Genomic DNA, 56836 nt, shown 5'->3' with positions numbered 1-56836 from the left:
ATTTTGAGCGCGATCACGTCCATACCCTTGGCCACGACGAGGGGCGCCGGGTTCTCGTCGCGGCTGTAGCGCAGCGCGATCGCGAAATGCGTCGGGTTCGCGATCACCAGCGTCGCGCGCGGTACGGCAGCGATCATGCGCTGGCGCGAGCGGTCGCGCGCCAGCGAGCGCAGGCGCGCCTTGATCAGCGGATCGCCTTCGGCCTGCTTGTGCTCGTCCTTGATCTCCTGCTTGGTCATGCGCAGCTCGCGCCGCCAGTGGAAGCGCGCCCAGGCGAGGTCGATTGCGACCAGCACGATCGTCGCGATGCAGATCGCCGAAACGATCCGCATTGCGATGGTGAGGATCATCTCCGGCAACGCGACGGGATCGGTGTACATCGCCTCGAACGCCCTCGCCTCCGAGGAGCGCAGCACGAAGCACACGACCGCGGTTACCGAGGCGAGCTTGAACATCGACTTGGCGAACTCCACGAGCCCCTGCGTTCCGAAGATCCGGTTCCAACCGCTGGCGGGTGAGATTCTGGAGACGTCGGGCAGGATACGCTGCAGCACCAACTGCGGCGCATTTTGCAGCAGCGAGGATGCGAGCCCGAACACCGACAGGATCACGACCAGAGGCATCAGGAATCTCAGCGCCTCGAGACCGACCACGGTGAGAAGGTTCAGCGCGTCCGCCGCGTTGCTAAGCGGGTAGCCGTCGGGATCGTCGAGAAAGCCCTTCAAGGTGGGCGTCAGTTGCTGCACGCCTTGGCCGATCAGGAATGCCTGGATCACCATCAGCGCCGCCATGGACGCGAACATGGATGCCTCCCGAGAGACCGGGATGTTGCCCTGTTCGAGCGCATCGCGGACTTTCTTCTCGGTCGGCTCTTCTGTCTTGCTCTCCTGGTCCGATGATTCTGCCATGCCGGTTGAGCGGTCAGCGGAAGACCGGCTCATCCTCCTGGTCGGGGTTGAGCTCGATTTCACCCTTTTCAGCGAGGTCGAGGGCGAGGTCGGTAATCACGCGACGCGCCTCCAGTACGTCACGCTGGTTCGACGGCTCGCCGATGGCAAGCTCGTGCTCGACGACGCGGCGGACGCGCGAAGCGACCGCCGACAGGATCAACTCGCGGAAGTGCTTGTCGGTACCCTTCAGCGCGACGACGATGCGATCGGTCGGAACCTGGTCGAAGATCATGGTGCGCGCCTTCGGCGCCAGGTTGACGACGTCGTCGAAGGTGAACAGCAGCTCCTTCAGCACCTCGGCCGACTTCGGCCGCTTCTCCGACAGGCTCTTCAGCATGTCCTCGATATGACCGCGCTCCATCTTGTTGATGATGTCGGCGACGCGGGCGTAGGTATCGGCGCCAAGGTTGCGGGCGAAATTGAGCGTGAGATCTTCGTGCAGCGTCTTCTCGAGCACCTTCATTGCGTCGTCGACGATCGGCTTGAGGCTGAGAACGCGACGCATCAGCTCATTGCGCAGGCTCGACGGCAACTGACTCATCACCTTGGCGGCACAGGACGGCTTGACCTTGGACAGAATCAGCGCCGCGGTTTGCGGGTGCTCCTTGGAGAGGTAGGTCGCCAGCGAATTTTCCGATACCGACGAGACCCGGTCCCACACTGATCGGCTCGAATTGCCCAGCAGATCCGACATGATCGCCGAGACCTGGTCGGCGGGAAGCACGTCACCGAGCACGGCTTCGAGACCGCCGATCGTGCCGAGAATGTTGGCGCCCATCGAGAATTGCTGGGCAAACTCCTCGACGATCGCTTCAAGTTCCTGGGCCGTGATCGGCCGCAGCTCGGCCGCGGCCTTGGTGACGATGCGAATGTCCTGGGGCTCGAATTGCGCGAGCACGCTCGCAGCCGCCTGCCGGCCCATGGCCAGCAGGAGCGCCGCGACCTTTTCCGTCCCGCCCAGCGTGGCAACGCCTCGCTGCTTGATGGGAGCGATGCCGACCTGTGCCGCCATTGTCAGGAATCACTCTGCCCCAGCGGTCCGACGATCTCGGTGAGCGAAACACCGAAGCGTGAATTGTCCTCTTCCACCACGACCACTTCGCCGCGGGCGACGACGCGGCCGTTGACCACGACGTCGACGGGCTCGCCGACGCGGTGATCCAGCGGCACGACGGCGCCGCGGCCGAGCTTCATCAAGTTCGCCACCGGGATCGTCGCCGATCCCAGCACCACCTGCATGGTGACCGGAATACGCAGGATGGCATCGACATTGGCGAACTTGCCGGTCTCCTCGGCGGTGCGCGCGGCGATCTCCGCCAGGCGCTCCAGCGGAGACGTCTCGGCATCATCGGATGCGGTTGCAGAATCGTAGTCGAAGGATTGCGCCATCTGGTATCGCCTCTTGGTATTTCCGCTCCCGGAGCGTCGCGACGTTCCGATCCGTCTCTTCGGCCGCTTGCGGCCTTAATGCTTGTTGGCCTCGGGGCCGCTCACGGCCACAGCGCCGTGTAGTCCGTTCCGCGCATCGAGTGCCGCGATCGCCTCGTGGGCCTGGTCGATCTTCGTGCCCAGCACGTTGGCGAGCCGGCCCAGATTTGCCGTGGAGTCGTGCGCCGCGGTAATCACCGTATCGAAGGCACCCGCGGTCTCGTGGACAATGGTCGAGAACTCGCCCTGGTAGCTGCGCAGTTTCGCCAGCTCGCGGTGCATCCGGGTCACCCGCATGCTGGTGAAGGCGAGTGCAATCAGCAGCACCGCATCAACGAGATAGGATATCATCAACGAACTCCCGCTTCTGATCGACGGGATCTGCCACCTGCATGGCGTAGTAGCCATCGAGCTGGCCGATCTGGCACCAGAACAGCACCTGGTTGTTGCTTTCGAGACGCGCAAGCGTGCGCGGGGTGGCTTCGAGCTCGAGGACCTGTCCCACCTTGAATTTCACGACGTCCTCGAGCGTGATCATCTTCTCGTCGAGCACCGCGCTCAGGGTCACCTCGGTGCGATGAACCTCGCTCTCCAACTGCTCGCGCCAGCGCGGGTCGGCCGCACCGCCTTCGCTGACGACCACGTGAGCGAGTTTCTGCCTGAGCGGATTGAGCGCGGAATGCGGAATGATCAGGAACATCTGGCCGCCGCGATAAAGCGCCTGCACCATCATGTTCGCACAGATTGACATGTTGCTGGCGCGCCCGATCGCCAGCGACGCCATCGCCGTCTCGACCCGCTCGACCCGGAAGGTGACGTTGGACGTGCCGGCGAAGGCGGTTTGCAGCGCCTTGGCGAACCGCTCGAACAGCGCCTGGACCAGCCGGATCTCGATGTTCGAGAAGGTGCGCTCGACATCGAGCGGCGGCTCGGCGCCGTCGGAGCCGAACATCGCCTCGACCATCGTGAACACGAAGTCGCGATCCAGCATGATGATGACGCGCGAATCCCACTGCTCGGCATAGAGCACGGCGGCAACCGCGTTGCCCTCGTAGTCCTTGATGATGTCGCCAAGCGGGTCGTTGCTGATGCCGTTGACCGAAAAATAGCAGGGCGTACCGGCCAAAGGCTGCAGGCTGTCCGTGCACGACGCCGCCATGCGATCGAAGATCACATTGAGCATCGGCATGCGTTCGATCGAGATGCCGGCCGCGTCCAGCAGGTAGTTCGGCAACTGCTTGCGCTGATCGACCTCGACGTCTTCCATCGTCATGCGCGTGCAGCCTTGGGTTCAGCGTCGGACACGGCCTTGGGACCCGCGATGGTCTCGTTCTCGACCACGTCGATCGAGGGTCGCTCGCCGCTCGCGATCATCTTGCGGCCATGCTCGACGGCAATCTGCGGCATGGCGCCGTTCATGAACGCCAGCAGCGTCTGCTTGACGATGATGTAGGGCCGGCACTTCTTCTCGCGCGTCATCTTGATCTTCAGCGCGAAGGGCGAAATGATGCCATAGGACAGGAAGATGCCGGCGAAAGTGCCCACCAGCGCCGCGCCGATGAAGCCACCGAGCAGCTTCGGCGACTGATCGAGCGCACCCATGGCCTTGATGACACCAAGCACCGCGGCGACGATACCGAGCGCCGGCAGCGCCTCGGACACCGTCACCAGCGCGTGATAGGGCGTCAGCTTGCTCTTCACGATGGTATGGATCTCTTCGTCCATCAGCGCCTCGATCTCGTGGGTGCGCGCATTGCCCATGATGATGAGGCGAACATAGTCGCAGATGAACTGGAGCAGCGCCGGATCCCCGAGCACGCTCGGAAACGCCTTGAAGATCTCCGAGGACGAGGGATCATCGATATGCGCCTCGACCTCGTTGCGGCCCTTGCCGCGCAGTTCGCGCATCAGGGCATGAAGCGCCCCGAGCAGGTCGAGATAATAGCGCTCACCGGGCACCGCGCCGGTGATGGCCTGCATGCAGGCAACCCCGGTGTCCACGACCGTTTTCCATGGATTGGCCACGATGAAGGTGCCGACCGCGGTGCCGATGATGATCACGAATTCCCACGGCTGCATGAGCACGGCCAGATGCCCGCCCATCGCGGCAAAGCCGCCGAGCAGCGCCGCTACCGTGATGAAAATCCCCACGAAACTGAGCAACCCGCCACTCCATCGCCGATCCCATCGGGAATACCTAGTCGGCGACGCTTGCGCGAAGCTGGCTTCGGGATCGCCCGAGGCTTGGCCAGCCCCGCGCAAGCAATTCGGGGCAGCTTGAGACCATGTCGCAATTGCGGCTAGAGGGGCGCGTGCCATGCTATCCACCATCGCGGACTACACGAGGCTGACCACCGACATGAGCAGATCGCTGACTCAGGTCGAGCAGCAGCCGGACGTCAGCCGCGACACCGCCTACTACCTGGCCAATATCGGCAAGGTGAAGAGCATCGACGATTTCCTGAACAACTATAAGCTCTACTCGTATGCGATGAAGGCCTTTGGCCTCGACGACATGATCTACGCCAAGGCGTTCATGCGGAAGGTGCTGACTGAGGGCATCGCGACTTCGGACACTTTCGCCAACAAGCTGAGCGACAGCCGCTACCGCGAGTTTGCCGCCGCCTTCAATTTCGCAGCGCTCGGCGCCAACGCAACCCAGGCCGCTGCGGCCACGACCAACGTGACCAGCCAGTATGCCACCCAGACATTGGAGCAGAATGCCGGCGACCAGAACGAGGGTCTGCGGCTCGCGCTCTATTTCACGCGCAAGGCCTCCTCGATCACGAGCCCCTACCAGATCCTCGCCGACAAGGCCCTGACCCAGGTGGTCCAGACCGCCGAGGGCTGGTCGTCGATGATCAGCTCGTCCGACATCGACATGCAGGCCAAGATGATCACCGACAAGATCAACCTCACCGATTTCCACGACCCGACCAAGGTCACCAAATTCGTGCAGCGCTTCGCGGCGATGTGGGATGCGAACCAGGCCCAGAGCGACACCTCGACCAATCCCGCGCTGGTTCTGATCACCGGAGCATCGAATTCGTCGGCCAGCCTGGATACCAACATGCTCACGACGCTTCAGAACATCAAGTTCAACAGGTAAGCCATGCAATCGGCTCTCTATGTGGGATTGTCGGCACAGGTGGCGCTCGAGAAGCGCCTCCAGACGATCGCCAACAACGTCGCCAACGTCAACACGTCGGGCTTCCGCACCGACGTCGTGAAATTCGAGACGGTGCTGTCCAAGGCCGGCGCCAACCCGGTCGCTTTCTCCTCGCCCGGCGACAACATCATCTCGCGCGAGGCCGGCAACATCACCGAAACAGGCAATCCGCTCGACGTCGCCGTGGTCGGACAGGGCTGGATCGCCTTCGCCGGCCCCAACGGCACGGTCTATACCAGAGACGGCCGCCTCCAGATCGCCGCCAACGGCGACCTCCAGACGGTGTCGGGCTTCCCGGTCATTGATTCCGGCGGCGCGCAGCTCACGCTCGACCCGAACGGCGGTCCGGTCTCGATCTCGCGCAGCGGCGCGATCACCCAGGACAACAACGAGATCGGCACCATCGGCCTCTTCAATATCCCCCCCGACGCCAATCTCGACCGTTACGGCAATTCCGGCGTCACGCCCGACCGGCCCGCGGCCGCGATCGCCGATTTCAGCCGGGACGGCTTCAAGCAGGGCTATGTCGAGGGCTCCAGCGCCAATCCGATGATGGAATTGACGAAGCTGATGTCGGCCTCGCGCGCCTTCGACAGCACCAACTCGCTGATTGATGGCACGGACAGCACGCTCCGGAACGCAATCCAGACGCTGGGCGATCCCAGCAAGTAGACCGCGCGTCGCGTGTAATTGGGGTGGACGGTTTCCTTGAACGCTCTTCGGCAACTTGAGTGGGCGCTGCTCGATCTGCAGCAGAGCACGCCATTGGCAAGCATCAGCGGCGCGATCTCCGAGATCGCGCCGACGCATTTTCGTGTCTCCGGCCTGTCGCGTTCGGTCAAGCTCGGCGAGCTGATCGGCGTCAATACCGGGGCCAGGACGCAGATCGGCGAGGTGGTGCGCATCGACAGCGAAGGCATCGTGGCCAAGCCATTCGACCGGCAATTCGCCGGCGGGCTCGGCTCGGTCGCCTACCGCATGCCGCCCCTGTCGTTCGCACCTGATCCAAGCTGGAAGGGCCGCGTCATCAACGCCCTCGGAGCGCCGCTGGATGGATTGGGACCGCTCACGCCGGGATCGCGCGCCGTCTCGGCCGAGGCGGAGGCGCCACCGGCGATGAAGCGGGCGCGCGTCCACAAGCCGCTGCGCACGGGCGTGCGTGTCATCGACCTGTTTGCGCCGATCTGCGCCGGCCAACGCGTCGGCATCTTTGCCGGCTCCGGCGTCGGCAAATCGACGCTGCTCGCCATGCTCGCCCGCAGCCAGGGTTTTGATACCGTCGTCCTGGCGCTCGTCGGCGAGCGCGGCCGGGAAGTGCGCGAATTCATCGAGGACGTGCTCGGCAACGACCGCAACCGCGCCGTCACCATCGTGACGACGGGCGATGAAAGCCCGATGATGCGGCGGCTGGCGCCGAAGACGGCCATGGCGGTCGCCGAATATTTTCGCGACCGCGGCGAATCGGTGCTTCTCGTGGTCGATTCGATCACGCGCTTTGCCCATGCCGCCCGTGAGGTCGCGCTTGCGGCCGGCGAGCCCGCGGTGGCGCGCGGCTATGCCCCGACGGTCTTCACCGATCTGCCGCGCCTGCTGGAGCGCGCCGGGCCCGGCGAGGAGGGATCCGGCACCATCACCGGCATCTACTCCGTGCTGGTCGACGGCGACGATCACAACGAGCCGATCGCCGATACCATCCGCAGCACGCTTGATGGGCACATCGTGCTCTCCAGGCACATCGCCGATCAGGCGCGCTATCCCGCCGTGGACGTGCTGGCCTCGGTCTCCCGCCTCGCCCACAACGTCTGGGATCCTGAAGAGCGGGAATTGGTGAGCAAATTGCGCACCTTGATCGCCAAATACGAGGACACTCGCGACCTTCGCCTGATGGGCGGATACCAGTCGGGGCGTGATTCGGCACTCGACCAGGCGGTCGACATGGTGCCGCGAATCTACAACGCGATGCGACAAGACGCCTTGGGTCCGCCGAGTGCCGATCCGTTCCGCGAGTTGCGAGACATGCTCAAGGGCGACTAGTCCCAAGCTAGCTAGCCTCAAGCCAGCTATCCTGAGAGCAGCTCCTGAAGGCAGCCAGCGGGGCGAGACGCGCCTGGCCTGCGATTTCCAATCCCGTATTTGACGCAGATGTGACGTTGCGCTGCACGACCTGCGTACGCGCGTGCGCGCGACCCGTGTTGTCCACGCAAATCTCGACGGTCCGGATGAGGCGATCGACGCGGCCCTGGATCACGTCGCGTCGATGATACCCCGGCACGACATCACAACAACCGACACGTGTATTTGTAACGAGTTCCCCCGACCTGTCTCCCGGCGATATGCGAGGCAGATCGCGGAAGTTGTGGATGAATTTCGTGATGCACATCGATTGACCTGCCCAAGCTTCGGTCAATTGCATCAACGACGGACAGCGATATCCGTGCAATCAACCGCGCGTAGAACTACGCGCAGCTGCCTTGTTTCACCGTGTATTGCGTTCACTTTCGTGTGCCTTGAAGCACGAGATTGTCTTGAGAATTACATTGGTCTGCAACGACATCGGCTCTACAGTCGTGTCTCTACTTGATTTTGTGGAGAAGCTCATTCATCGTTTCGACGGAACAAAAGAAACGTCTGCGTGCGACTTGAACTCAGGGGCTTCGGTTGAGCAATTCCGATCCATCGTCCGCAAGCGACGGCAATTCGGGCTTGCATTCGACGACTCTGCGGCACGCATCGGACATGGCTGAGCATCCGGCTTCTCGCGAGAGATTCGTGCGCCATGGTGGAATGCGGCTCCGGGGCGCCGCACACGCGATTCCCGGAGCAAGGTAGGAATTTATGCCGTTGGCACGCGAAGCAGTCGAGCTGCTGGTTCAGGCGGCCAGAGCCTGGTATTTCGAAGGTAATCAACACGGGTTGCGTGATCGGGAGTGGATGGCGCTGCGCTTTCTCGGCCGCGCCAATCGCTTCTCGCGCACGCCGTCGGCGCTCGCGGGCTTCATCGGCGCAACCAGGGCAACTGCATCGCAGATCGTGAAGACGCTCGAGGCCAAGTCCTTCCTGGTGCGAAAACCGTCGCAAGAGGACAAGCGCTCTGTCGTTCTACACGTCACGGCGCAGGGCGAGAAATGTCTGAACCAGCACGATCCGATCAATCACGTGTTGAATGCGGTCGACTCGCTCGGCACCGAGGAATGTATCAGGCTGCGCGACTCGCTCCGCGAGATCCTCAATCATCTGGATGCAGCCCACCAGCGGCTCGATGCCAGCATTTGCCGCGATTGCATGTTCCTCGCCGAGCGCAGCCCCAGCACGGGCAAGGGTCGCGCCACCGTCGAATTCATGTGCCGGCTGTACCGCGCCCCCATCTCGCTCGAGGAGACGGAGCTGCTGTGCACCAGCTTCGAACGCACCCGCGACCGCCCCAAGATCGAGGAGAATCTCGATCGCGCGCGCGTGGCAAGCCAGGGGTGAGGCGGCACGCGGGGCTTCAGCGGCGAGATCACGTTGCACGAAGGACGTCCGCTCTATCCAACGAAGCAATCCAGAGTCTTTCCGCAGTGGGATTCTGCAGACGCACGTTTGCGTCCTCGCGGCTTCATACGCCCGAGCTTTGCTTGATCTCGTGTCCCTCTTGTCCGAGAGGGCGCAGGGAAGACCGGGTGCTGACCTTGCACCCGCGGTCCGCTGCGCGAAAATGTAGCGCAGGAAAACCGCACAGCAGCATACAGGTGGTGCCAATCACTCGGCCTTCCCTGCGCAGTGGTTTGACGACTTATGCCGTGCTCTCCCGGGAGCCGAATTCCTTCTGGCCTCCCTCGCTTCGCGGATTGACGATGTGGTTGATCCGGTTGGACGCTCCACACCTCCGCGACAGCTTGACCGTAGCGACGACGGCCAGGACCACACGGTTTTGCCGTACGCACGGCTCGCTTGTTCACCGCAGTTTTCCCAGGCCTTGTCGACATACCTGAGAACCCGCAGGCGAGACGAACCTGACAGCGCCGTTCGTCTGCGCGCGGTTACGGACTCACAGGGACTACCCGCCCTGCCCGCACCATCTCGCGCCGACGCTGCCGCGTCCACCGCAAGCCCGGCTCGCGATCATGACGACGTACGATCGCCCCTCAAGGTCGAGCCGGGATGGTCGACACATACGCCAATTCCGAATTTCGGTAAAGTGGAATATTTTTGTGGATGCGACTTGACAGCGCCTGCGGGTGTTTTGCCCGTCGGGCGCTCGTATCGGCGATGATCGAGGCGCGCCGTTACTGTGCGCCCGAACCGCCCTGGACGATCTTTTCGTTCAGCTTCTGGTCAACGGTCTCGACCGTGCGGTCGATCTCGGCATTGGGTGCGCCGAGCTGATGCGAGATCAGCTTCACCAAGAGATCGACGCGCTCGATGAAGGGCGCGCCGCTGGCCACCGCGCGCGCCGCCGACGACGGCTTGAGCAGGCTTTCCGCGGCCTTGGCGTATTTCGCAAACGGCACCTGGTCTTCGGGGTCGGCACCGAGGCGGCGGGCGATGGCATCGACATGGTCGTAGATCGTCTGCGAGCGCGCGAGGTCGCCATGCACGGCGTCGCGGATCGACCGCGGCTCGTGCGGCGTGATGCAGCGGTAATTGCCGGTGAGCAGCATCGACCATTTCGCCAGCGGCACGAACAGGGACTCGAATACTTTCAGCTTCACCGGCACGTCCTTGCCGTCGATCGTCACCGCGTCGATGTCGGCCTCGAGCTCGCGCAGCACCTTGTTGTGCTTTTCGTCGGCGAAAACCGAGGCCTTGAAGTTGGTGGGCAGGCCGACATGGAGCACGTTCGCCGCTTCCTCCGGCGGACGGAAGGCTTGCGGATCGGGCGAGCACAGCGTCACCAGACCAGGCTCGAAACGCTCCCACACTTGCGCATTGGTGTAGGCCTCCTCGAGATCCATCTCGGCGAGCGCTGGGATGCGCTTGAGATAAGGCAGCGGCGGCATGTTCATGATCGACAGACACGGCAGCTTGGCCGCGGCGATCTTGACCATGAGCATGCGAACCGTGTGGTTGGTGTATTGCGGCTCCTGCATCGCAAGGCCGACGAGGTCATAGCGCGAGACGTCGACATTCTGCGGCGTCACTGCATCCAGCTTGCCGGGCAGGTCGCGGGAGAAGATCGCGCGGTGCGTCGCCTCGTCGCGCAGCTTGATGCGCACCTCGGTGCCGTGGCGGTTGATCAGCTCCGCGGTCTTGGCCCGGCAGACCAGGGTCACGTTGTGCCCGGCCATCAAGAGCTTGGTGCCCAGCAAGGAGCCGTAGGAAGCTCCCAGAATCAGTACGTTGCGCGCCATGTTCGTCCCCTCGATCTCTTGTGTGATTTTTGAGCCCCGGCTGTCATCCGCACGGGTGCGTTGCAGCATCTAAGGCAAACCGGCTGAGTATGGCAACTGGGATAATGCATACAAGGCGCTAGAGAATATTCCGCCCCACGGACGAAGCCCGCAGTCGCGTTCCTCTGGCGCGACTGCTGTTTTACCGAATCCCATGATCGTGGCCGCGGGCTGACTGGACAGCCCGCACTTCTACGGCTTTCAAATCGCGGCAAAAATTCCGCCGTGGGCAACGCGGCGTGTTCCCGCGTGTTTCGCTCGACGCATCCCGATCCGATTGATAAGCCCCTGTCCGCGAATGACGGGGACTTGAGTCGGGACATGACGGTTGCGATCGAGATGGGGCTGACCACGGCCGGCGCCGCGGCGGCCATGGACCTCGAGGAATTGCTGGCGACCCGTCTCCTGGTGCAGGGCAATTCCGGCTCCGGCAAGTCGCATCTGCTGCGGCGCCTGCTGGAACAGAGTGCGCCCTGGGTGCAGCAGGCCATCATCGACCCCGAAGGCGATTTCGTCACGCTGGCCGAACGCTTCGGCCATCTCGTGATCGAAGCCGAGGATCATACCGAGCGCGGCCTGCAGGTCGCGGGCGAACGCGCACGGCTGCATCGGGTCTCCACCGTGCTCAATCTCGAAGGGCTGGACGCCGAAAACCAGATGCGGCGCGCAGCCGCCTTCCTCGGCGGCCTGTTCGACGTCGAGCGCGACCATTGGTACCCGATGCTGGTGGTCGTCGACGAGGCGCAGCTGTTTGCACCCGCGGTCGCCGGCGAAGTGTCGGACGAAGCGCGCAAGCTCTCGCTCGGCGCCATGACCAATCTGATGTGCCGCGGCCGCAAGCGCGGCCTTGCCGGCATCATCGCAACGCAGCGGCTGGCAAAGCTCGCCAAGAACGTCGCGGCCGAAGCCTCGAACTTCCTGATGGGCCGCACCTTCCTCGACATCGACATGGCGCGCGCCGCCGATTTGCTCGGCATGGAGCGGCGGCAGGCCGAAGCCTTCCGCGATCTCGAGCGCGGACAGTTCATGGCGCTCGGACCTGCGCTGTCGCGCCGTCCGCTGCGCCTGAACATCGGCCCGACCGACACCAGCCCACGCAACTCGACTCCGCGGCTGATGCCGATGCCGGAAGCGGCGCTGGAGGATGCGCGCGCCGTGATCCTGGCGGCGCCACCGCCGGATGCCAGCCGCCCCCAGCGCCGGCCGGCGCCGGATCTGCTCGAACAGCTCCGCGCGGCCAAGGCCGCAGCACCTGTGATCAGCGCCGAAGTCGTCGAGGAGCCGGTCAGCGCGGAAGAGCTTGCCGAGCGCCGCGAGCGCGTAGATCGCACCTTGCGAGCCGTATTGGCCGCGCCCGATGCCGGCTTCCGCGCCATCGGCGTGCTCTATCAGGAATTCGTGGTCCGCTGCCGCATCGAAGGCCTCGGCGCGTCCGTACCTGATCTCGGCGAATTCCGCCGCATGCTGACGCATGCGCGCGCGGGTCTCGGCACAGAGATCGCCGAGGACGACGCCTGGCAGGAGGTGAGCTTGCGCGCCTCGATCCTGCCCGACGACATGCAGGGCGTGTTCATGATGATCGCGCGCGCGGCGAAGGAAGGCTGGCCCTGCCCCGGCGACGCCGCGATCGCGCGCGCCTACGGTTCGCACTCGCTGCGCCGGGCGCAGCGTTTGCTCGGCTACATGGAGGAGCAGGGCCTGATCGTGGTCCAGCTCGACGGCGGCGGCCGCAGGTTCGTGACATTGGTGGAATTGGCCTGGGCGACCGCACCGGGCGATCCCCATGGCGACGATCAGCCGGCGGAGCCGATCGCCAACGCAGCGTCGGCCTGACGCCGTCAGGCCGATGCGAACATGCGGCGGTAGAGCACGCTCGAGACCAGCCATGCGATCACGAACAGCGCGATCACCGCGAAGCCGACATTGGCAAGCGACTCGTTGAGACCATCGACCAGCGCCCACACGCCGCCGTTCAGTCCGAGCCGATCCGAGATCAGGCCAAGCGCCTCGATGCCGCCGATGAACAGCGCGACCGCGACGGAGGCGCCTGTGATCGTGAGGTTGTACCAGAGCTTGCGCATGGGGTCGACGAAGGCCCAGCGATAGGCACTGACCATCAGCGCGGAGTCGGCGGTGTCGACCAGCGCCATGCCCGCGGCAAACAGCGCGGGGAAGACCAGGATGTCGACGAGCGAGGCGCCGCGTGCCGCTTCGGTGGCGGAGATGCTGAGCAGGCCGATTTCGGTCGCGGTATCGAAGCCGAGGCCGAACAGGAGGCCGAGCGGGAACATGTGCCAGGGCCTTGTCACCAGGCGGAACATCGGGCCGAGCAGGCGCGCGAGGAAGCCACGGCTCGCGAGTAATGCATCGAGCTGGCGCGCATCATGAACGCCATGCTCACGCGCCGTGCGAAAGGTCCGCCACAGGCCGGCGAAGATGCCGAGGTTGATGGCCGCGATCACGAGCAGGAACAGCGCCGACACCGAGGTGCCGATCAGGCCGCCAACGTCCTTGAGCAAACTATCGCCGCCGAGGCTGACGACGCCCAGCGCGAGTAGCATGGTCGCGACCACAACGACGGTTGAATGGCCGAGCGCGAAATAGAGGCCGACCGATCGCGGCGTATCGCCCGCCTGCATCAGCTTGCGCACGACATTGTCGATGGCCGCGATGTGGTCGGCATCGACAGCGTGGCGCAGGCCGAACACCCAGGCGAGCAGCGCGGTGGCCATGATCGTCGGCCGATCGCCGAACAGCGCGAACGCCCAGGCCCAAGCGGCGATGTTGGCGGCGACGAGCCCTCCAAACAGCAGCGCAGTGGCAGGCTCGACCGCCCGCAAAGACCTCGTCGCGAAATTCATCCCGCCGCGCCTCGTTGCGTCAACGGTATGATATTTTCAGAAAATGATCACACCGACCAGTGCAATCCCGTCCAGCCGAGGCAAATTTCCTGCATGGCCGCCTTATGCCGGTTCGGATCCGCCCAGATAAGCGTCGCGCACGCGGGGATCGTCCTTCAGCGTGCGTGCCGGGCCCGACAGCACGATCTTGCCGGTCTGCAGCACATAGGCCTCGTGCGCGATCTCGAGCGCAAGGCTGGCGTTCTGCTCGACCATGAAGACCGAGACGCCCTCCTGGTTGATGGTGCGGATCAGCTCCAGCACGCGGTCGACATAGAGCGGCGACAGGCCCATGGTCGGCTCGTCCATCACGATCAAACGGGGACGGCTCATCAGCGCGCGCGCCATCGCCACCATCTGCTGCTCGCCACCCGACAAGGAGCCCGCGCGCTGCGACAGCCGCTGGCCGAGCTTCGGGAACAGCGTGAGCATCCTGTCAAGATCCTGCGCGATCGCATCGCGGTCGTTGCGCACGAAGGCGCCCATCAGGATGTTTTCGCGGACGCTCATGTCGGCGAACAGCCGCCGCGCCTCCGGCACAGAGGCGATGCCGCGGCGAACGATTTGCGGCGTGGTGAGGCCGATCAGCGAGGCGCCGTCGAACGTGACCTCGCCGGAGCGCGGCTTCACCAGGCCGAGAATGATCTTCATGGTTGTCGATTTTCCGCTGGCGTTGCCGCCGAGCAGGCAGACGATGTGGCCGCGACCAACGGTGATCGACAGGTCGAAATGCACCTGCGCCTGGCCATAGAAGGTGTTGACGTTTGAGAGCGCCAGTAGCGGTTCGGATGCGCTCATGCCGCGCTCTCCTGCTCTGTCGCACCCGACAGGCCGTGGCCGAGATAGGCCTCGATCACCTTGGGATCGCCACGCACCTGTTCGCCCGGCCCTTCCGCGATCTTCTTGCCCTCGTCCATGACGATGACGCGGTCCGAGAGGCGCATCACCATCTCCAGCTTGTGCTCGATCAGGAGAATGGTCAGCCCCTCTGCCTTCAACTCGGCGACCAGCGCCTGCATCTCGGCGGTCTCGCTCGGGTTCATACCGGCGGTCGGCTCGTCAAGCAGCAACAAGCGCGGCTTCAGCGCCAGTGCGCGCGCGATCTCGACGCGGCGGCGATTGGCGTAGGAGAGGCTGTAGGCGGGCTGGTCGATCCGCGGCAACAGCCGCTCGCCGAAGCGGGCGAGAATGGCTTTGACCTCCTCGCGCAGCTGCTCTTCCTCGGCTTTGACGCTTCCCGGACGCAGCAGGGCCAATCCCAATTCCAGCAGCGGACCGATCACCGGCACGGCCGGCTTCACCGCACGCAATCGCGTGTGGGCGCCGATCAGGACGTTGTCCATGACGCTGAGATTGCCGAAGACGCGACCGAGCTGGAACGTGCGTGCGATGCCCTGCGCCGCGAGCCGTTCCGGCGAAAGGCCGGTGACGTCATGCCCTTCGAAACGAACCTCGCCCGCATCGGGCCGGTCGAGCCCGGTCACGAGATTGAACAGCGTGGTCTTGCCGGCGCCGTTCGGGCCGATGATGCTGACGAGCCCGCCTTTGGCGAGATCGAGATCGATGCCGTCGACGGCCGTGAGGCCGCCGAAGCGGCGCGTTAGCCCGCGCAGGGACAACAGCGGTGCATGGATCTCCGCCATCAGATCGTCCCCAACAGGCCCTGCGGCCTGAACCGCACTAGCAGCAAGAGCACGATGCCGTAGATCAGGATGCGGTACTCGGCCGCGATCCGGAAGACTTCGGGCAGGCCAACCAGCGCGACCGCTCCGACGACAGCACCGACGACATTGCCGAGGCCGCCGAGGATGACGACGGTCAGCGCCAGGATCGATTGCTGCGTGTTGAAGGTCTCGTGGTTGATGTAGGAATACAGATGCGCGGCGATGCCGCCGCTGACGCCGGCGGCGAATCCGCCGAAGATAAAGGCGAGCGATTTGTAGCGGTTCAGGCTGAGGCCATAGGCGCGCGCGGCGATATCGTCATCGCGAATGGCGCGAAAACTGCGGCCAAGATGCGAGCCGAGCAGGCGCGCCTGCAGCAGCGCCAGCACGACCATCACGGCGAAGCTGAACCAATAGACCGCTTTCGGGTCGATCAGATCGTAGCCGAATAGCGACAGCGGTGGAATGCCGGAGATGCCGATCGGACCACGTGTGACGCTCTCCCAATTGAGGATCACCAGCGACACGATCTCGCCGATGGCAAGCGTCGCGATCGAGACATAGTGCCCGCGCAGGCGGAACGACGGCGAGATCAGGATCGTGCCCAGTGCGGCACTCATCAGGCCGCCCGCAACGATGGCGAGACCGACGGGCACGTTGAGCGCCAGCGACAGCAGCGCGGAGGTATAGGCCCCGATCGCGAGCAACGCGGCGTGTCCGAGCGAGACCTGGCCGATCGTGCCCGCAACGAGCGTCAGGCTGAGCGCGAGCATGCCGAGCAGCCAGGCGTTGATCAGGGTCTGCAGCACGTAGAACGACACCGGCAGCAGCGGCAGGATCGCGAACAATGCGACCGCGACTGCCAGGGCCCAGCGCGGAATGCGCACCGGCCGGCTCGGTGCGATGAAGGTGCCGGTGAGCGGCTCGGGCGGCGCCTGCCGCGCACTTGCGAACAACCCATTCGGTCGCAGCACGAGCACGACGACTAGCAGCAGGAAGGCGAACAGATTGCGGTAGCTGGTGCCGAACACCGCGACGCCGTAGCTCTCGACGAGGCCGAGCAGCAAGCTTCCGACCACGGCGCCCGGCACGTTGCCCGCGCCGCCGACGACTTCAGCAACGACGCCCTTGAGCGTCGCCTGCAGGCTCATCGCGGTGTCGATCTGGTTGTAGTACATGCCGACCAGGAGGCCGGAGACGCCGCCGAGCGCGGCGGCAATGCCGAACACCGTCTGATTGACGCGGTTGACATCGACGCCCATCTGCATCGCCGCGTCGCGGTCCTGCGAGGCGGCGCGCACCGCCCAGCCGAGCTTGGTATAGCGCAGGAACACGAACAACAAGAGCGCGCTGGAGATGCCGACACCGGCGATGAGGAGATCGAGCGGGCCGATGGTGCCGCCGCCGACCTGGAAGCGCACATCCGGCAACTGGCTCGGCAACGCGCGCGGATTGGGCGAGAAGGTCAGCATGACCAACTGGTCGAGCACGAAGCTGATGCCGATCGTCGCCAACAGCGGCGCTATGCGCACGGAGTTCTGCAGCGGTCGCAGGCCAAACCGCTCGATGATCAACCCGACCAGCGCCGCCACCATCGCAACAAGGATGATGGTGAGCGGCAGCGGCGTGTGCAGCTGCACCACCGCGACCCAGCCGATATAGGCACCGACGAGATAGATCGAGCCCTGCGCGAAATTGATCAGCCGGCTGACGCCGAAGATCAGCGCGAGCCCGACTGCAACGAGGGCGTAAACGTTACCGACGATCAGCCCGTTGATGGTGTAGTCGAGCCAGGAAGACACGCAGGGTTCCTAATGAAGGGAGAAAGGCCGGAGCAAGACTCCGGCCAAGAGATCAGGTGGGCTTGCCGTCCCAAAGCGCGAACTGGCCCTTGCGCACGACGAGCTCGGCATTCATCGCGCCCTTGACGCGACGGGTCGCGACGTCGAACGTCGCGGTGCCGAAGATCACGCTCGGGACGTCCTTGACCTTGGCGAAGGCATCGCGGATTGCCTTGCGGTCGGTACCGCCGATCTTGATCACGGCAGCCGCCATGTTCATGGCGTCATAGGAGTAGGCGTTGAAGGCATCGGGCTCGAGGCCGTTATACTTCTTCTTGAAGCCGGCGATGAATTTCTGCACCTCGGGCCGCGGATCTTCCGGGAAGTAGCGCGTTCCGACATGAACATCCTCGACGGCATCGCCGCCGAGCTCCAGGAATTTCGGCGAATAGACCGAGCTGGCGGCGCAGATCACCTGCTTGAGCCCGACCTGACGGGCCTGGCGCGCGATCAGCGCACCGTCGGAATAATAGGAGATCAGCACCAGGCCATCGGGATTGGCGTCGCGCACGCGCACCAGCGTGGAGCGGAAGTCGCGCTCCTCGGCGATATAGCCTTCGGTGACGACGATCTCCGCGCCATATTCTTTCGCGGCGTTGTTGAAATAGTCGCGGCTGGTGCGGCCCCAATCGGTGTTGAGGTGCAGCACCGCAAGCTTCTTGAGGCCCAGGCTCTTCACCGCATAGCGCGCGAGCAGCGGCTGCTCGTCGGCCTGGCTGACCGAGGTGCTCCACATGAAGTCGCCGCCCTTGGTGAAATCAGGGTGCGAATTGGTGAAGCCGAACTGCACGAGGCCGCCGCGCTGATAGATCGGCGAGGCCGCCATCGAGGCGGGGCTGGAGAAATCGCCGAGCTCCAGCACGATCCTGGGATCGGAGACGAATTTCTGCGCAATCGCGACCGATTGCCGCGGATCGCTCTGGCTGTCCTCGAAGATATAGGCGAGCGCGCGGCCGTTGATGCCGCCGGCGGCCGTGATCTCGTCGAGCGCGAGATCAAAGCCCTGCTTCCATTGCGTGCCGTATTGCGCGTTCGGCCCCGTGAGGGGACCGCTGACGCCGAGCAGGATCGGATCAGCGTCGGCGAAGGCGGCGCGCGAGAATGTCGTTCCCGCGATTGCGGCGGCGAGCGAGCCCTTGACCAGGGTTCGGCGATTGATGTTGCTCATGCACGGCTCCATCCAGTCAGGTGTTGACAACAAGCAGCAAGTCTTGTGCCGGTGAGATTGCCTATTTCGAGGGCTCGCCGAGCGACAGCATCAGCCGGTTAGCCCAGTTGAAGAACGAGGCGCCGTTGATGACGTCGACAATCTCGGCGTCGTCGAGGCCGGCCTTCCACAGCTCCGCGATATTGTCCGGGCCGAACGCGATCGGCGTCGACGCCAGCGCGACCGACGCCTTGACCACCGCGTTCCAACGCTGGCCGAGATCGGCCTTGACGCCCTCATCGAGCAGCTTCTGCACGTCCTCGCGGCGCTTGGAATAGGTGCTGGCGAAGCGCGCATGCACCGAGGCGCAATAGATGCAGCCGTTGTAGCGCGAGGTGGCGGCCGCCGCGAGCTCACGCTCGGCGCGCGGCAGTCCGTCGGCGACGTTGTAGAAGATGTCCTTGTCGGTCTTGGTGCGGGCTTCCAGCACCTCGGGGTCGCGCACCAGCAGGCGGAAATATTCCGACTTGGCGCGAGCGCGATCGACCAGGCCGTTGAAATGGCGCTCGGTCAGCTCGGCCTCGGGCAGCGGCTCGATCCAGGACACCCAGCCGAGCTCGTCCTGGGTGAAGACATCAGGCGGATTGACGGTGGCGCTCATGATTGCGGCCTCCTCTTATGCGTTCGCGGCGGCAAGCGTGCGCAAGCCGCTGACGACCCGCACCTGAAACGACAGGAACGCGACGAGTTGGGAGAAGGTGACGATGCCGGTGTTCGACCAGCCGGCGGCGAGCAGCGCCTTCATGTCGCTGGACGCCGCATCGCGCGGCCGGAACACCAGCAGATGCGCATGCTCAAGTGCCGCGGCGAGCCGCGGACCGAGTGCCGATTTGCTCGCCGCACTCACGCGAAAAATGAGGCCGGCCGTGTTCTCGACCGAGAGCGGACCAGCGGGAAACGATCCATACGGACCCGAGGTCTTGCCCCGCGCGATCTCGGCATCGACGGCTTCAAGCAGCGCCGCACCACCCGTGGTCGCCGCAAGCTTGTCGCGATAGAAGGTCGCAACGGGGGACTCGCCATGCAGCCCGGTCACGAAGGCGGCGACCGCGGCGCGCTCGAGCAGCGAGACGTCGCCGGCGTCGATCGGCTCGAACAGCGAGAGATAGCTCTTCTGCGCGTTCTCGCGCGCCTGCAGGCGTTTTGCGCGAAGGGCGTCCAGCGCCGATCCCGGTTCGATGCCCGCAAGTTTGTCGATGATATCCGTCATCATTCAGCCTCGTGCAATTCCATCAACGCCGACTAGCCCGCCAGCGCCACTTCGGGCGCAGTCCTGGTCCAGCCCAGCGCGGGTGCGACCTTGTCCGCCACCAGCTCGATCGAGCGCAGGACGTAAGGGTGCGGCGCATCGACGGAGTGGACCTGGAAGACCAGATCGGTGATCCGATCCAGCGTCGCGTCTGATCGCAACGAGGCGATGACCTCGTCAGCACCGCCGACATGGGTGTCGAACGCCGTGATCATCTCCTCCAGCGTCTCGCCCGGAGGAAGGTGCCCGCTCTTCATGAACTGCGGCAGTGCACGACGCAGGCCGATATCGGCAAGCCGCATCGCCTCGCGATGATCGTCGGCGACGAAGACGCTGCGCGAGGCCATGATGCGTGGCTCGGCACCCGGCGGCAGCGCGGCGAGATAGGCATCGATGATCGGGTTCTGGATGTCGGCGAGCGTGGCATTTGGCGCCTCCTTGGCCCGCGGCTGGGTCCGCGAGAGCAAGAGGCCATCGCCGGCCTTGCCGGCGCGCGCGCCGCCCGCCACCGAAAAGGTCGCCTGCCAGATGCGCTTGTCCAGTTGTGGCCGCTGCGGATAGAGCGTGTCGCCGCCGTCGAGCGGCTTGCCGGTCAGGGCCTTGCGGACGACCTCAAGATTGCGCGCAAAGATCTCGTTGCGCTGGGTGCCGTCAAGGCCGAAGGCGGCGAAGGCCGACGGATTGCCGCCGGTGCCGACGCCCAGCTCGAACCGGCCATTGCAGAGAAGGTCGAGCACCGCGGCGTCCTCCGCCACCCGCACCGCGCTCTCCAGCGGCAGGGTGACGATGCCGGTGCCGAGGCGGATGCGCGAGGTCTGGGCCGCGACATAGCCGAGGAAGGTGAAGGGCGACGGCAGGCCGCCCTCGCGCTCGTGAAAATGATGCTGCGCGATCCACGCGGAATCGAGCCCGGCCTTTTCGGCGCGCACGATCTGCTCGGCGGCGAAGCGATAGCGCTCGGCCGGCGGAGCTTCATCGAGAAGCCGCGTGAAGAATCCCAGGCGTTTCAGGTTGGCAAAGCGTTTCATACGACCCCTGTCGGGCGAGAATGGGCCCCGATGATGTCGGTTGCCGCGGCCCGAGACAAGCGGGCAATGCGCAAGGCTGCCCGCCGGGATCGCGCCCCTCTGCTAGACCTTTGGCTAGACCTTCGGCCAGGCAGGCTGCCTACCAGCTCGGCAGCACCGCGCCCTTGAACTTGGTGAGGACGAATTCCTTGACCTCGGGCGTGTGGTAGCTGTCGACCAGGATCTTGACCCAGGGCTTGTCCTTGTCGGCGCTGCGCACCGCGATCAGGTTGACATAGGGGCCCTTCGGGTCCTCGCGCAGGATCGGATCCTTGACCGGATCGAGGCCCGCCTGGGTTGCATAATTGGTGTTGATCGCCGCGGCGTCGACGTCGTCGAGCGCGCGCGGCGCCTGCGCCGCGTCGACCTCGATGAATTTCAGCTTCTTCGGATTCTCGGTGATATCGAGCACCGTCGGCTTGAAGCCCGTACCATCCTTCAGCTTGATCACGCCCTTGTCGCGCAACAGCAGCAGGACGCGGCCGCCGTTGGTGGGATCGTTCGGGATCGAGACCTTGCCGCCCTCGGGGATGTCCGCGAAGGCCTTGTGCTTCTTCGAATAGACGCCGATCGGGAAGTTCACGGTGAGCCCGACGGACTCGATCTTGTAGCCGCGGTCGGCTTTTTGGTTGTCGAGGTAAGGCTGATTCTGGAACGAATTGGCCTGGATCTCGCCGGCATCGAGCGCCGCGTTCGGCACGACGTAGTCGGAGAACTCGATCAGCTGGATGTCGAGCCCCTGCTTGGCGGCGATCGGCTTCACGGCCTCCAGGATCTGGGCATGCGGACCCGGCGTCACGCCGATCTTGATGGTCTCGGCGCCTGCTGCGGCCGACCACGCGGCGAGCACGGTTGCGAGGATCAGGGCGGGGCGAAACGACATCTTGGTCTCCATGACTCAGCAGTGGCTGGAACCGTATTCGCTTCTCCGCCGCTCGAAATCAATGAAATGAAAATCCATATTGACCGCCCGCGGCGGGCGACGCTTCTCCGTTCGCCGCCAAATGGGAAATGAATCCAAATTGAGGCAGGTGCGGGCCGTGCCCACGCCCTTTCCTAGGCGCGTGGCTCGGCGCGCCAGGTCGATGGCGACAGCATGATCAGCACGCAGATCGCGGCGTAGACGGCCAGCGACACCGTCACCATGGTGGCAAGGCCCGTCATTCCCGCGCCGAAATATGCGACCGCGATCCAGCCGCCGCCGGCCGCGATCAGGATGCGCGCGATCGCGGACATCAGCGGGCCCATCGCCCGGCCCGTACCCTGTGCCGCGAAAGATACAACGAAGCCGAAGCCCAGCGCCGCATAGGCCGGTGCGACGATGCGCAAATAAGTCATGCCTTCATTTACGACGTCGGCGTCGTGGCTGAACAGATGCAGCCATGCCGTCGGAAAGATCGCGACCAGCAGGCCGATCGAGCCGGTCATGATCATGCCGGCGGCGCCGCTGACCCAGCCGATCCTCTTCGCCCGCGCAGTCTGGCCCGCGCCCATGTTGACGCCGACCATGGTCAGCGTCGCGGTGCTGATGCCGAACAGCAGCGGGATCATGATGTAGTCGAGCCGCGAGGCGATGCCGTAACCGGCCAGCGCCGACGTGCCGAACAGCCCCACTGCCCCGGTGACCAGGATGACCGTGAGGTTTGTGAGCACCGCGTTGAATGCGGTGGGAATGCCGACCTTCAGCATGTCGCCAAAGATCTTGGCGCGCAGCGGCACGATGTGCAGCCTCAGGCCGGATGCGCCCGAAGACATGTAGCGCAGCAGGAACAGCATCGCGGCACCGTAGTAGAGGCCAAAGGCGATGCCGGCGCCGCCGATGCCGAGACTTGGGACGGGGCCGAAGCCGAAGATCAGCAGCGGTGAAACGGGAATGGTCACGATTGCGCCGATCAGCGTCACCAGCGCAGGCACCTTGACGTTGCCGGAGCCGCGCAGCGCCGCGGCCTGGAGGTTGACGATCCAGACCGGAATTGCGCCCGCGAACAGATAGCTGGAGTAAGTGACGGCCGCATCGAGCGCACCGTCGCGGCCGCCGAGCGCGCGAAACAACACCGGCCCACCGAAATGCACGCCAAGCGTAAACAGCGCGCCCGCGATGATCGCAAGTACGATCGCATGAAACAGTGCCGCATCCGCATCGTCGCGGCGACCGGCGCCGACCGCGCGCGCCACCGACGAGGCGACGCCAGAACCGAAGCCACCATTCGACATCATCGTCATCAGCATGAAGATCGGGAACACCAGCGCGGCGCCGGCCAATGCGTCGGTGCCGAGATAGCCAACGTAATATGCTTCAGCGATGTTCACGGCCGTCTGCGCCACCAGCACGGTCACTGTCGGTGCCGCGAGCTTGAGCAAGGTCGGCAGGATCGGCGCGCTAAGAAGCGCGGCACGCCGCTGGTCGGCGGATGTCGCTGGGGGACGGGGCGTGGCCGGCGTGCGCGCCGGGGCCTCAGTTGCCGACAAAGGCGGTGCGGCGACGTCCTCGACTGACATTCCCGTGGTCCTGTTGTGTTCCGGGGCCCCGCCCGATCGCCCGCCATTGCATTACGACTATAATTCATTATTATGATCGTAATGCAATAGAGAAATCGCTCACGGTCCCGTGGCCACCCATTCGGGCAGGTCGCGGGAGGGAGTCGAGACCATGCGCTACGACAAGGGACACAAGGACGAGACGCGCCGGCACATCCTCGATGTCGCCTCAGCGCAATTCCGCCAGAGCGGGATCGCTGCGGTTGGTCTCGCCGGCATCATGTCGGAGGCGGGGCTCACCAATGGGGCCTTCTACACGCACTTCGCCTCCAAGGAGGATCTGGTGCGAGCGGTGCTGGTGGATGCGCTCACGAAGCGCGAGGAGCGGCACAAGGCCAATCTCGAGAATGGCGTCGCGGTCGAAACCGTGATCCGCGACTATCTCTCGACGCGGCACCGCGACCGGGCCGGCTCCGGCTGCCCGACCGCCGCGCTGGTCGCCGAGATCGCGCGGCATCCCAAGGCAACGCGCGATGCCTTTACCGGCAAGATCTCCGACATCGTCATGCTGATGGCGAAGCAAATCAGGCAAGGCACTGCAGAAGAGCGCCGACGCAAGGCGATCACGATCTATTCGACCATGGTCGGCGCGCTGCAGATAGCGCGCGCGGTCAACGACAAGCAATTGTCCGACGAGATCCTGCAGAATGCGCTGGACGCTGCGGTCGCCATTGCGAACGACGGCTGACGAAAGCCCGATCGTCATCTGTGGCGGTTTGGAGGCGGCTGTAACGAAAATCTGGCCGTTGCAACACAGCGAAACTTGATGTGGCTACATCGGCCGGGCTAGCGTCTGCGCGCGACCTTACAACTTCCCCAAGTTCACTGAGTTCGCGCTGGGCCGTCGCCTGAACCTGCTGTCAGGCGGCGGTCCAGACCACGCCTCGCACGCGTTGATCCATTCGATCGCCTTGATCGCCGCGCTACACCGGATCGAACGCCCGGATCGGCGGCAGATTGCCGGTGAACTTCTCCACCTCCGCCGTCGTGAGCTGGCCGGTACAGCCCTGCGCAAAGGACGAGGTGCCGATGTCGCGGGTGAGCACGTTCGGATTGCCGTGCACGCAGAGCGGCGCGTCGTCTTCCGGATCCATCGGATCGTACCAGGCGCCGGTCGGCAGTTGCACCACACCGGGCGCGATGCCGTCGGTGACATGCACCGCGGCGAGGCAGGCGCCACGTTCATTGAACAGGCGGATGATGTCGCCATCGACGATGCCGCGCGGATCAGCGTCACGCGGATTCATCCGCGCGACCTCGCGGCCGCGGTGCTTGGCGCCCAGCGAATGTCCGCCGAAATCGAGCTGGCTGTGCAGCCGCGTCACCGGCTGGTTGGCAACGAGGAAGCACGGCGCCCCTAGCTTCGGCATATCGCTCTTCTCGAGCCAGACTGGATGGCCGGGGCAATCGGCATCGCCATGGCCGGCGATCTTCGCGGAGTAGATCTCGATGCGTCCGCTCGGCGTCGGCAGCGGGTGCGCGACCGGGTCGTCGCGGAAACTGCGCAGGCGGCCGCCATCGTCGGGCTGCTGCGGCACGACCAGGCTGCCGCGCTTCCAGAACTCCTCGAAGCTCGGCGCCTCCAGGCCGCGCTTGGCAAGTGAGGCGCGGGTCGGCTCGTAGAGATGCTCCAGCCATTGGCGTGAGGTGCGGCCTTCCGTGAAAGGCTCGCGGGCGCCGAGACGATCGGCGAGATTAGCGAAGATCTCGTAATCGTCGCGCGCCAGGCCATGAGGTTCGGCAATGCGATGCATTGCGACCATCAAGGGATCATTGGTGGAATAACCAATGTCCTCACGCTCCAAGGTCATCGTCGAGGGCAGCACGATATCGGCGTGGCGCGCGGTCGCGGTCCAGGCGAGCTCGTGCACCACCAGCGTGTCGACCTTCGCAAACGCCTTGCGGAGGCGGTTGATGTCTTGATGGTGATGAAACGGATTGCCGCCGGCCCAATAGACCAGCCGGATATCAGGATAGGTACGCGTCTCGCCATTGTAGCGATAGGTGCTGCCGGGGTTGAGCAGCATGTCGGCGATGCGCGCCACCGGGATGAAGTCGCGCACGCCATTGCGGCCCTGCCCCAGCGTCGGCCCCGGCACGTCGTTGACGCGGCGGCCGTAATAGCCGATCGCGCCGAGTGAATAGGCATAACCGCCGCCGGGAAGACCGATCTGGCCGAGGGTTGCCGCCAGCACCATGCCCATCCACACCGGCTGCTCGCCATGTTCGGCGCGTTGCAGCGAATGCGAGACGGTGATGAGCGCGCGCTTGCCGGCAAGGCGCCGCGCCAGCGTGCGGATCGCGCCTGCATCGACGCCGCAGATCGCCGCGGCCCATTCGGCGTGCTTGGGCTGTCCATCGCTCTCGCCGGTGAGGTAGCGCAAGAACACCGGCCAGCCCTCGGTGTAGCGATCGAGGAAGGCCTGGTCGTGCAGCCCTTCGCTGACCAGCGTATGGACCATGCCGAGCATCAGCGCGGTGTCGGTGCCGGGGATGCAGCTCATCCATTCCGCGCCGGCCTCGACAGGCAGATCGTCGCGCAGCGGGCTCATCAAGATGAATTCGCAGCCGCGCCGGCGCGCCGCTTGCATCGCGCCGCGCTCGACATGCTTGCTGATCGAGCCGCCGGCCACCATCGAATTCTTCAGCGCCATGCCGCCGAAGGCGAGCACGATCTCGGTGTTGCCAGCGATCTGCTCCCAGGTGACGTTGCGCCTGGTGATGTCCTCGTAGCCCGCCATGATCTGCGGCAGCAGCACCGAGGATGCACCGGAGGAATAGGAATTGACCGAGCGGACATAGCCGCCCATCGCGATGTTGAGAAAGCGATGCACCTGGCTCTGGGCGTGGTGCAGCCGGCCCGCGCTCGACCAGCCATAGGAGCCGCCGAACACCGCTCCCGGACCGCGCGTATCGCGGACGCGCATGAGCTCATCGCCGAGCAGATCCAGCGCCTTCTCCCAGCTGACGGAGACGAATTCGTCGCGGCCGCGCCTGTTGTCGGGGCCGGGCCCGCGCTCGAGCCAGCCGCGTCGGATCGCAGGCTGGGCGACGCGCGCCTGGTGGCGCAGGGCGCCGGGAAAATTGTCGATGATGCCGTTTGGATCGGGATCGCCTGCGTAGGCCCTCACCTCCAACCCGGCTGCGCTGTTGCGTGCGGAAAACACGCCCCAATGCGAGGTGTGCGGCTTGAATCCATCCGACAGGTCGAGGCCGGGATCTGGGAAGCCGATCGTATCGTCCATCGCATGGCCCTCAATCGCGGAGTGCCGTGCAGGCAGTTCCGGTCACATCGTTCGCCGCACTATAGTGAGGCGGTTGCGCGGAGAGCAACGGATTACCGACGTCTGGAACGAGGCGCATGGCGGCATCCCACCGCTCGCAGGTCTTTTGGAGCACTGGACTCACCGCCGTCATTGCGAGCGTCGCCTTCGCCATTTCGTCGCACCGCTTTCCACCATCGTCGGCATTGCTGCCCCCTCCACGATGCAACATGATGGGGTGCCGGTGACGACGTTCTTTAAGGGGTGGGGATCATCTGATGGACGAAAACGACATCCGCGGCTTTATCGCGGAGGTGAAGCAAGGCACGCTCTCGCGGCGCTCGTTCATCCAGACCATGGCTGCGGTCGGGATCGCAGCTCCCATCGCGAGCCAGATCCTGCTCTGGAACGATGTGGCGATGGCCGACGCCACGCTTGCCTACAAGCCGACGAAAGCCGGCGGCGGCGGTCCGCTCAAAATGCTGATCTGGCAGGCTCCGACACTGCTCAATCCGCATTTCGCGCTCGGCACCAAGGACCAGGTCGCCTCGCGCGTCTTCTTCGAACCGCTTGCCGGCTGGGACAAGGAGGGCAACCTGTTCCCCTGCCTTGCCGCCGAGATCCCGACCAAGGCCAATGGCGGCCTTTCGGCCGACGGCACCACCGTGATCTGGAAGCTGAAGCAAGGCGTGACATGGCACGACGGCAAGCCCTTCACTGCCGACGACGTCGTCTTCACCTGGGCTTACGCCGCGGATCCCGCGACCGCCGCCTACACCACGGGGTCCTATCAGAACATCACGGTCGAGAAGATCGACGACCACACCGTCAAGGTGATCTTCAAGGCGCCCACCCCGTTCTGGGCCGATCCCTTCATCGGCTCGGTCGGCCAGATCCTGCCGAAACATCATTTCGGCGACTATGCCGGTGCGAAGTCGCGCGATGCGCCGGGCAATCTGAAGCCGGTCGGCACGGGTCCTTATAAATTCGTCGAGTTCAAGCCGGGCGATTTGCTCCGAGCCGAGCGCAACCCCGATTATCACGTCAAGAACCAGCCCTTTTTCGACACGTTCGAGCTCAAGGGCGGTGGTGACGCCGTCTCCGCCGCACGCGCGGTGCTGCAAACAGGCGAATACGACTATGCCTGGGGCCTGCTGGTGGAGGACGAGATCCTCAAACGCATGGAGATCGGCGGCAAGGGCAAGGTCGAGTTCACGACCGCCGGCGGCATCGAGTTCGTCGTCCTCAACACGACGGACCCCTGGACCGAGGTCGATGGCGAACGTTCCAGCGCCAAGACCAAGCACCCGACGCTGTCCGATCCAGCGGTGCGCCGGGCGATCAACCTGCTGATTGATCGCGACGGGATCCAGAAATTCATCTATGGACGCGGGGCCGTCGCAACAGCGAGCGTGGTCAACCAGCCGCCGCAGTTCAAGTCGGGCAAGCTGAAATACGAGTTCAACATCGACAAGGCGAACAATATCCTCGACGAGGCCGGCTGGAAAATGGGCGCGGACGGCATCCGCGCCAAGGACGGCAAGCAGTTGAAATACGTGTTCCAGACCTCGATCAACGCGCCGCGCCAGAAGACGCAGGCCATCATCAAGCAGGCTTGCCAGAAGGCCGGAATCGAGCTCGAGCTCAAATCGGTCACCGCATCGGTGTTCTTCTCGTCCGATGTCGGCAACCCCGACACCTATTCGAAATTCTACTGCGATATGGAGATGTACAACGCAACGCAGCCCCAGCCAGATCCGGAGCGGTTCCTGAACCAGTGCGTTTCCTGGGAGATCGCGAGCAAGGACAACAAATGGCTCGGCCGCAACGTCTCGCGCTGGTCCGACCCTGAAGCCGACAAGGCCTACAAGGCCGCGCAACAGGAGCTCGACCCGGTCAAGCGCGCCGCGCTGCTGATCAAGGTCGACGAGATCTTCTGCGAGGCCAACATCTTCCTGCCGCTGCTCTCACGCTACATCGTCGGCGGCGCCGTCAATGGTCTGATGACCGACATCTCGGGGTGGGATGTCACGACGTGGAATTTGGCGAGCTGGTATCGGAGTTGACTGACGACAATCCTTTTTGCGGCGCATGACCACCGCGCGGAACTGGGCTGCGCCTGCGTCTCTTGGATTACGACCGTTTGACGGGCTAACTCACGCGCGATCGGGAATGCTGAAAGGGCCTCGGTGTCAATCGAGGTCTTTTTTCGTGCCCGGGCGCGTCCCCGTTGCAATTGTTTGAAATGAAGCCGTACGACAACAGAGCCTGGTTCCTCGTGCTTCCCGCCCTGGTCATCGTGACCTTCGTCGGAATCCTGCCTCTGGTCGCCGTCACCAACTACTCGTTCCAGGACCTGTTCAGCCTGAACAACCCCTATTGGGTCGGCGTCGATTGGTACCGGAACATCGTCACCTCGCAGCGCTTCTATGCGAGCCTTGCGCGCAGCTTCCTGTTCTCGGCCATCGTGCTGTCGATCCAGCTGCCGCTCGGCATCTGGATCGCGCTGTTGCTGCAGCGATCGCACCAGTTCATCGTCAGCACCGTCCTCGTCCTGATCACGCTGCCGCTCGTGGTGCCCTGGAACATGATCCCTGTGATCTGGCTCAACTTCATCAATCCCAATATCGGTCTCGCCGGCCGGATGCTTGGATGGCTTGGCGTGGGCTTCGACTACAAGTTCAATGCCCTGCACACCTGGATCGTGCTTGTCGTGATGGACAGCTGGCACTGGCTCGGGCTCGTCGTCGTGCTGGCCTATGCCGGCATCTCCAGCATTCCGCCGGCCTACTACCAGGCCGCCGCCATCGACGCCGCCTCGCCCTGGCAAGTGTTCCGCTTCATTCAGCTGCCGAAAATGAAGACCGTGCTGTCGATGGCCGTGCTGCTGCGCTTCATGGACAGCTTCATGATCTATATCGAGGCCTTCCGCATCAATGCCGGCGGCCCCGATAGCGCCACCGCATTTCTCAGCCTCGACCTCGGCGAAGAGATTCAGTCCTTCAACTACGGACCATCCGCCGCCCGCTCGATCGTCTACTTCCTGATCGTCCTGACCGTCGCCTGGAGCTTCAAGGCGGCGACGAGCACACGGGCGCCTGTCACCTTGGAGGCCGCCAAGTGAAGTCGCTCGGCCGGATCATCCTCTTCGCTGTGATCGGCGCCTTCGTCCTCATGCCGCTGGCGCAGACGATCATGACCAGCTTCGTCTCGACCCTGCCAAGAGCCGGGATCACGGAGGGGCATTTCAGCCTCATCAACTACCAGAACATCTTCCATTCGGCGGTTCTGAAGGAAGCGATCCTCAACTCCATCATCTACGTCGTGCTGAACGTCGCGCTTTGCCTCGGCGTCGGATTGCCGGCCGCCTATGCATTCGCGCGCTATAGCTTCGTCGGCGACCGGCAGCTGTTCTTCCTGCTACTGGTGTTCCGCATCACGCCGACCGTCGTGCTGTCGCTGCCGATCTTCGTTCTGTTCGCGCAAATCGGCCTGGAGAACACGCCGGTCGGCATTGCCCTCGTTCACTGCGTCTTCAACATCCCGATCGCAATCTGGATTCTGGAGGGTTTTATTGCCTCCGTGCCGCGCGAGTTCGACGAAACGGCTTTCCTCGACGGCCACTCGCTGCCGAGCTTCTTCTTCCGTCATCTCGTTCCGGCGATCGCGCCAGGCATCGGCGTGACCGCGTTCTTCTGCTTCATCTTCTCCTGGGTGGAGGTGGTGCTCGCCCGCATCCTGACGACCACAGGCGGCAAGCCGATCACCATGGCCATCAACGCGCTGTTCGGCTTCCGAACCGATTTCGGCCTCGTCACGGCGATGACCGTGCTCGCGCTGGTGCCGGGGATAGCGATGATCTATTTCGTGCGGAATCACCTCGCCAAGGGATTTGTGATCCGCACCTGAGCCGGATCGATCACATGCCCCAGCGGAGCGCCGCGGTATGCACCGGCGCGTCCCACAATTCCTTTGACTGGCCATCGAGCACCGAGACCGTGATCGATGCGCCGGCCATGTCGAGCGACGTCACGTAGGAGCCGGTCAGGAAGCGCGTCGCCGTGATGCCGGCGCCATCCAGAATCCGCTTGGCGCTGTTGACCATCAGATAGAGCTCGATCAGCGGCGTTGCGCCGAACCCGTTGACGAGAAGTACGACCTCGCTGCCCTTGCTCGGTTCGAGATCATCCAGGATCGCGCCAACTATGTCGGCGGCGATAGCATCGGCAGAGGCCAGTGCCACCCTGCGGCGACCCGGCTCGCCATGAATGCCGACACCCATTTCCATCTCGTTGTCAGCCAAGGTGAAGTTCGGCCGGCCCGCGGCGGGCACGGTGCACGGCAGCAGCGCCACGCCCATCGAGCGGGTGCGCCTGTTCACATCATCGCCGAGCGTCTTGAGCGCGGCGAGCGGCATTCCCTTTTCGGCCGCGGCGCCGACCATCTTTTCCACGATCAGCGTGCCTGCGACACCGCGACGTCCCGTCGTGTAGGTCGATTTCTCCACCGCGACGTCGTCGTTGGTTACGACGCTTGCGATCTCGCGGCCGGCCATTTCGGCGGCCATGGTGAAGTTCATCACGTCGCCTTCGTAGTTCTTGACGATGAAGAGCACGCCTGCTCCGGTGTCGACGGCCTCGGCCGCCTCGATCATCTGATCCGGCGTCGGTGACGTGAACACCTGGCCCGGACACGCGGCATCGAGCATGCCGTGGCCGACAAAGCCCGCATGCAGCGGTTCATGGCCGGAACCGCCGCCCGAGATCAGCGCAACCTTGCCCGGCTTCAGGGTGCGGCGGCGCACGAACTTCCGCTCGGCGCCAAGCTGCAGGATATCGGCATGGGCTGCCGCCAGCCCATCGAGACTCTCTTCGAGCACCGTATCGGCGCTGTTGATCAGCTTTTTCATGGCGTCCTCCCGGTTGTCTTTTTTGCAGTCAGAATTCGTCAGCCGATGCTTTCGGCGTAGCGCGCGAGCTGAGCGGCAAAGTCGATGATGAGCTGCTCGAGCGCGCGATTCTTCTTGTCGTCACCAAGATCGGGCACCGTCACTGCAACAGTGCGCGTGCGCGCCTCGCGGTGGGCACCTCGCAGCCGACCCGGATGCGCGCGCCCATAGGCTTCGAGGAAAGCGGCACGCTCGGTGCCGGAGAGATGGCAGACCTCAAAGATGATCGCGACATGCTTCGCCGGAATCGGCACCAGATAGGCCGGATTGGTGATCTGGCTAACGAAGGAGCGGTTCTTGCCGAGTGCGGCCGCGAGCTTCAACCGCGTCCCCGATGGCCTGTTGTCGAGGGCCCGCCGCAGGATCAGCTTGTAGTCTGCGACATTGCTGTCGCCCGGCCGGCTTGCGTCCTCGCCTGCATCCTCGCTCATGAGGTCACCCCGGCGATGGCGGCCTTGAGCCGCGCCACCGCAATCGGCGAGACCGAGAGAGTCGTCAGGCCTGTAGCCAGCAGCGCATTCGTCAGACGCGTATCGGCGGCGGCATCGCCGCAGAGCGAGACCTCGACGCCGCGCTTGCGCCCGGCCTCGACCGTCCGCGCGATCAGCGCCAGCACAGCCGGATCGCCGGCATCATTGAGGTCGGCGACAGCACCGATGTCCCGCGCTGCGGCCATGGTGTATTGGGTCAAATCGTTCGACCCGATCGAATAGAACGCCGCATCAAAATCCTCCGCACGCAGGGCTGCGGACGGGACCTCGACCATGATGCCGAGCGGCGGCCGGGCGCAAGCGAGGCCCTCTGCGCTGAGTGCGGCGAACTCCGTGTCCAGCATGGCGTTGGCACGGTCGAGTTCCGAGGGGATCGCGACCATCGGCAGCATCACCTTCAGCGTCCCGTGCACGGCTGCACGGCACAGCGCCCGCAACTGCACGCGAAACACCTCCGGCCGTGCCAGCGAGAGCCTGATACCGCGCAGGCCCAGGAACGGATTGCGCTCATCATCGACCGTCAGGCCGGCAATCGGCTTGTCGCCGCCGGCATCGAGGGTACGGATTGTCACCGGCCGTCCAGCGGTCCATTCGAGGATGCGCCGGTAGACCGCATATTGCGTATCCTCGCCGGGCAGGCCCCTCGAACCCTCGAACAGAAACTCCGTCCGCACCAGGCCAACGCCATCGCAGATGGCGGGATCGAGGCTCGCGAGCTCTTCGGGCGCGGCAACGTTGAGCATGACGGCGATGCGCCTTCCATCGGCCGTCACAGCCGGCTTGAGGCGGCCCGCATCGGCAGCGATCTGTGCGGCGTTCGCAGCCGCCATGCGGTCCTCGAACAAACGGCGCGTTTCGGGTTTGGGATCGAAAATCACGGTGCCGGCGTCGCCATCGACCAGCGCAAATGACGGCGGCTGCCCGTTCCATGGCAATGGACCGAGGCCGACCACCATGGGGGCGCCGCGCGATCGCGCGAGCATCGCGACATGCGACGACGGCGATCCGCTGGCGAGTGCAATGCCGCCGCCACGGGTCCAGTCGACGGCCAGGAAGGTCGAGGGCGAGATATCGTCACCGGTGATGACGGAATCGCCGGAGATCTTTGCGACCACATCCGCACCATTCAGGCTGGCAAGCACGCGGTCGCGGATGTCGACCAGATCCGCAGCGCGCGCCCGGAAATATTCCTCGTCCGCGGCGCGATAGCCCGATATCTCCACGTCGAGTGCAGCACGCCAGGCCTCATCGGCAGCCGTACCGCCCGCAATGGCTTCGTAAGCGCCTTCCGCAAGCGCATCATCACCCAGCATCGCGACCTGAAACTCCAGGATCTCGGCGGCTTCGCCGTGGACCGTCGCGATCAGTTCCGCGAGCTCCACCGCTGCCCCCTCGATCGCCGCCTTGAGCGCAGCGGCTTCCTGAGCCGGATCGCCTTTCGCCGTTCGGCTCGCCACTGCACGCGTCAGCACCGCGACCGGGCCGATGGCGAGGCCTGGCGAAGCAGGATGACCGGTGAGATGGATCTCGCCCACGATTCTAGGCCTCGCCGAAACCGTCATGCACCAGCGCCAGCATGGCCGCGAGCGCCGCCTCGCCATCGGGACCGGCGACGCGGAAATGCAGCGTCGCGCCCTGCGGCGCCTTCACGCGCATCACCTTCACCGGGCTCTTGGCATCGGTCCACGGGCCTTCGGCAGCAAGCGCAATTTCGATCTTCGCGGTGAAGCCTTTCGCGCATTGCGTGAGCTTCACCGATGGCCGCGCGTGCAGGCCGACCGGATTGACGAGGACCGCCGAGGCGGTCAGCGGCGCAAACGTCTGGGCCGCCCGGTTGGCGTTGGCATCATGCATAGAATTCCTCCGCACTGCGCTTGACGGCGGCCAGCGATGAGCCGCCCGAAGATTCGGTCGCGGCGATCACAGCCCCCTCGACCACCGGGGCATTGCAGACCAGCACGCGCGCGCGCCGGTCTTCCGGGAGCATCTCCACCGCCATCTCCGAATTGGTCTCGGCACCACCGAGATCGACAAGGATCGCAACGCCCGCCGGCGACCAGGCCGTCTCGATCGCCTCGAGAATCCCCGCAACGTTCGTACCGAGGCCACCATCGACGTCGCCGCCAGTCCAGGCCAGCGGCACCGCGTCTCCGACCATCTGGCGCACCATATCGGCCGCGCCTTCCGCGATCTTCGGCGAATGCGATACGATGACAATTCCGACATTGCTCATGTATTGACCTCGAATTCCAGTGTCTCGACTGCTGCGCCGATCAGAAGCGATACCGAGCGCGAGCCGGGGTCCATGTGACCGATGGAACGTTCGCCCAGAAACGACGCGCGACCGCGAATCGCCAGCATCGGCGTGGTGCGATCGGCGGCTTGCACAGCCTCCGCCGCGATCGCCCTGGCATCGCCGCCGTCCGCCAGAACGCCTTGCACCGGCACCAGGACATCCAGCAGCGTTTTCTGACCCGCCTCAGATCGGCCGCGCGCCTTGACGGCTTCGATCGCCTTCTCCGTTGCTGTAACGAGATCAGAGCGGCTTGGCTGCTCGGGAAGCGCCTTGCCCAGTTCCATGAAGAACGTCCCGACCAGCGGCCCCGAGGCGCCGCCGACCTTCATCACCAACGTCATTCCAATCGCCTTCAACATCTCGGGCAGCGACTTGTCGGCAAGGCCCGGCAGTGCGACGAGCACCGCCTCGAAGCCGCGCTTCATGTTCAGCCCGTGATCCCCATCGCCGATCGCCTGATCGAGGCTCGTCAACTCATCCGCGTGCTCGATCACTGCCCCTGCCAGCGCTCGCACCAGTCTTTCCCTGGCTACCCGATCAAGGCTCATGCCGCTACCCTCCAGCCCCTGGCATCGAAAAACAGAGGTTTGTTCAGACGGAGCGACACGACGTCTCCAGCGCCAAAGCCCGCCTCGGGATCCGCCAGGGTCACGACCGGGCGGCCGGCGACGTCGAGATGGAGATGACTCTGGTCGCCGAGATGCTCGACACGCTTGACGGTTGCAGAGACGTCGCCGCCGCTACGCGCGATCGTCAGGTGCTCGGTCCGCGCGCCGACAGTCTCGACGCCGGCTGGCGCGCCACCGAACAGGGCCGCTGGCAGCAAATTGATCACCGGCTGGCCCAGCCGCGCCGCGACATGCGCATTGACCGGATTCTCGTAGATCTCTCGCGGCGTGCCGATCTGCATCAGCCGCCCGCCTTCAATCACGCCGATGCGCGACGCCATGGTCATTGCTTCGGTCTGATCATGGGTGACATAGAGAATCGTCGCGCCGAGATCGACCTGGATCCGCTTGAGCTCGAGCCGCAACTCGCCGCGGAGCTTGGCATCCAGCGAGGACAGCGGCTCATCCATCAGATAGATCGAGGGCGAACGGACCAGCGCCCGGCCGATCGCAACGCGCTGCATCTGCCCGCCCGACAGCTGCGTCGCCTTGTTGTCCAGCTTGGTCTCGATATGGAGCAGACGTGCAATCTCTTGCACCTTGGCGCGGATATCCGCTTCGGGCACGCGCCGGGTGGGCGCGCGTAACGCGAACGCCATGTTCTCGAACACGGTGAGGTGCGGGTACAGCGAGTATTGCTGGAAGACAAAGGCAACGTCTCGATCCGCCGGCGCATCGCCGGTCACGTCGCGTCCGTCGATGCGAATTGAACCTTTATCCGGCTGTTCCAATCCGGCGACCAGTCGCAATGCCGTGGTCTTGCCGGCGCCGGTCGGCCCGAGCAACGCGACGAACTCGCCGTTGCCGATCGTCAACGACAGATCGCTGAGGGCTTGCGTCTTGCCGAAGGCCTTGGAGACGGCGTTGATTTCGACCTCAGCCATGCGCAGCTCCCTCATGCAGCGCGGTACGAACAGCCCGGCCGGATGCCTTGTCGAAGATGGAAAGCGTATCGGGCCGGAAGTCGAGCCCGACCGTCTCACCTGTTCGAAACGACTTGCTGCTGGGTGAGCGGGCCTTGAGCGCGCCGTAGCTCGTCGTCACCGTCACGATCTGCGTCGTGCCCAGATATTCCGTCCCGTACACCTCGCCGCGCACCATGCCGCGATCGGTGAAGCGCACATGCTCGGGCCGCACCCCGAGCACGAGCTCGCTCTCCGCCATCGCCTCGCGCGCGGCAGGAATTGCGACATCGCGCTCGCCGAGCCGGATCGCTTCCGCGCCGGTCTGCAGCCCGCCGCGGAACGGCAGGAAATTCATCGGCGGCGAGCCAATGAAGTCGGCGACGAAAAGCGACGCTGGCCGGTCGTAGATGTCGCGCGGGCTCGCGACCTGTTCGACGACGCCGTTGTTCATGACCGCGATCCTGTCGGCCATTGCCATGGCCTCGAGCTGGTCATGGGTGACATAGACAGTTGTCGCTCCCAGGCGGTCATGCAGAGCCCTCAATTCATGAATCATGGCCTCGCGCATTTCTGTATCGAGCGCGCCGAGCGGCTCGTCCATCAGGAAGCATTTTGGTTTGCGTACGATCGCCCGTCCCAGCGCAACGCGCTGCCGGTCGCCCCCGGCGAGACCAGACACCGACCGGTCGAGGAGATGAGAGATCCGCAGGATGCGCGCGGCCTCGACGACGCGTCGGTCGCGCTCGGCCGCACCGATGCCCTCGCACTTCAGGGGAAAGCCGATGTTGCGGCGGACGTTCATATGTGGATAGAGCGCGAAGAGCTGGAACACGAAGGCGATGTCACGCGCCGACGCGCGGTTCATCGTCACGTCTTCGTCGTCCAGCCTGATGGTGCCGGCCGTTGGCAGCTCCAGCCCGGCGATCATGCGTAGCGTCGTGGTCTTGCCGCAGCCGGACGGTCCAAGCAGGCAGAGGAACTGGCCGTCCTCCACCGTGAAGCTGGCGGACTTGACCGCATGAAAAGACCCGAAGGATTTGTCGAGTGCCTCGACCTTGATCTGTGCCATCGCGCCCTACTCCCGGACCTTGGAGACGATGGTGAACATCACCGTGCCGAACAGGGTCGTGGCAAACGACCAGGAATACAGCGTGAGCGAGAACGGCTGCATCAGCATCACGACACCGGCGGCGATGATCGTCGTGGCGACCGCCTCCAGCGGGCCGCGGCGCAGAATGCGGTCTGCGAAACCGTGATGCGCGACGGTTGGGGTGGCATCGAGGCTCATTTGCGGACGGCTCCGAAGGTGATGCCGCGCAGCAGATGCTTGCGCAACAGCACTGTGAACACCACGATCGGCACCAGGAACAGCGTCGTGCCGGCGGCCACCGCGGGCCAGTCCTGCCCGCCCTCACCGATGATGATCGGAATGAACGGCGGCGCCGTCTGCGCATTGCCCGAGGTGAGAAGCACCGCGAAGGCGTATTCGTTCCAGGCGAAGATCAGGCAAAAGATGGCGGTCGCCGCGATGCCCGTGGTGGCCTGCGGCAGCACCACTTTCACGAAGGCCTGGAAGCGCGTGTATCCGTCGATCATCGCGGCTTCCTCGTACTCGCGCGGGATTTCGTCGATGAAGCCCTTGAGCAGCCACACCGCGAGCGAGACGTTGACCGAAGTGTAGAGCAGGATCATGCCGAGCCTGGTGTCCGACAGGCCGATGGTGCGGTACATCAGGTAGATCGGGATCGCGACCGCGATCGGCGGCATCATCCGGGTCGACAGGATGAAGAACAGCAGATCGTCCTTCAGCGGCACGCGGAACCGTGAGAAGCCGTAAGCCGACAACGTGCCGAGCGCGACCGCGAGCACGGTCGAGCCGAACGCGATGATCAGCGAATTGATGAAGCGCGGCACATAGTTCGAGGGTCCTGCGACCACCATGTTGCGGCTGCGCGCGATTTCATCACACATCCCCTGCGGCGCTCCGAGCGAGCGGATGAACTCCGGCGTCTGGCGCGAGCGGGTCGTGAAAAGATTGCAGAAGCCTTCGAGCGACGGCTTGAACATCACCTTTGGCGGATAGGAGATCGCATCGTCAGGCGACTTGAACGCGGTGAGCATGATCCAGACCAGCGGAATCATGGTGATGATCGCATAAAGCACGACGAGCGAGCCGGCAAAGCGCCGTGTCGTGGCCGAGGGCTCGACGACCGAATGAGCTGCGGTGGCTGAGGTCATCGGCTTTTCACCTTGTTCAGCGCCTTCACGTAGATATTGGCGAGACCGAAGACCGTCACGAACAGGATGATCGCGAAGGCCGACGAATAGCCGGTGCGCCAGCTCTCGAACGCCGCACGCTTGAGCGTGATCGACGCGACTTCCGTGGTCGATCCCGGCCCGCCGCCGGTGAGCAGATTGACCATGTCGAACATCTTGAAATTCTCGATGCCGCGGAACAGCACCGCCAGCATGATGAAGGGCAGCGCCATCGGCAGCGTGATCGACCAGAACTGCCGCAACTTGGACGCACGATCGACCTCGGCTGCCTCGTAGATGTAATCCGGGATCGAACGCAGGCCGGCGAGACAGATCAGCATCACATAGGGCGTCCACATCCAGGCATCGACGATGACGATGGCCCAGGGGCTCAGCGTGACATCGCCGAGCATCTGGAAGGACGAGGCGGCGCGGCCGGTGAAGAAGGCGACGACGTAATTGAACAGGCCGATCTGGGGCTGGTACAGGAACGTCCAGAAATTGCCGACGACGGCCGGCGACAGCATCATCGGCAGCAGGATGATCGTGGTCCACATCCCGTGGCCGCGAAACTTCTTGTCGATGAGATAGGCAAGGCCAAATCCAAGGACCGTCTCGATCACCACCGTCCAGATCACGAAATGCGCGGTGACCTGCATGGCCGCCCAGATGTCCGGATCGGTCAGGATCGACTGGTACCAGTCGGCACCCAGCCAGATCGTCGGCACGTTGGCCCTGTTGGCGCGGTAGTTCGTGAACGAGAGATAGATCGTCCAGAGCAGCGGAAATATGTTGATCGCCAGCAACAGCACGATCGTCGGCGTGATGAACAGCCAGGCGAGCGCCTTGTCCGACAGGCCCCGGATACGACGCGCCACACCGGGCCGGACCATGACGGCCCGATAGGTGATCCGCGAAGAGGCACTCAATTCATTCATTGCAGCGACCGATCCTGGCACCCGGCGCCGCCACTGCGACAGATCCGGTCATCTCGAAGGAAACCCGGAGCGCGAGCACACGCGCTCCGGGCAGCTCAATTCAGAACTTCTTGCCTTCTTCCTTGAAGATCGCCTTCCAGTCCTTCACCAGACCGTCGAGCGCTTCCTGCGCGGTGCCCTTGTCGGCCACCACATAATCATGCACGCGCTTCTGCTCGGCCTGCAGCAGCTGGGCGTAGGACGGCTCGGCCCAGAAGTCGACGACCATGCCCATCGACTGCAGGAACTCCTTGGCGAAGGGCGCGCTGTTCGGGAAGCTCGGGTCGTTCAGCACGGACTTGGCGCAGGAATAGCCGCCGAGCGCCCACCACTTCTTCTGGACGTCGCCGCCGGAGAACCACTTGATGTATTGCAGCGCTTCGGCCTGGTTCTTCGAATAGGAAACGACCGAGATGCCCTGACCGCCGAGCTGCGTCGCTTGGCCAGCGGGACCTGCCGGATTGACGAAGAAACCGATCTTGTCGCCGCCGACATTCGGGTCCTTGTAGAGGCCCGGGAAAAACGCGAAGAAATTCATCTGCAGCGCAACCTGGCCGGACTTGAAGGCATCAAGCCCCTCCGACATGTAGGAGTTGGAGGCACCGGGCGGCGTGCAGCACTTGTAGAGCTCCTTGTAGGCCTCGAGCCCCTTCACCGCGTTGGCCGAGTTCACGAACCCGTCCATCGCATAGGGCTTCTTCGGATCGTCGTACTTGAAGCCGTAGTCGTAGAGGTAGTTCGACACGCCCATGGTGATGCCTTCCGAGCCGCGCTCGGTGTAGATCGAGGCGCCATAGACTTTCTTGCCGTCGATCTCGCGGCCCTGGAAGAATTGCGCGATGTCCTTGAGCTCATCGAGCGTCTTCGGCACGCCGATATCGCGGCCATACTTGGCCTTGAAGTCCTTCTGCACGTCCGGCCGCGCGAACCAGTCCTTGCGATAGGTCCAGCCCACCGCATCGCCCATCGCCGGCAGCGCCCAATAGTTCGGCGTGTTCTTCGGCCACTCGGAATAGCCGACCACCGTTGCCGGCATGTAGTCGTCCATGCTGATTCCTTCCTTCTTGAAGAAATCGTTGAGCTTGACGTACTGGCCGTTCTCCGCGGCACCGCCGATCCATTGGGAATCGCCGATGATGAGGTCGCACAGCGAGCCGTGCGAATTGAGTTCGTTCAAGAACCGATCAGCGTAATTGGTCCACGGCACGAATTCGAACTTCATACCGATACCCGATTTGGCGGTGAAGTCCTTCGACAATTCGACCAATGCGTTGGCGGGGTCCCATGCGGCCCAGCACAGCGTGATGGTCTTGCCCTGCGCCTGCGCGGGCGTGGTGCCCGCTCCGACACTGAGCGCGGCGGCAACAGCCCCGCATGCCACGACAAGCGTCTTCATCGTTCGTTTCATTACACGTTCCCTCCGAGTGGGCCGGCCATCGACATGGCGCGGCTTTCCTACCCGCTCGAATGCTTCGAGCAGAGCGACACAGTCCATGACGAGCTGAGTAACTAAACTGGTGTTTCCTCGCGCCACCCGGATTCTATAGGCCCGGTAGGCTCGATTTGTTTAGTGAACCACCAATTACTAAACATTGCAAGCGGAGTCGTCAGGTTCTTCGCTGCGGCGCCTTGACGCCGGCATACGAAGCGACGTCATCGCCTCAATCGAATGTCGTCTCGCAGTGATTGCGCGACCTGCAATCAGGCAAGCCCGGCCTCGTTCAGGCTTTGCTTCAGATGCGCAACACCTGTTTTGGCGTAGGTCAGCGGGTGTGCTTTCTGAGGGTCCTGCTCCGCCTCGACCACGATCCAGCCGGAATAGCCCTTGAGCTCGCGAAAGACAGAGGGGTAATCGACCATGCCGTCGCCGGGCACGGTGTAGACACCGAGCTCGCTGCCCTGCCCCAGCACGGCATCGAGGAAACTCCAATCCTCGCGCCGCGCCTGCTCCATCACCGCCCGGCGCACGTCCTTGGCGTGGACATGGCTGATGCGGGCGCGATACTTTCGCGCCAGGGCTGCTGGATCAGCGCCGCCCCAGGTGGCGTGGCCGGTGTCGAGCAGGAGATGAGCAGCCTCGCCGGTCGCGGCCATGAAGGCATCGATGTCCTCAGCGCCTTCCACGATGGTGCCGATGTGATGATGGTAGACCAGCCTGACGCCCTCGGCGAGCGTGCGCTCGGCGACCTCAGTGATACGGCGGCCGAACTGCGCCCAGTCGCCGGCCTTCATCACCGGCCGCTGCGAGAGCGGCTTGCTGCGATCGCCGTGGATCGCGTTCGAGGTCTCGGCGAAGACGAGCACGGTCGATCCCATCGCCTTCAGGAGATCGAGATGCGGGCGCAGATGCCGCATCTCCTCATCGGCATCGCGCTTCAGAAGCTCCGCCGAATACCAGCCTGAGATGCAGGCCATGTCGAAGGGCGCGAGCGCCGCCTTCAGCGCCTGCGGCTCGCGCGGAAATTTGTGACCGAGCTCCATGCCGACGAAGCCCGCTTCGCGCGCCTCGGCAAGGCAGGTCTCGAGCGGCGTCGCGCCGCCGATCTCCTGCAGATCGTCGTTGGACCAGCCGATGGGGTTGGCGCCGATACGGAGTGGCATGTCGTCCTCGCTTGATCAATAATTGCGGCGCACGAGCGCCTCGACATAGTTGCGCCTTGCGGCCTCGACCTCGGTGCGATCAGAGACCTCCGGCACCGCCACATCCCACCAATGGCCGCCGGCATCGGTCGAGGGCAGCGGGTCGGTGTCGATCACGACGACGCTGGTCCGATCGTGGCGGCGTGCCTCGTCGAACGCCGCTTCCAGCTCGGTGATGCCAGCGACCTTGCGCGCGATCGCCCCCAACGCGGTGGCGTGGGCTGCGAAGTCGATCGCGGGCAGCGTCTCGTGGCGCGTGTCGCGCAGGAGGTTGTTGAAGGGGGCGCCGCCGGTCGCATTCTGGAGGCGGTTGATGCAGCCGAAGCCGCGGTTGTCGAGCACGACGATGATGAGTTTTGCGCCTGACATCACCGACGTGGCGATCTCGGAATTCATCATCAGGTAAGAGCCGTCGCCGACCATCACGATGACCTCGCGCTTGGGATCGGCAAGCTTGACGCCGAGCCCGCCGGCGATCTCGTAGCCCATGCAGGAATAGCCGTATTCCATATGATAGCCGCCCGGCGCGCCCGGCTGCCAGAGCTTGTGCAGCTCGCCGGGCAAGCCACCGGCTGCGCACAGCACGACATCGTCTGGCCGGCTGCGGCGTTGAACGGCACCGATGACCTGCGCATCGCTCGGCAAGGTTTCGTTGCCGGCTACGGTGTAACGCGCAGCCGTTTCCAGCCAGGTCGTGCGACTGGTTCTTGCCTGTCCGGTCCAGGCGGCAGGCGCCGCCCAGCCCCGAAGTGCGGCACTGAGTTCCGCCAGAGCGACCTTGGCATCGGCGACGAGTGGCTGCGCGCGGTGCTTGCCGGCATCGAAGGTCTGCGTGTTAAGGCCGATGATGCGGCAAGCGGGATCGGCAAACAGCGAGCGCGAGCCCGTGGTGAAATCCTGCAAGCGCGTGCCGATCGCAAGCACCAGATCAGCCTGCCGCGCCGCATCGTTGGCAGCTCCAGTGCCGGTGACGCCAATCGCACCGAGATTGAGCTGGTGGTCGTGAGGCAACGCGCTCTTGCCGGCTTGCGTTTCCGCGACCGGGATGCCGTGCGCGGTGCAAAAGGCCGCAAGATCGCCTTCCGCCTCGCTGTAGAGGACGCCGCCGCCGGCGACGATGAGCGGGCGCTTGGCCGCCTTGATCAGCGCGACCGCCTGCGCCAATTGCGTCTCGTCCGGCCGCGGGCGGCGCGGTTGCCAGATGCGTTCGGCGAAGAACCAGTCGGGATAGTCGTAGGCTTCCGTCTGCACGTCCTGGCAGAGCGCAAGCGTCACGGGGCCGCAATCAGCGGGATCGGTCAAAACCTGCATCGCGCGCTCGAAGGCGGGCATGATCTGCTCGGGCCTGGTGATGCGGTCGAAATAGCGCGAGACGGGCCGGAAGCAATCATTGGCGGAGACGGTGCCGTCGCCGAAATCCTCGATCTGCTGCAGCACCGGATCGGGGCGGCGTCCGGCGAAGACATCGCCCGGCAGCAGCAGCACCGGCAGGCGATTGACGTGAGCAACCGCTGCGGCCGTCACCATGTTGGTCGCGCCCGGGCCGATCGAGCTCGTCACCGCCATCATGCGCCGGCGGCGCGAGGCTTTGGCGAAGGCGATCGCCGCATGCGCCATCGCCTGCTCATTATGCGCGCGCAGGGTCGGCAGACGATCGCGCACCGCATACAGCGCCTCGCCGAGACCCGCGACATTGCCATGCCCGAAGATCGCCCAGACACCGGCGAACAGCGGCTGATTCTGCCCGTCGAGCACCGTCCGCTGCGCGGCCATCGCTGCGACGAGCGCCTGCGCCATGGTCAGCCTGATCGTCGCCATCACTTCGCTCCCACTCAACCGCGCCACCCGGCAAGGGAAGCTGGCGGAAATTGTTCCATTCATCGCGCTGGACCCGCGCGTTCGTCCTCGTCCGATCCGACACGATGCCGTGACGCAGGTGACGACATCGCGAGAGACACGCCTTGACGAGGCGGCGCAGAGAATGGAATGCTTCATCGAATAGTCAAGCACGACGACGAAAATATGCCACTGAAGGGAGCGCCTCCGTCTCGGACGGACATCATCATGACAATGCGGTTTGGACTTCTCGGCGCCGGCAGGATCGGGCGCATTCACGGCCTCAATGTCGCGGCGCGCGGCGATGCACAACTCATTGCGGTGGCCGACGCCTCGCGCGAGGCCGCGTCCTCGCTGGCGCAGGCTGCTGGCGCGCTCACGGCCGATGCCGACGCGATCCTGAGCGATTCCGGCATCGATGCCATATTGATCTGCACGCCGACCGACACGCATGCCGATTTGATCGAAGCCGCCGTCTTGGCCGGCAAGGCGGTGTTCTGCGAAAAACCGGTCGATCTTGATTCGAATCGTATTCGCCGCTGCCTCGCCACGGTCGAGAAAACAGGCAAGCCGCTGATGATCGGCTTCAACCGCCGCTTCGATCCGAACTTCGCCGCGCTGGAAAAGCGGCTGCGCAGCGGCGAGGCCGGCGAGATCGAGATCGTCAGCGTCATCTCCCGCGATCCCGGACCTCCGCCGGTCGATTACGTGAAACGCTCGGGCGGCCTGTTCCGCGACATGATGATCCATGATTTCGACATGGCGCGCTTCCTGCTGGCCGAGGAACCGGTCGAGGTGTTCGCGCTCGGCTCGGCGCTGGTGGACAAGGCCATCGGTGACGCCGGCGACGTCGACACCGCCGCCGTGCTGATGAAGACGGCGCGCGGCCGCATCGCGCAGATCTCGAATTCGCGCCGCGCCACCTACGGCTACGACCAGCGCATCGAGGTGCATGGCTCGAAGGGCATGCTGCGGGCCGGCAACATTCACGAGACCACCGTCGAGATCGCGACGGGTGAGGGTTTTCGCGCCGATCCGGTGCAAAACTTCTTCCTCGAACGCTATGCCGCCGCCTATCGCGCCGAGCTCGCTTCCTTCATCGATGCCTGCACTGGGAAGGCTGCGCCCTCTCCGACCGGTCACGACGGGCTCCGTGCGCAGATGCTCGCCGACGCGGCCACGGAATCGGCCCGCACGGGGCGCCCCGTCATGATCGAGGCTGCCTGATGATGACCCCAGCCGAACTGCTGCTGCGCCGTTACGCAGCTCAGGGCCTTGTCGCCGAGGCGGGGCGCATCGCGCTCGATTTTTTCGGCCGCAAGGAAAGCCTCGGCGTCACGATGAAGGGAGCGCAGGACTGGCTCACCGTCGCGGACGGCACCGTTGAGGATTTCTTGCGTGCGCGGCTGGCGGAGCTGTTCCCCGGCGACACTGTCATCGGCGAGGAAGGCGGCGGCGAGGCCAGCGATGCGGTCTGGATCATCGATCCGATCGACGGCACCGCGAACTTCGCCCATGGCGATCGCAACTGGTGCATCTCCGTGGGCTTCCTTGTAAACCGGGAGCCGACGATCGGGATCGTCGCCGCGCCGGCGCTGGACGAGCTCTATGTCGCGCAACGCGGCCAGGGCGCCACACTGAACGGGCAAAAAATCGCCGTCTCCGGCATCGATGATATCAGACGCGCTTATGTCGAGCTGGGCTGGTCGGCCCGCATGCCCGCGCAGCTTTATCTCGACGTGACCAGCCGCGGTTATGCCGCCGGCTGCTCGATCAAGCGCTCGGGCTCCGGTACCCTCGGCCTTTGTCATGTCGCGAACGCGCGCACCGACGGCTATGCCGAGCTGCACATCAACGCCTGGGACGTCGCCGCCGGCATGGTGATCGCCAGCGAGGCCGGCGGCTGGGTGAGCGACTTCTTCGCCGGAGACGGCATCAGCAAGGGCAACCCGATCCTGTGCTGCACGCCGGCGCTGGCATCGCAGCTGAGTGACATCACGGGGATTGCCTAGCCGGCTTTTTGAGCACTCCGGCCTGGAGATCGTGGATAACAGGCTTCAGTCCGCCAGGCGTGATTTCGAGGCTCGCAAGCGTGATCGGCAGCTTGAAGCGCCGGCGCCCGGCACTGCCGGGATTGACGTAGAGCACGCCATTGGCGGTTCTGATCTTCGGCACGTGGGAATGGCCTGAGACGATGACGTCGATGCCAAGCGCGACCGGATCGAGCTGCAGCGCGTTGAGGTCGTGCAAAACATGGAACAGCCGACCCCCAAGCCGCACGCATTCGGTCTCGGCGAACTCCTTGGCCCAATCGCCCGTGTCCACGTTTCCCCTGATCGCCGTGACGGGGGCAATTCTGCGCAGCGCGGTGATGATCTGGGGATCGCCGATGTCGCCGCCGTGAATGATGTGGTCGACGTGGGCGAGCGCGCGAAGAGCCTCCGGCCTCAGCAGGCCGTGCGTATCCGAGATGAGGCCGATCGTGAAAGTCATCAAGGCATCCGGTCGAAGCACGACGCTATCATGCGTATCCAAAAACCACATCCGCGATTGAGCGTCAGCGAAAAACGGACATGACTGCGAGTTCTCGCGGCGGATTCCGCCCGAGCTTTGATTCGTCGTTCCGCCCTCTTGTCCGAGAGGGCGCAGGGAAGACCGGGTGCCGACCTCGCACCCGCGGTCCGCTGCGCGAAGATGTAGCGCAGGAAGAACCGCACAGCAGCATACAGGTGGTGCCGAACACTCGGCCTTCCCTGCGCGATGGTTTGACGGCTTATGCCGTGCTCTCCCGGGAGCCGAATTCCTTCTGGCCTCCCTCGCTTCGCGAATTGATGATGCGCTTCACCCGGTTGGGCTCCCCGCACCTCCGCAAAAGCTTGACCGTAGCGACGACGGCCAGGACCACACGGTTTTGCCGTACGCACGGCTCGCTGCTTCGCCGCGGTTTTCCCAGGCCTTGTCGACATACCTGAGAACCCGCAGGCGAGACGAACCTGACAGCGCCGTTCGTCAGCACGCGGTTTCGGGCTCACAGGGACTACCCGCCCTGCCCGCACCTCTCGCGCCCAACGCCGCCCGCGTCCACCGCAAACCCGGCTCGCAATCAAGACGACTCGAGATCGCCCCTCAAGGATGAGCCGGGATGGGGGATACATACGCCATTTCCGAATTTCGGTAAAGTGGAATATTTTTCTGGGGAGGGGTTGACGGGGTGCGGGGTGTTTTGGGTGACGGCAACGGCACTGTGCAGGTGCTCGCACCGCGCGCCACAAACCTATCTGAGCGTACAGCCGGAGTTCAGCTCTCGGATTCGACGCCGTCCCCGCGCTTTCGCCGCTCAGCCAATCTGGCCCTTCGCTCGAGTGCCTTGAGAACCGGTGCATTGACCTGATCCATCGGGATAACCGGTGGATCGTCCAAGTTCAGCACAAAACCATCGGGATCATTCTCGGCAATGGTCCACGCAGGACGAACGATGAGATCGAATTTTTCCAAACTATAAGGCGGAATAACCTCTGGGCTCGTGTCTATGCTCGGCCAATGCGCAGCGACAAGCCGGAAACGACCTAGACGACGGAACTCACTCAGGAACAGATCTAGGTTCTTTGAGCTTGTTGGCTGCATAATTTTCACTTGCGCAACAAAACCTACTATGCTCGACGCGCGCAATTTGATCCGATCCATATTGGGACCAACCACCATCGCGTAACCATGCGGGTTTGAAATATTGACACCAGTTATAATCGCAACCCGTAGATTTTGATCGGCGTCGCTGCCGCCGAAGCGCTCGTGCCACGCTTCAAAAATTCTCACTGCGGGCTCCCTATGCTCAAATGCAAGCCCGAGAAGGGGGGCCATTTCTGAGCCCGGCGAGCACATAAAGAATGCTCCGCGCCAGTGCGCGCTTTCCCACTTGCGGGTGTCAATCGGACTTACGATCCGATAGTCGGAATGCTTCACTGACTCGACATCGAAGAGCTCGCTCGGCGGATCTCCGGCTCCTTGAGATAGCGGTATTTCTTCCTTGCGATCTTTCGGCTCATCGGCGGACCATCCCGACGTCCGCGTAATTTCGGTGACCGGATCGCCCTCTTCCACCCACCGATCGAGGGACAGCCTTTGCAAATCACCAAAGATTATATTGTACGCAATCGGAGTGTTTGAGAACGTAATGGCCCGAGAAAACCCGTTCTCCTGTCCGAGAACCGTATCCCCCCAGGCCTCGGGGTCTTCCGGAACCGCAAACGTCATGAAGAGGTTAATCACCGCATCTTGTAACCAACGCGGAAACTCTGCCGCTTCCTCCCACGTGGGATATCGAATTAATGGGCGGTGGGTGACAATCGCAACGGTAGACCCGCTCTGTTCGACGAATTCAAGCGCGGGAGTGATCGGAGCATCTTCCTTCGATTGAACACGAACTATAAGCCTGTCGAGATTTGGAAATATGCGTAGACTCAGGCTTGTTGCTAGCAAAGATTCTAACGCGCCAAGAAGCGCCTCACCGATTGCGATCGATGTCAGGCTGTTTTCACAAATCGCGCTGACTTGATAACCCAGCACGCGCGATTGTAGCATAACGCTATCTGCCAAAAGGTATTCGGGTTTGGGCAGGGCGGCCGCCTTGGCAACCACGGCAAAGCGATTGAACATCGACTCAATGGCTTGCGGTGTTTCTTCCATTGGAACTGCTTCTGCAACCCGAAGAGCCTCGGAGCCTCCCATAAGGAAAAGAAGCGTTGCGCTAGCCTGAAATAGGTCGAACCTTTCTAACGCGGCTGGAAGCATTGTTAGTTGCTTCAAATCATAAAAGCTTGTGCCAAGCAGCAGAGCGGCAAACCCATGACCCTGCTCGATTCTACGTTTTTCAGCGAGATCGATCTCCTCTTGCGTCCGGCTGCGAGCGTAGCGAACTGTCACCCCCATTTCGTACGCGACGAGCGCGAATGGGACGCGGCCGAGTTGCAGTTCGCACGCAAACCATTGCGAGAGAACGGCTGGATTGATATCATCAGCGCTTCCTGACTGGTTATACTTGCGGCATTCAGTTGCAGTTGCGGCTAGCGCGTAGTTACGAGCAGCCCAATATAGGCCGGCTTCCATATATGCGATGCTACATCCACACAGAGCCTCAACCAGCTCATCCTCATACTCAGCTTTGACAAGCAGCGAAACGGCACGCCCGAACCAACGGATTGCATCGTAGTGAAGTCCCTTCTTTAGCTTCTGGTACGCTCGTTCGCTATTCAGCTTCGCAGCCTCTCCTTCCTTCTTGCGCTCTGAGAGGGCGTCGGTCAGATCTTCATACAGATTATCAAATGCTGAGCTTTCCGGAACGAATTCGCCCATTTGGGTAAGCGTATTTGCGATTGACTCAAACGGAAAAGTGCCAAGTCCACGCGATTGACTGATGACCTCCTTGAACTCCTCCCAAATCTCGTCGAGACTCCCTGCATAGTCTTCTCGACCGAACATCGTAACACGAGTGAGTAGTAGCAGCGCGTGAGCGTGCAATGCATTGTTGCGGCGGGTCGCGTCACTCTTCGCCACCTCCAATGCGGCAACGAGCGAAGCTCGACGCCTCTCAACTGCTCCGTCCTCGGAAGACAGCATGCCGTGCCTAATCGCACTTGCAAGAAGTGGCAGAAGATTATTGAGCCGCTCAAGGTCGTTCGCACTGTCGGAGCCGATCGCGAGTTTCTCAACTTGATCATAGAGATCGGTAAGTCTCTGCGCGTCATCAAACCAGAAGTACGATGTCCAAGCCCATTCGTAGACAGCTGCAAGATTTTGGCTAGAAAGCTTATGCTCGCGGGCAATTCGCACGGCCCGTTCATAGCGGCCATCGACTTCGAACCGTGGCTTCTCAAGCCCCCGCGCCAACTGGGCGGCGCGCAACGCGTCATCTGCTAGCGTCGGAGTTCGTCCTTGATAATTTGCACCATCACCCAATAGCTTTTCAATTTTGTCGAGTTGATTTTGGCGCTTCAGGTCTCGTGGACCAAGCCGCTTTGCTTGAACGTCGGATCCGACCCCAAGAGTCTGCTGCGCAATATCCAAGCTGTCTCGCTCGAATACAGAATCAAGCAACCATGTCCGATCTAAAATCGTGATAGAAATGCCGTACTCTTCTTCGAGGCTGTCCTGAATCTCTGCACTCAGCCTTGCCGGGGCATATTGGCTGGTGACGAAGTAAATCCGCGGATAGCCTCGGTCAGTCCCGGCAATTGCTTTGACGTCCGCGCGGACTTTGTCTCGCCAATCCGCCTTGGCGCTAAAGGCAAAAGCCCAACGCTCCCTCCCTGCGGCCGGGTCAGCCGCGAACCATCTCTCGGAAACATCGCTCGCAACTGGGTAGGTCTCGGCATCTGTCTTTCCATCGCCGCCTCCAGTTGGTCCCGTCTGAGGACGCAAGTTCGGCGCGATAAACTTCTCAACAAGCCGTTTCGCAAAGTTCTCGAAGACCGTTTCCGCCTTTTGCTTAGTCAACGTGTCGAGATGATGCGAAAGAACCTCCCGCGTAAGGATAACTTCCACTCTTTGTTCGGAGTCGGAAAACAGATGGGGCCGCCGCGCCCGCATGTATCGCGAGGGCGGATGGATATCGTCGCTTTCGCCAGGATCAGGAGTGTTCCCGCTCATACAGGCAACTTAGGGTGAAGCGAGCGGACGCGGAAGCCACATGGCAAACCACTCAACAGGGCTTTTGGGCACCAACGCGCCGAATTGGGCTTCCTCTGCGACTGAGGGACTTTGCTAACCTGGGAGGAAAGCCCCCGTAGGCGGCGAAGCCCGCGCCGCAGGCGCGAGGCCGCACGCCTATTTCCGCCCAATCGGCTGAGCGATCTCCCAAACATGCCCCGATGGATCGGCGAAAGCCGCGGTTCGGCGTCCCCATGGGCGGTCGATCGGGCCGTTGAGCAGATCGACGCCAACCTCCCGAAGCGCGGAGCACACCGCATCGACGTCGGTGACCCTGATCGTGAGCAGCGCGCGGGCGCCTGCGGAGGACGGAGCGACCGGCAATGGCGCGACGGGCGTCGGCGCCTCTCACGCCACGAGAGATATCGCCCGCTCTACCCCGGAACAGGCGCTTCTGCGTCCAGCAGGCGCGCTGCCTTGAGATCGCTCCAGAGTGCTGATGGCACCGAGGCGGTCAGCGCTGCCACGTTGCGCTCGACCTCCTGCGCATCGTGCGCCCCGAGCACGACGCTCGCGACAGCGGGATGACCAAGCGCGAAATGGAGAGCGGCGGTCGGCAGCGGTACGCCATGAGCTGCGCAGATACGCTGGATTTCCACGACCTTCGAAAGGATGTGCGGCGGCGCATCCTGATAATTATACTTGGCGCCCTTGATGGCGCCCGTCGCCAGAATCCCCGAATTGAACACTCCGCCGAGCAGCACTGCGATGCCCTGCTTCAGCGCCAGCGGCAAGAACTCCTCGAGTGCGGGCTGCTCGAGCAGGGAATACCGTCCGGCGAGCAGCATCACCTCGAAGGACCCGGCTTGCGCAAAGCGCACGCACATTTCGGCTTCATTGACGCCGATCCCGATCCCCGCGACCACGCCTTCGGAACGAAGCTTGTCGAGCGCAACATAGGCCCCGGACATCGCTTCGCGAAAGCGATCTTCGATCGCGTCCTTGCCGTGTGTCCACACATCGACATCATGGATCAGCAACAGGTCGATACGGTCGGTGCCAAGCCGCAACAGCGATTGCTCGACCGAACGCATGGTGCCGTCGTAGGAATAATCGACAACGGCCCGGTGCGGCTGTCCGCCGACAAATCCGGACCTGGTCTCCGGCGGGTGAAAGGGATCCATCCAGCGACCGGTCTTGGTGCAAAGCACAACATCGTTGCGTGGCACACGCCGGAGCGCCGTTCCACAGCGATGTTCGGACAGGCCATTGCCATAGTGGGGCGATGTATCGAGCAGATTGATGCCGAGCTCGAAGGCACGGCTCGCGGCAGCAATCGCAGTCTGGTCGTCGAGCTCAAGAAAGAGGTCGCCCAGTGGCGCGGTTCCGAATCCGAGGATCGAAGCTTCAAGTCCGGTCCGGCCAAGGGTGCGACGCGGCAAAGCCGATTGCGAAACCATGATGGATTGCTGCCCTTCTCCGCGGTCTCAATGACGCGCTGGTCTCGTACGTGGTGATGCGCAGCCTATGTATTTGCCGCGACGTGTCAACGCGAAGGATCAGCGCGTAGGGTGGGTTAGTCCCGCGGATTGCGTGGAGCGCAAACTGCGCGGCGTAACCTACCCCACGAATCACGAACTACGTCCGCTTGATCAACTGCGCGATCTCCCAGACATGACCTGACGGATCAGCGAAGGCCGCGGTGCGCCGTCCCCATGGACGGTCGATCGGGCCGTTGAGGAGATCGACGCCATTTGCCCGAAGCGCGGCGCACACCGCATCGACGTCAGCGACCCTGATGGTCAACAGCGCGCGGGCGCCTGCGGAGGACGGCGCGACCGGCAACGGCTCGACGAGCGTGGGCGCCTGGGATGCGGCGAGAAGATTGATCAGCAGCCCGCCGAATTTCAGGACGGACGAGACCTCATCCTGCCAGACGGTCTCGGCTGCGAAGACCCTGGCGTAGAACGCCTTCGACGAGGCGATGTCATCGACGAACAGCGTGATGACTTCGACGTCGCTTGGCAGACCTTTGACCATGTCGTCCCACTCCCCATTGCGGCGCGTGCTTGCGTCAACGCGACAGCCGACGCGCGTGAGAACTCTGGCACGTAAATCGGTTCACATTGAGAACAGGTTCGCCGATAATGCCCCGAAAATGGGCCGGACCTGCTCCACAAATCGTAGGCTCCGACGAGATGGCCCTGCTTTTGTCTGGTCGAGAGTTTATATGCGTAACGGCACAAGGTTTGGATTGCGACATGTATGGGATGGTCCTTGCCGCGCGGGGCGCGCCGTTGGCGCTCCAACAACGACCTGACCCGGCACCGGGGCCAGGCGAAGTCCGCATCAAGGTTGGCGCTTGCGGGGTTTGCCGGACCGATCTGCATGTCGTCGATGGCGACCTGGCCGACATTCCCTATCCCATCATTCCGGGGCACGAAGTGGTCGGCCGCATCGACGCGTTGGGCGAAGGCGTCGTCGGCCTGCAGCCAGGCATGCGCGTCGGCGTTCCCTGGCTCGGCTACACTTGCGGAGAGTGTTTCTATTGCCGCGCGAATAAGGAAAATCTCTGCGACCGCCCCAAGTTCACCGGCTATACGCGCGATGGCGGATTTGCGAGCCATTTGGTCGCCGATGCCCGATATTGCTTTCCACTCGGCGAGCACGGCGATGATGCAGCCATCGCGCCGCTGCTTTGCGCCGGCCTGATCGGCTGGCGATCTCTCGTGATGGCCGGCGAGGGGCAAAATTTGGGCATCTATGGTTTCGGAGCGGCCGGCCATATCGTGGCGCAGGTTGCGCGCGCCCAGGGACGGTCAATTTACGCCTTTACCCGCAACGGCGATCGAGACGCGCAGCAGCTCGCGCTTTCGCTCGGCGCGGCCTGGGCGGGTGCGTCCGAGGATAAGCCGCCGACCGAGCTCGATGCCGCCATCATCTACGCGCCGATCGGCGCGCTGGTGCCGCTCGCCCTGCGCGCGGTGCGAAAGGGCGGACGCGTTGTCTGCGCCGGCATTCACATGTCCGACATTCCGGCATTTCCCTACAATATCCTTTGGGGCGAGCGGCAGATCCTGTCGGTTGCAAATCTCACACGACAAGACGGCATCGATTTCCTCGCCGCCGCCGCGAAGGCCGAGATTCGCACCCACACGACGGTCTTCCCGCTGACCGAAGCCAACCAAGCACTTGCCAGCCTGAGAGACGGCAAGCTCGTTGGCGCCGCCGTGTTGCGTCCCTGATCGATGGCCGAGACGAAAAGGCCGCCGGGACCTGGGGTGGGTCTCGGCGGCGACTTGGGGGGACGTAGCCGTGGGTCGGCTACAGAAAGACATTTAGCCCTGCGTCCGCGATCGCAGCTTGATCAGGATCAAGCCCGGCGCGAGCGCTAACGCTTCCTGGTATCGCTTGCCAGCCCACCTGTGGCGGTATTGACGAAATGAATTCCGGTACAAGCCGGGCAATTCACCACCACGATCCTTCCATCCTTCTTCTCCGAGGATGGTTCGCCGACAAAGTGCTGAACATTCATACCGGTCTTGGGACAGCGAAACAGGACATTGGACATACGTCTGATGTGCTCATTTCCCGCAATCTGATCAACTCGGGAACATCACTTAGGTGCCCGGCCTTTTCACGGTATTCAAGCACCGTCGCCAAAGGGGGATCGCGATGCCGTGTGTAATCCCGTGTCGCCATCACGGTGATGGAGTGGTAACATTCAACTGTTACGGGTAGGGGGAAGCGCGCCATGCATAGGTATGTCGCCCGGGCCAATGTCGACCACTACCTGGGTATTCTGAAAGACGCCACGCTCACGATACAGCAACGACATACCACAACGTCTCTGCTCATTGCCGAGTTGGACAAGTTGAGCAGCGATGCCGAGCACCTCGAGTTTGCCGAGAGCAAAGTTGCGGTCTGCAGACAACAGGTCGCGGAAGCGGCTTCGATCCGCAACGCCTGTGCCGCGGGCACGCCGCAACGGCAAGACGCGGAGCGGCACTTGATCCATCTCGAAAACGTTCACACTTTGCTCGATGATTTCTGCCACCGCCTGAGAAACAAAGTCGGCGGCCGCCCGGATTGAGGACGAACGGGGCGGCACCGGCCTTCCAGCGAGCCGCGCTCAGGCGGCGACCGGCTGGTTTCTTTCGGCGTTCCTGGCAAGCAGCGGAGAAAACTGCTCCGCAGTCACCGTTTCATTTGCAATCAATAGCTCGACACCAGCGTCAAGATCGGCACGCCGGCGTGCCAGAATATCACGTGCACGGCGATCACCCTCCTCGATCAGGTTTCGCACCGCGAGATCGATCTCGCGGCCGGTGGCTTCGGCGGCGGTGACGACCGCATCCTGGGCGGCGAGGAATGCTTGAGGCTTGGGCGCATAGGTGCGCTGCCCGACCACCTCGTCCATGCCGTATTTGGTGACCATCTCGATGGCGACTTCGGTTGCGCGTTGAAGATCATCGGCGGCCCCCGTCGAAACCGCGCCGTCGAAAATCAAACGCTCCGACGCCCGTCCACCCATCAGCACGGCAATACGGTTCTTCAGCTCGTCGGTCGTCAACAGGAACCTGTCTTCGGTCGGACGTTGAATGGTGTAACCGAGCGCGCCAATCCCGCGCGGGATGATCGAAACCTTCTGCACCGGATCGACGCCAGGCAGGCTCGCCGCGACCAGGGCATGCCCCATCTCATGATAGGCCACCCGGCGCCGCTCGTCCTTGCCGAGCACCCTGCTCTTTTTCTCGACCCCCGCGACGATCCGTTCTATCGCGGTCATGAAATCGGCGAACGAGACCTTGTCCCCACCCCGCCGCGTCGCGGCGATCGCTGCCTCGTTGACGAGATTGGCGATGTCAGCCCCGGTGAAGCCGGTCGTGAGGCCTGCCACCTTGTCGAGATCGACCTCCTCGCCCATGCGAATCTTCCGGACGTGCACCTTCAGAATGGCGGTACGCCCGATCTTGTCCGGTCGGTCGACGAGGACCTGTCGGTCGAACCTCCCGGCCCGCAGCAGGGCGGGATCCAGAATCTCAGGGCGGTTGGTGGCAGCCAACAGGATCACGCCGGCGCTCGGATCGAAGCCGTCGAGCTCCGACAGGAGCTGATTGAGCGTCTGCTCCTTTTCGTCATGGCTCGAGATCGACAGCGGCCCGCGGCTGCGGCCGAGCGCATCAAGCTCGTCGACGAAAATGATGCAGGGAGCAGCCTTGCGAGCCTGCTCGAACAGGTCCCTGACGCGCGCGGCCCCCACGCCGACGAACATCTCGACGAACTCCGAGCCCGAGATCGAGAAGAATGCGACGCCGGCCTCTCCGGCCACGGCGCGGGCAAGCAAGGTCTTCCCTGTTCCTGGCGGCCCGACCAGCAAGATGCCCTTCGGCACATGCGCTCCCAACCGGCCATAGCTCGCGGGATCCCTCAAAAAGGAAACCACTTCCTGAAGCTCGAATTTTGCCTCGTCGACGCCGGCGACATCAGCGAACGTGACCTTGATGTCCTTTTCGACATAGACCTTGGCTCGGGACTTCCCAATCGCCATCAGGCCGCCGAGCCCTTGGCCACCCATGCTGCGGCCCGCCCAGTACCAGATCCCGACAAAGACGACGACCGGAAGGATCCAGGACAGCAGGCTTTGCAATGCGCCGCCGCTGGGAACGCCGGTCACACTCACGCCTTTTGCCGCCAGCTTCTCAGCCAAGGCCATGTCAACTCGCGACGTCACGAAGGCGGATTTTCCGCTGGGGAGCGGCTCCTTCAGCTTTCCCTGGATCGTATCCTGGCCAACCGAGACTTCGGCGATCTTCTCCTGGGCGAGCAGCTGCTCGAACTGACTGTAAGGAATGGTTTCGATTGAATTGTACGTCACGGCAATGAACTGCAGAACGACGAGCAGCATGCTCCCCGCGAAGAGAACGGCCATCACTATCGTCTGCTTCCGCGAGATCTGGTTCGAGTCCACGTCCGCCTCCGGCCCGGTGTCGATTGTCGAGAATGGTAGTTTGGGCGCGTGAGGGGCGCTTGATTCAGGTCAACGCAGTGGTCGGCAATTCGGTCGTCGACCGTCATAACCTCCTCAGGTTGACCAAGATCAAACTGAGCCGGACCCAGTCGTACAAACTGGCGCCAAATAACGCCAAGTAACGCCAACGACGACCACCTTGAGGCATTGAAATGGCACACAAACAGGTCCTGTTCCATTCGGCGGCCCGTGAGAAGGTCTTGCGCGGAGCATCTCTCCTTGCAGACGCAGTGCGCGTGACGCTCGGCCCGAAATCGAAATCCGTCCTGATCCAGAAGGCATGGGGAGCTCCCATCGTCTGCAACGACGGTGTGACCATCGCCAAGGAATTCGACCTGAAGGATGCCGAAGAGAACCTCGGCGCCCAGGTGCTGCGTCAGGCCGCCGAAAAGACCGGCGACGTGGTCGGCGACGGCACCAGTACGTCAACCATTCTCGCCCACGCGATCCTTTCGGATGGCGTGCGTAACGTCGTCGCCGGCGCGAGCGCCATCGACCTGA

Annotated in this window: 52 protein-coding genes and 1 pseudogene (2 of these 53 running past the window's edge); 15 read left to right on the top strand and 38 right to left on the bottom strand. The window is 63.6% G+C overall.

Features of this window, described 5'->3' with window-relative positions:
• The 6 genes from flhB to motA form a co-directional block, all read right to left on the bottom strand.
• Nucleotides 1-908, bottom strand: the 5' portion of a protein-coding gene (flhB, locus tag M2427_RS02095; RefSeq protein WP_280704424.1) for a flagellar biosynthesis protein FlhB. 178 nt of this gene lie to the left of the window's left edge; the window shows 908 of its 1086 coding nt (coding positions 1-908); it begins with the start codon at nucleotides 906-908; the stop codon falls past the left edge of the window.
• Nucleotides 909-921: 13 nt separating this feature from the next.
• On the bottom strand, nucleotides 922-1962 hold the full coding sequence (locus M2427_RS02090; RefSeq protein ID WP_280704423.1) for a flagellar motor switch protein FliG: 1041 nt from the start codon (nucleotides 1960-1962) through the stop codon (nucleotides 922-924).
• A gap of 2 nt (nucleotides 1963-1964) precedes the next feature.
• Nucleotides 1965-2339 (bottom strand): flagellar motor switch protein FliN, encoded by a 375-nt coding sequence (gene fliN, locus M2427_RS02085; RefSeq protein ID WP_280704422.1) that lies wholly within the window; start codon nucleotides 2337-2339, stop codon nucleotides 1965-1967.
• A 75-nt stretch (nucleotides 2340-2414) separates the two neighbouring features.
• Nucleotides 2415-2729, bottom strand: a complete 315-nt coding sequence (locus M2427_RS02080) for a hypothetical protein (protein ID WP_280704421.1) — start codon at nucleotides 2727-2729, stop codon at nucleotides 2415-2417.
• Nucleotides 2710-3651, bottom strand: a complete 942-nt coding sequence (locus M2427_RS02075; RefSeq protein ID WP_280704420.1) for a FliM/FliN family flagellar motor switch protein — start codon at nucleotides 3649-3651, stop codon at nucleotides 2710-2712. The genes M2427_RS02080 and M2427_RS02075 overlap by 20 nt, the downstream gene beginning before the upstream one ends.
• Nucleotides 3648-4541, bottom strand: coding sequence for a flagellar motor stator protein MotA (gene motA, locus M2427_RS02070; protein WP_280704419.1), 894 nt, complete (start codon nucleotides 4539-4541; stop codon nucleotides 3648-3650). Before motA ends, M2427_RS02075 begins: the two co-directional genes overlap by 4 nt.
• A 154-nt stretch (nucleotides 4542-4695) precedes the next feature.
• Here motA and M2427_RS02065 point away from each other — a divergent pair, with 154 nt between their 5' ends.
• The 4 genes from M2427_RS02065 (at nucleotide 4696) to M2427_RS02050 (ending at nucleotide 9018) form a co-directional block, all read left to right on the top strand.
• The gene (locus M2427_RS02065) at nucleotides 4696-5487 is read left to right on the top strand and encodes a DUF1217 domain-containing protein (protein ID WP_280704417.1); all 792 of its coding nucleotides are present in this window, start codon (nucleotides 4696-4698) and stop codon (nucleotides 5485-5487) included.
• Nucleotides 5488-5490: 3 nt separating this feature from the next.
• Complete coding sequence (flgF, locus tag M2427_RS02060; protein ID WP_280704416.1) at nucleotides 5491-6219, top strand: flagellar basal-body rod protein FlgF; 729 nt, start codon at nucleotides 5491-5493, stop codon at nucleotides 6217-6219.
• A 36-nt stretch (nucleotides 6220-6255) separates the two neighbouring features.
• Nucleotides 6256-7581, top strand: a complete 1326-nt coding sequence (fliI, locus tag M2427_RS02055; RefSeq protein WP_280704415.1) for a flagellar protein export ATPase FliI — start codon at nucleotides 6256-6258, stop codon at nucleotides 7579-7581.
• 801 nt (nucleotides 7582-8382) lie between these two features.
• Complete coding sequence (locus M2427_RS02050) at nucleotides 8383-9018, top strand: MarR family transcriptional regulator (protein WP_280704414.1); 636 nt, start codon at nucleotides 8383-8385, stop codon at nucleotides 9016-9018.
• A 794-nt stretch (nucleotides 9019-9812) separates the two neighbouring features.
• Here the strand turns inward: M2427_RS02050 and M2427_RS02045 are convergent.
• On the bottom strand, nucleotides 9813-10877 hold the full coding sequence (locus M2427_RS02045) for a 2-dehydropantoate 2-reductase N-terminal domain-containing protein (RefSeq protein ID WP_280704413.1): 1065 nt from the start codon (nucleotides 10875-10877) through the stop codon (nucleotides 9813-9815).
• 360 nt (nucleotides 10878-11237) lie between these two features.
• On the opposite strand from M2427_RS02045, the gene M2427_RS02040 reads away from it, so the two are divergent.
• Complete coding sequence (locus tag M2427_RS02040) at nucleotides 11238-12749, top strand: ATP-binding protein (RefSeq protein WP_280704411.1); 1512 nt, start codon at nucleotides 11238-11240, stop codon at nucleotides 12747-12749.
• A 5-nt stretch (nucleotides 12750-12754) separates the two neighbouring features.
• Here M2427_RS02040 and M2427_RS02035 read toward each other — a convergent pair whose 3' ends face one another.
• From M2427_RS02035 to M2427_RS01990, 10 genes are all read right to left on the bottom strand, one after another.
• Nucleotides 12755-13777: a HoxN/HupN/NixA family nickel/cobalt transporter gene (locus M2427_RS02035; RefSeq protein ID WP_280704410.1), complete on the bottom strand. Its 1023-nt coding sequence runs from the start codon at nucleotides 13775-13777 to the stop codon at nucleotides 12755-12757.
• Nucleotides 13778-13879: 102 nt separating this feature from the next.
• Nucleotides 13880-14614 (bottom strand): ABC transporter ATP-binding protein, encoded by a 735-nt coding sequence (locus M2427_RS02030; protein ID WP_280704409.1) that lies wholly within the window; start codon nucleotides 14612-14614, stop codon nucleotides 13880-13882.
• Nucleotides 14611-15459 (bottom strand): ABC transporter ATP-binding protein, encoded by an 849-nt coding sequence (locus M2427_RS02025; RefSeq protein WP_280704408.1) that lies wholly within the window; start codon nucleotides 15457-15459, stop codon nucleotides 14611-14613. Before M2427_RS02025 ends, M2427_RS02030 begins: the two co-directional genes overlap by 4 nt.
• Entirely contained in the window at nucleotides 15459-17282 is a 1824-nt protein-coding gene (locus M2427_RS02020) for an ABC transporter permease (protein ID WP_280704407.1), read from the bottom strand. Before M2427_RS02020 ends, M2427_RS02025 begins: the two co-directional genes overlap by 1 nt.
• A gap of 52 nt (nucleotides 17283-17334) precedes the next feature.
• The gene (locus M2427_RS02015) at nucleotides 17335-18489 is read right to left on the bottom strand and encodes an ABC transporter substrate-binding protein (protein ID WP_280704405.1); all 1155 of its coding nucleotides are present in this window, start codon (nucleotides 18487-18489) and stop codon (nucleotides 17335-17337) included.
• A gap of 61 nt (nucleotides 18490-18550) precedes the next feature.
• Nucleotides 18551-19129: an alkylhydroperoxidase domain protein gene (locus M2427_RS02010; RefSeq protein ID WP_280704404.1), complete on the bottom strand. Its 579-nt coding sequence runs from the start codon at nucleotides 19127-19129 to the stop codon at nucleotides 18551-18553.
• Between the two features lie 15 nt (nucleotides 19130-19144).
• Nucleotides 19145-19741: a CMD domain protein gene (locus M2427_RS02005; RefSeq protein WP_280704403.1), complete on the bottom strand. Its 597-nt coding sequence runs from the start codon at nucleotides 19739-19741 to the stop codon at nucleotides 19145-19147.
• Nucleotides 19742-19770: 29 nt separating this feature from the next.
• Nucleotides 19771-20805: a putative FMN-dependent luciferase-like monooxygenase gene (locus M2427_RS02000; protein ID WP_280704402.1), complete on the bottom strand. Its 1035-nt coding sequence runs from the start codon at nucleotides 20803-20805 to the stop codon at nucleotides 19771-19773.
• A 139-nt stretch (nucleotides 20806-20944) separates the two neighbouring features.
• On the bottom strand, nucleotides 20945-21739 hold the full coding sequence (locus tag M2427_RS01995; protein WP_280704400.1) for a MetQ/NlpA family ABC transporter substrate-binding protein: 795 nt from the start codon (nucleotides 21737-21739) through the stop codon (nucleotides 20945-20947).
• A 161-nt stretch (nucleotides 21740-21900) separates the two neighbouring features.
• Nucleotides 21901-23343, bottom strand: a complete 1443-nt coding sequence (locus M2427_RS01990; protein ID WP_280704399.1) for an MATE family efflux transporter — start codon at nucleotides 23341-23343, stop codon at nucleotides 21901-21903.
• Nucleotides 23344-23494: 151 nt separating this feature from the next.
• On the opposite strand from M2427_RS01990, the gene M2427_RS01985 reads away from it, so the two are divergent.
• Nucleotides 23495-24070 carry a TetR/AcrR family transcriptional regulator gene (locus M2427_RS01985; protein WP_280704397.1) on the top strand — a complete coding sequence of 192 codons (576 nt, stop codon included), beginning with the start codon at nucleotides 23495-23497 and terminating at the stop codon, nucleotides 24068-24070.
• A 235-nt stretch (nucleotides 24071-24305) separates the two neighbouring features.
• Here M2427_RS01985 and M2427_RS01980 read toward each other — a convergent pair whose 3' ends face one another.
• A complete protein-coding gene (locus tag M2427_RS01980; protein WP_280704395.1) occupies nucleotides 24306-26627 on the bottom strand; it encodes a molybdopterin guanine dinucleotide-containing S/N-oxide reductase in 2322 nt (773 codons plus the stop codon).
• Between the two features lie 296 nt (nucleotides 26628-26923).
• On the opposite strand from M2427_RS01980, the gene M2427_RS01975 reads away from it, so the two are divergent.
• The 3 genes from M2427_RS01975 (at nucleotide 26924) to M2427_RS01965 (ending at nucleotide 30554) form a co-directional block, all read left to right on the top strand.
• Entirely contained in the window at nucleotides 26924-28711 is a 1788-nt protein-coding gene (locus M2427_RS01975; RefSeq protein ID WP_280704394.1) for a peptide ABC transporter substrate-binding protein, read from the top strand.
• A gap of 179 nt (nucleotides 28712-28890) precedes the next feature.
• Complete coding sequence (locus M2427_RS01970) at nucleotides 28891-29769, top strand: sugar ABC transporter permease (RefSeq protein ID WP_280704393.1); 879 nt, start codon at nucleotides 28891-28893, stop codon at nucleotides 29767-29769.
• Nucleotides 29766-30554: a carbohydrate ABC transporter permease gene (locus tag M2427_RS01965; RefSeq protein WP_280704392.1), complete on the top strand. Its 789-nt coding sequence runs from the start codon at nucleotides 29766-29768 to the stop codon at nucleotides 30552-30554. Before M2427_RS01970 ends, M2427_RS01965 begins: the two co-directional genes overlap by 4 nt.
• Before the next feature lie 10 nt (nucleotides 30555-30564).
• Here M2427_RS01965 and dhaK read toward each other — a convergent pair whose 3' ends face one another.
• The 14 genes from dhaK to iolD all read right to left on the bottom strand — a co-directional run bounded on the left by dhaK (nucleotide 30565) and on the right by iolD (nucleotide 43644).
• Entirely contained in the window at nucleotides 30565-31554 is a 990-nt protein-coding gene (dhaK, locus tag M2427_RS01960; protein WP_280704391.1) for a dihydroxyacetone kinase subunit DhaK, read from the bottom strand.
• Between the two features lie 38 nt (nucleotides 31555-31592).
• Complete coding sequence (locus M2427_RS01955) at nucleotides 31593-32024, bottom strand: hypothetical protein (RefSeq protein ID WP_280704390.1); 432 nt, start codon at nucleotides 32022-32024, stop codon at nucleotides 31593-31595.
• Nucleotides 32021-33646, bottom strand: coding sequence for a phosphoenolpyruvate--protein phosphotransferase (gene ptsP / locus M2427_RS01950; protein WP_280704388.1), 1626 nt, complete (start codon nucleotides 33644-33646; stop codon nucleotides 32021-32023). Before ptsP ends, M2427_RS01955 begins: the two co-directional genes overlap by 4 nt.
• On the bottom strand, nucleotides 33624-33938 hold the full coding sequence (locus tag M2427_RS01945) for an HPr family phosphocarrier protein (protein ID WP_280704387.1): 315 nt from the start codon (nucleotides 33936-33938) through the stop codon (nucleotides 33624-33626). The genes ptsP and M2427_RS01945 overlap by 23 nt, the downstream gene beginning before the upstream one ends.
• Nucleotides 33931-34317: a dihydroxyacetone kinase phosphoryl donor subunit DhaM gene (dhaM, locus tag M2427_RS01940; protein WP_027557143.1), complete on the bottom strand. Its 387-nt coding sequence runs from the start codon at nucleotides 34315-34317 to the stop codon at nucleotides 33931-33933. Before dhaM ends, M2427_RS01945 begins: the two co-directional genes overlap by 8 nt.
• Nucleotides 34314-34928, bottom strand: coding sequence for a dihydroxyacetone kinase subunit DhaL (gene dhaL, locus M2427_RS01935; RefSeq protein ID WP_280704385.1), 615 nt, complete (start codon nucleotides 34926-34928; stop codon nucleotides 34314-34316). Before dhaL ends, dhaM begins: the two co-directional genes overlap by 4 nt.
• Nucleotides 34925-35932: an ABC transporter ATP-binding protein gene (locus tag M2427_RS01930; RefSeq protein WP_280704384.1), complete on the bottom strand. Its 1008-nt coding sequence runs from the start codon at nucleotides 35930-35932 to the stop codon at nucleotides 34925-34927. Before M2427_RS01930 ends, dhaL begins: the two co-directional genes overlap by 4 nt.
• Nucleotides 35925-37022, bottom strand: a complete 1098-nt coding sequence (locus tag M2427_RS01925; protein ID WP_280704383.1) for an ABC transporter ATP-binding protein — start codon at nucleotides 37020-37022, stop codon at nucleotides 35925-35927. Before M2427_RS01925 ends, M2427_RS01930 begins: the two co-directional genes overlap by 8 nt.
• A gap of 6 nt (nucleotides 37023-37028) precedes the next feature.
• Nucleotides 37029-37241, bottom strand: a complete 213-nt coding sequence (locus M2427_RS01920; RefSeq protein ID WP_280704382.1) for a hypothetical protein — start codon at nucleotides 37239-37241, stop codon at nucleotides 37029-37031.
• A complete protein-coding gene (locus tag M2427_RS01915; protein ID WP_280704380.1) occupies nucleotides 37238-38191 on the bottom strand; it encodes a carbohydrate ABC transporter permease in 954 nt (317 codons plus the stop codon). The genes M2427_RS01920 and M2427_RS01915 overlap by 4 nt, the downstream gene beginning before the upstream one ends.
• Nucleotides 38188-39147, bottom strand: a complete 960-nt coding sequence (locus M2427_RS01910) for a sugar ABC transporter permease (protein WP_280704378.1) — start codon at nucleotides 39145-39147, stop codon at nucleotides 38188-38190. The genes M2427_RS01915 and M2427_RS01910 overlap by 4 nt, the downstream gene beginning before the upstream one ends.
• Before the next feature lie 100 nt (nucleotides 39148-39247).
• Nucleotides 39248-40594, bottom strand: coding sequence for an extracellular solute-binding protein (locus M2427_RS01905; protein ID WP_280704377.1), 1347 nt, complete (start codon nucleotides 40592-40594; stop codon nucleotides 39248-39250).
• Nucleotides 40595-40887: 293 nt separating this feature from the next.
• A complete protein-coding gene (gene iolE, locus M2427_RS01900; RefSeq protein ID WP_280704376.1) occupies nucleotides 40888-41787 on the bottom strand; it encodes a myo-inosose-2 dehydratase in 900 nt (299 codons plus the stop codon).
• A 15-nt stretch (nucleotides 41788-41802) separates the two neighbouring features.
• Nucleotides 41803-43644, bottom strand: a complete 1842-nt coding sequence (iolD, locus tag M2427_RS01895) for a 3D-(3,5/4)-trihydroxycyclohexane-1,2-dione acylhydrolase (decyclizing) (protein ID WP_280704375.1) — start codon at nucleotides 43642-43644, stop codon at nucleotides 41803-41805.
• On the opposite strand from iolD, the gene M2427_RS01890 reads away from it, so the two are divergent.
• The 3 genes from M2427_RS01890 to M2427_RS01880 all read left to right on the top strand — a co-directional run bounded on the left by M2427_RS01890 (nucleotide 43622) and on the right by M2427_RS01880 (nucleotide 45674).
• The gene (locus M2427_RS01890; RefSeq protein ID WP_280704374.1) at nucleotides 43622-43828 is read left to right on the top strand and encodes a hypothetical protein; all 207 of its coding nucleotides are present in this window, start codon (nucleotides 43622-43624) and stop codon (nucleotides 43826-43828) included. The genes iolD and M2427_RS01890 overlap by 23 nt on opposite strands.
• 68 nt (nucleotides 43829-43896) lie before the next feature.
• Nucleotides 43897-44889: an inositol 2-dehydrogenase gene (gene iolG, locus M2427_RS01885; RefSeq protein WP_280704700.1), complete on the top strand. Its 993-nt coding sequence runs from the start codon at nucleotides 43897-43899 to the stop codon at nucleotides 44887-44889.
• Nucleotides 44889-45674: an inositol monophosphatase family protein gene (locus tag M2427_RS01880; RefSeq protein WP_280704373.1), complete on the top strand. Its 786-nt coding sequence runs from the start codon at nucleotides 44889-44891 to the stop codon at nucleotides 45672-45674. Before iolG ends, M2427_RS01880 begins: the two co-directional genes overlap by 1 nt.
• Here the strand turns inward: M2427_RS01880 and M2427_RS01875 are convergent.
• From M2427_RS01875 to M2427_RS01855, 5 genes and pseudogenes are all read right to left on the bottom strand, one after another.
• The gene (locus tag M2427_RS01875) at nucleotides 45658-46155 is read right to left on the bottom strand and encodes a metallophosphoesterase family protein (protein ID WP_280704372.1); all 498 of its coding nucleotides are present in this window, start codon (nucleotides 46153-46155) and stop codon (nucleotides 45658-45660) included. The genes M2427_RS01880 and M2427_RS01875 overlap by 17 nt on opposite strands.
• A gap of 804 nt (nucleotides 46156-46959) precedes the next feature.
• Complete coding sequence (locus M2427_RS01870) at nucleotides 46960-50304, bottom strand: hypothetical protein (protein ID WP_280704371.1); 3345 nt, start codon at nucleotides 50302-50304, stop codon at nucleotides 46960-46962.
• 177 nt (nucleotides 50305-50481) lie between these two features.
• A pseudogene (locus M2427_RS01865) lies at nucleotides 50482-50712 on the bottom strand (VOC family protein); the annotation flags it as partial.
• 26 nt (nucleotides 50713-50738) lie between these two features.
• Nucleotides 50739-51764, bottom strand: coding sequence for an aldo/keto reductase (locus tag M2427_RS01860; protein ID WP_280704370.1), 1026 nt, complete (start codon nucleotides 51762-51764; stop codon nucleotides 50739-50741).
• Nucleotides 51765-51942: 178 nt separating this feature from the next.
• Nucleotides 51943-52344 carry a VOC family protein gene (locus M2427_RS01855; RefSeq protein ID WP_280704369.1) on the bottom strand — a complete coding sequence of 134 codons (402 nt, stop codon included), beginning with the start codon at nucleotides 52342-52344 and terminating at the stop codon, nucleotides 51943-51945.
• A 221-nt stretch (nucleotides 52345-52565) separates the two neighbouring features.
• On the opposite strand from M2427_RS01855, the gene M2427_RS01850 reads away from it, so the two are divergent.
• On the top strand, nucleotides 52566-53549 hold the full coding sequence (locus M2427_RS01850) for a zinc-dependent alcohol dehydrogenase family protein (protein WP_280704368.1): 984 nt from the start codon (nucleotides 52566-52568) through the stop codon (nucleotides 53547-53549).
• A 509-nt stretch (nucleotides 53550-54058) separates the two neighbouring features.
• Entirely contained in the window at nucleotides 54059-54397 is a 339-nt protein-coding gene (locus M2427_RS01845; RefSeq protein WP_280704367.1) for a hypothetical protein, read from the top strand.
• A 39-nt stretch (nucleotides 54398-54436) separates the two neighbouring features.
• Here the strand turns inward: M2427_RS01845 and ftsH are convergent, their stop codons facing one another.
• The gene (ftsH, locus tag M2427_RS01840) at nucleotides 54437-56236 is read right to left on the bottom strand and encodes an ATP-dependent zinc metalloprotease FtsH (protein ID WP_280704366.1); all 1800 of its coding nucleotides are present in this window, start codon (nucleotides 56234-56236) and stop codon (nucleotides 54437-54439) included.
• Between the two features lie 251 nt (nucleotides 56237-56487).
• Between ftsH and groL the strand changes: the two genes are divergently transcribed.
• On the top strand, nucleotides 56488-56836 hold the 5' portion of the coding sequence (gene groL, locus M2427_RS01835) for a chaperonin GroEL (protein WP_280704364.1). The gene runs 1277 nt beyond the window's last position; the window shows 349 of its 1626 coding nt (coding positions 1-349); its start codon is at nucleotides 56488-56490; the stop codon falls past the right edge of the window.

Origin of the sequence: Bradyrhizobium sp. BR13661 (assembly GCF_029892425.1) — a bacterium.
GTDB lineage: Bacteria > Pseudomonadota > Alphaproteobacteria > Rhizobiales > Xanthobacteraceae > Bradyrhizobium.
Note: the sequence above shows the minus strand (reverse complement) of the source record. Positions and strands in the feature narration are given on the sequence as shown.

Excerpts from the sequence above, each read along its gene's own strand:
- M2427_RS02005 (WP_280704403.1), bottom strand. The coding sequence starts at position 19,741 with ATGATGACGGATATCATCGACAAACTTGCGGGCATCGAACCGGGATCG.
- M2427_RS02015 (WP_280704405.1), bottom strand. The coding sequence starts at position 18,489 with ATGAGCAACATCAATCGCCGAACCCTGGTCAAGGGCTCGCTCGCCGCC.
- M2427_RS01995 (WP_280704400.1), bottom strand. The coding sequence starts at position 21,739 with ATGGAGACCAAGATGTCGTTTCGCCCCGCCCTGATCCTCGCAACCGTG.
- M2427_RS01875 (WP_280704372.1), bottom strand. The coding sequence starts at position 46,155 with ATGACTTTCACGATCGGCCTCATCTCGGATACGCACGGCCTGCTGAGG.
- M2427_RS02040 (WP_280704411.1), top strand. The coding sequence starts at position 11,238 with ATGACGGTTGCGATCGAGATGGGGCTGACCACGGCCGGCGCCGCGGCG.
- M2427_RS02010 (WP_280704404.1), bottom strand. The coding sequence starts at position 19,129 with ATGAGCGCCACCGTCAATCCGCCTGATGTCTTCACCCAGGACGAGCTC.
- ptsP (WP_280704388.1), bottom strand. The coding sequence starts at position 33,646 with ATGACGGTTTCGGCGAGGCCTAGAATCGTGGGCGAGATCCATCTCACC.
- M2427_RS02090 (WP_280704423.1), bottom strand. The coding sequence starts at position 1,962 with ATGGCGGCACAGGTCGGCATCGCTCCCATCAAGCAGCGAGGCGTTGCC.
- M2427_RS01915 (WP_280704380.1), bottom strand. The coding sequence starts at position 38,191 with ATGACCTCAGCCACCGCAGCTCATTCGGTCGTCGAGCCCTCGGCCACG.
- M2427_RS02080 (WP_280704421.1), bottom strand. The coding sequence starts at position 2,729 with ATGATATCCTATCTCGTTGATGCGGTGCTGCTGATTGCACTCGCCTTC.
- M2427_RS01905 (WP_280704377.1), bottom strand. The coding sequence starts at position 40,594 with ATGAAACGAACGATGAAGACGCTTGTCGTGGCATGCGGGGCTGTTGCC.
- M2427_RS02030 (WP_280704409.1), bottom strand. The coding sequence starts at position 14,614 with ATGAGCGCATCCGAACCGCTACTGGCGCTCTCAAACGTCAACACCTTC.
- M2427_RS01910 (WP_280704378.1), bottom strand. The coding sequence starts at position 39,147 with ATGAATGAATTGAGTGCCTCTTCGCGGATCACCTATCGGGCCGTCATG.
- M2427_RS02045 (WP_280704413.1), bottom strand. The coding sequence starts at position 10,877 with ATGGCGCGCAACGTACTGATTCTGGGAGCTTCCTACGGCTCCTTGCTG.
- M2427_RS01945 (WP_280704387.1), bottom strand. The coding sequence starts at position 33,938 with ATGCATGATGCCAACGCCAACCGGGCGGCCCAGACGTTTGCGCCGCTG.
- M2427_RS02035 (WP_280704410.1), bottom strand. The coding sequence starts at position 13,777 with ATGAATTTCGCGACGAGGTCTTTGCGGGCGGTCGAGCCTGCCACTGCG.
- M2427_RS02050 (WP_280704414.1), top strand. The coding sequence starts at position 8,383 with ATGCCGTTGGCACGCGAAGCAGTCGAGCTGCTGGTTCAGGCGGCCAGA.
- dhaK (WP_280704391.1), bottom strand. The coding sequence starts at position 31,554 with ATGAAAAAGCTGATCAACAGCGCCGATACGGTGCTCGAAGAGAGTCTC.
- M2427_RS01925 (WP_280704383.1), bottom strand. The coding sequence starts at position 37,022 with ATGGCACAGATCAAGGTCGAGGCACTCGACAAATCCTTCGGGTCTTTT.
- dhaL (WP_280704385.1), bottom strand. The coding sequence starts at position 34,928 with ATGAGCCTTGATCGGGTAGCCAGGGAAAGACTGGTGCGAGCGCTGGCA.
- dhaM (WP_027557143.1), bottom strand. The coding sequence starts at position 34,317 with ATGAGCAATGTCGGAATTGTCATCGTATCGCATTCGCCGAAGATCGCG.
- M2427_RS01870 (WP_280704371.1), bottom strand. The coding sequence starts at position 50,304 with ATGAGCGGGAACACTCCTGATCCTGGCGAAAGCGACGATATCCATCCG.
- M2427_RS01920 (WP_280704382.1), bottom strand. The coding sequence starts at position 37,241 with ATGAGCCTCGATGCCACCCCAACCGTCGCGCATCACGGTTTCGCAGAC.
- M2427_RS02000 (WP_280704402.1), bottom strand. The coding sequence starts at position 20,805 with ATGAAACGCTTTGCCAACCTGAAACGCCTGGGATTCTTCACGCGGCTT.
- M2427_RS01845 (WP_280704367.1), top strand. The coding sequence starts at position 54,059 with ATGCATAGGTATGTCGCCCGGGCCAATGTCGACCACTACCTGGGTATT.
- fliN (WP_280704422.1), bottom strand. The coding sequence starts at position 2,339 with ATGGCGCAATCCTTCGACTACGATTCTGCAACCGCATCCGATGATGCC.
- M2427_RS01955 (WP_280704390.1), bottom strand. The coding sequence starts at position 32,024 with ATGAGCGAGGATGCAGGCGAGGACGCAAGCCGGCCGGGCGACAGCAAT.
- M2427_RS01930 (WP_280704384.1), bottom strand. The coding sequence starts at position 35,932 with ATGGCTGAGGTCGAAATCAACGCCGTCTCCAAGGCCTTCGGCAAGACG.
- ftsH (WP_280704366.1), bottom strand. The coding sequence starts at position 56,236 with ATGGCCGTTCTCTTCGCGGGGAGCATGCTGCTCGTCGTTCTGCAGTTC.
- M2427_RS01850 (WP_280704368.1), top strand. The coding sequence starts at position 52,566 with ATGTATGGGATGGTCCTTGCCGCGCGGGGCGCGCCGTTGGCGCTCCAA.
- M2427_RS01970 (WP_280704393.1), top strand. The coding sequence starts at position 28,891 with ATGAAGCCGTACGACAACAGAGCCTGGTTCCTCGTGCTTCCCGCCCTG.
- M2427_RS01980 (WP_280704395.1), bottom strand. The coding sequence starts at position 26,627 with ATGGACGATACGATCGGCTTCCCAGATCCCGGCCTCGACCTGTCGGAT.
- M2427_RS02075 (WP_280704420.1), bottom strand. The coding sequence starts at position 3,651 with ATGACGATGGAAGACGTCGAGGTCGATCAGCGCAAGCAGTTGCCGAAC.
- M2427_RS01855 (WP_280704369.1), bottom strand. The coding sequence starts at position 52,344 with ATGGTCAAAGGTCTGCCAAGCGACGTCGAAGTCATCACGCTGTTCGTC.
- M2427_RS02065 (WP_280704417.1), top strand. The coding sequence starts at position 4,696 with ATGCTATCCACCATCGCGGACTACACGAGGCTGACCACCGACATGAGC.
- iolG (WP_280704700.1), top strand. The coding sequence starts at position 43,897 with ATGCGGTTTGGACTTCTCGGCGCCGGCAGGATCGGGCGCATTCACGGC.
- flgF (WP_280704416.1), top strand. The coding sequence starts at position 5,491 with ATGCAATCGGCTCTCTATGTGGGATTGTCGGCACAGGTGGCGCTCGAG.
- M2427_RS01880 (WP_280704373.1), top strand. The coding sequence starts at position 44,889 with ATGATGACCCCAGCCGAACTGCTGCTGCGCCGTTACGCAGCTCAGGGC.
- iolD (WP_280704375.1), bottom strand. The coding sequence starts at position 43,644 with ATGGCGACGATCAGGCTGACCATGGCGCAGGCGCTCGTCGCAGCGATG.
- M2427_RS01890 (WP_280704374.1), top strand. The coding sequence starts at position 43,622 with ATGGTCAGCCTGATCGTCGCCATCACTTCGCTCCCACTCAACCGCGCC.
- iolE (WP_280704376.1), bottom strand. The coding sequence starts at position 41,787 with ATGCCACTCCGTATCGGCGCCAACCCCATCGGCTGGTCCAACGACGAT.
- M2427_RS01985 (WP_280704397.1), top strand. The coding sequence starts at position 23,495 with ATGCGCTACGACAAGGGACACAAGGACGAGACGCGCCGGCACATCCTC.
- M2427_RS01990 (WP_280704399.1), bottom strand. The coding sequence starts at position 23,343 with ATGTCAGTCGAGGACGTCGCCGCACCGCCTTTGTCGGCAACTGAGGCC.
- M2427_RS02025 (WP_280704408.1), bottom strand. The coding sequence starts at position 15,459 with ATGGCGGAGATCCATGCACCGCTGTTGTCCCTGCGCGGGCTAACGCGC.
- M2427_RS01860 (WP_280704370.1), bottom strand. The coding sequence starts at position 51,764 with ATGGTTTCGCAATCGGCTTTGCCGCGTCGCACCCTTGGCCGGACCGGA.
- M2427_RS01975 (WP_280704394.1), top strand. The coding sequence starts at position 26,924 with ATGGACGAAAACGACATCCGCGGCTTTATCGCGGAGGTGAAGCAAGGC.